Origin of the sequence: Anabaena sp. WFMT, from assembly GCF_051781005.1 — a bacterium.
Taxonomy (GTDB): domain Bacteria; phylum Cyanobacteriota; class Cyanobacteriia; order Cyanobacteriales; family Nostocaceae; genus Anabaena.
Genome location: NZ_JBPWOA010000019.1, coordinates 1 through 57,671 on the forward strand (window position 1 = coordinate 1; position 57,671 = coordinate 57,671).

The following is a 57,671-nucleotide window of genomic DNA, read 5'->3' on the forward strand; positions in this document are numbered from 1 at the left end:
ATCATCCCGTCAGGATAGATCCTATTGATACTATAATATTATCACGAGCCTACAACGATCAACAAATTCGACAATATCAAGAAAAATATCGAGATGAAGATCAGAAAACTTCTATAAAGAAATTACAATTTCTGCAAAAAATAGAAGAGATGGGTTATAGAAATCTAGAACAACTAGATGAATTGATAAGTCAACTGGTGAATACTCCATCATCTGATTCCACTGAGTCGAAATTTAAGGACAAAGGTAATTTTCTCAATAAAAGAGAGAAAAATAGTCAAATTCTAAAGAAATTGGATGAACTTGCCGATAATCTTTACAGATTTAAATACTGGAACTCATTTGCAGATAATGAACAAGATATTATTGATGGAATTATTACTTTATTGGAAAATAATCACCTTGATTTGAGTCTTTCACAATTTGAAGATATTGAAAAATTTACATCAATATTGGAATTTGATATTTCCAAATACAAAAAACCTCTATTAGAGAAAATATTAACTGAAATTTTAGAGCCGAATTCTTATGATGATTTAATTTCCTTTAGAAATAAACTAACTAAATATCCTGATTTGGAGGCATCTTTAAACGAGAAAATTAAGGAATATCACCAAACATTAGATATTAATACAGCTTTGAAAAATATAATGAATGCTTATTCCTCTTCAAGCTCACCTAGATTACAACAAGATATTGAATTTTTAAGGAGTCTTACTGTTGATGAATATTGTCAATGGCTTAAAAAAGATAATCCTGATTTACCTAAAATGGTTAGATGGGTTCTTAATTCTGGTTATCAACCAGCATCTCAAAAGTTAGAACAAGCTATTCGCATATTAGCTGAATGTAGCAAGATAAATAAAATTAGAACCAAGTTTATTTACGACATAGATATAGATAATCCTACTAATAATCATCCTCGAAATTAGTTGTTGAAAAATCTATTTATTCAACTTGTATAATTAGGGCGGGCAGGATGCCCACCCCACAAGAGTTTTATGAAATTTAGATATGCAGATTAGATATTAAGCGGCTTACTAAGTGGTTATTATTATACTCACGACAAGATCGATCGCACTTCTAGAGTATTCTGAAATAGAATTGCTATACATCTACAGGATGCTGCCCATAATAGGGTAAAGCCTCTGACCAATCAGGACGCTTACCTTGTTGCCAATCTAAATAAGCTAATTCTAAAATACTTGTAACAGTTGCAGCTAAACCAGATGTGGCTTTAATAAGTTGATATTCAGTATGCCAATTTGCTAAAGTTTCCTGCCATGCTTCAGGTGTGAATACTGTATCTGCTAATAAAGCAGTAATTCCCAAATGATCAGCAGCCGGTTGATAAATAGCCCCGAAAACTTGCCCCCTTTGTGCTGGCATTTCCACCGCCATAACATCTTCTGATTGTTGATTTTTCTCCAACTCTGTCCAAGCTACAGCGGCTAAAGTGGAAACTGCAAATACAGGAATTTCTAACTGTTGTCCTAAAGTGCGAGCAGTAACAACCCCAATACGACTGCCTGTAAAACCACCAGGGCCTTTAGCAACGGCAATAAAGGCCAAATCTGTCCAGGTTTGGGGTTTAATTAGGTCTATTAAATATTGATGTATGAAACTGGATACATCACGTCCTAAATTCCAAACATTGGCGCGGGTATCGTCAGCAAAGTTACTAATTACTAAACCTAATTCGGGCGTAGTTGTATGCAGTGCTAAAGCGTATTTTGTGGTTGGGAGATGTGCTAATTGAGTTATCAAAGTAAATATAGATTTTGAGAATATGAAAAAGTTAATTTTGGCGAAATTAACAATTTACAATTTTACCACTTTAAAATACATAAAATACAAAACGAAACTTCACATATGTTATGGAGACGTTACCATGAGGGAAGTTTCCGCTGCATGAAACGCCTCTACAAAGTCGCAAGCTGCCCAAATCCAAAATTTAAAGTTCACGTCGGTACTAATTCACCAGGACGCAATTTAGCCCATTTACCCATTTCTTTTTTAAAACTGAGACAACCGACAACATCCCATTCCATTTCAATGATTTCGTCTTTTGTGCGAATATTAACATTGATAGAAGGTTCATTGGGATCGAAATCTGGGGTTTCGGTCAAGTGAGGCTGTTGGTGCTGTGCTTCTACGGCATTGTAGGTTAGACAGCGGTCTACATAGTGGCAATTCACGCAAATACACATAATAGAACCAACTCCAAGAAGCTTTATAGTTAATGTAGCTTACGCGGAAATGTTAAGCATTAGTTGCGGGGTTGATCTTTATCACTGATTTAACGGATTTAAGGATTTCACGTAATGAAGGATCTTTGATTTAACGGATTTAAGGATTTCACGGAATGAATATAATGGATGATTTAGCCGTTTCTCTTCTAGCTGCCGAAAATTGGCCTTTTAGTCTGGAATTTTTGCCACAAGATGCTTACATGGTCGGTGGTGCGGTGAGAGATGCGATTTTGGGCAGAAGTCGGGAATATTTAGATTTAGATTTTATTATCCCAGATGATGCGGTGAAAGTTGCCAGTGATATCGCTCGTTATTATCAAGCTGGTTTTGTTCTCTTAGATGCGGAAAGAAAAATTGCCCGTGTGGTGTTTCCCCATGCTACAGTCGATTTTGCCCAACAGGAGGGAGATAGTTTAATAACTGATTTGCATAGAAGAGATTTTACAATTAATGCGATCGCCTATCATCCCCATACCCAAGAAATAATTGATCCTCTCCAAGGCTGTGCAGACATAACAGCAGGTATCTTACGCATGATATCACCCAAAAATCTTCAAGACGATCCTTTGCGGTTAATGCGGGCATATCGTCAAGCAGCCCAACTTGGGTTTATAATCGAAGCCAATACCCAAAACACTATTCGCACCTTAGCAACAGATATCAATAAAGTTGCAGCCGAACGAGTCCGGGTAGAAATAGGTTATTTGTTAGCAAATTCTCAAGGTACACCTTGGCTAACCAGTGCGTGGGAGGACGGTTTACTAGCTACATTCTTCAGAAATGTCACCCGTGAAAGCTTATTAAAATTAGCCGCAGTTGACAAAGCAGCAGCTTTAATTTCTCAAAACTGGCAACAATTAGGAGAAGAACTACAAAATTGTGTGCGCGATACGGTCAAAACTACTTGGTTAGGTATTGCCAAACTGGCTTGTCTTGTCCACCCAAATCCTGAAATCGCAGAAACAGAACTACACGAACTAACCTATAGCCGTGCAGAAATTCGTGCTGTCATAACCGCCCTGAAACTGTTCCCAAAGTTCAAAGTAGTTAATCTGTCCCTACGAGAACAGTATTTTTTGTTTCAGGACGTGGGAGTTGTATTTACTAGTACAACCGCGTTAACCTTAGCAAATGATATTTTAGCAGAGGCGATATCCGGCGATAATCCGCTATGGGTCTATGCACCCTTAATCAACCATTACCTGAACCCTGATGATTTGGTAGCTCACCCCTCACCGTTAGTGAGTGGCAAAGAAGTGATTATAGCACTAAATATTCCAGCTTCACCACTTATAGGAAAAATCTTGAGTGAAATTGCTATAGCCCAAGCTGAGGGTAAAGTTTCCACCGTAGAAGAAGCGATAAAATTTGCAAAGCAGTTGGTTGAGAATTAATTTATTATTAGGAATAATTTAAGTCAATGGGCGTGAGGAGGCAGGAGGGAAGAAGGTTTAAGCCGCGTTAATTTTTTTACATAGTTAGGTTTAGTTCTGCCAACTTAATTTCCCTGTGGTAACTAAGATTTTGCAATCAAAAGAAAAAAGAAATTTCTATTAACTATGATAGTGATATAGCAGTGCGCCAAAAATCTATTACCTATCACCTACATCATCATATGATCAAGAAAATATTGCGTGTATTCTCCCATTTAACTTTTCTTTGATGCCAAATTTTAGTTAAACTCGGAATAAATTGGTATGACTAAAAAAACTCTCAAACTCTCAAACTCTCTCTTGTTTTGACAAATGATTCCTTGATAGTACAAGCCCCCAGATTTATCCGTGGAATCAACCGAAAATCGTCTGACCTGTTATTTGCGTCCTCCACACTTATTTTTTTAGTTCCTTGTTCGCAAGAGCCTGTAAGTATAAGTAATTTATGAAAAAATTATCTATATATATCAAAAAAATTTTTAAACCATTAAAAAATACCAATGTCAAACAAAAATAATTTCCAGGAACAAGCTGCTGTCGAATTAACAGTATTACCCCAACAAAAATGGGAAATTAATTCCACTGACGAGGGTATGATTTTTCAGCTTGCTGATACCACTATACAAGCGTGTAATGCTGCTGCTGAGATAATACTTGGATATACAAATGAGCAAATGCTGGGAACTACTCCCTTTAAACCTCCTTGGCAAACTGTTCATGAAGATGGGTCAATTTTTACAGCCGAAAATTATCCATGTCTAGTTACTTTACAAACAGGTAAACCATGTAAAAACATTGTCATGGGACTTTATCAGCCAACTGGTAATCTAGTTTGGTTATTACTCAACTCCCAACCTTTATTTCAAGCTAATAAAACTTCTCCCTATGCAGTTGTTACTACATTTACCGATATTACAGAAATTAAACTCCGGCAATCTAGGAGTGATGCTGATATTACAAGCAATAAAAAACTATTAACAACCGGAGACCAAAATCCAACTAATAAGCAAAAGCTAGAACAGCAAGTTGTAGAAACTACCTCAGACAATTGCACCAAAGCATTCTTATCCATGCAAAATCATATTTTGGAACTGATTGCTACTGGTACTTCCCTTTCCAAGGTGTTAAAAATCCTAGTTCAGTCCTTAGAGGCACAGTTAACTCAAGTTTTTTGTTCCATTATGCTATTAGATGATTCTGGAACAAAGTTGTATCCTATCGGCAGTTCTAGCCTACCAGAAAAATATACTCAAGGATTAATGCTTGGTGTTCCCGTGGGTGCAGAAGTAGGCAGTTGTGGCACATCTGCTTATACCAAAAAGACAGTGATTGTATCCGACATTGCCAACGATATAAAATGGGAAAAATACTGCGATTTGGCACTGACTAATCACCTGAAAGCTTGTTGGTCTACGCCTATTTTAGACAGTCAAGGCGAGGTATTGGGAACCTTTGCGCTGTATTATCCCACAGTTCGCTCTCCTGACGAATCAGAACAGCAATTGATTGAGAGAGCATCTCACCTGGCTGGTGTAGCAATTGAGCGTCAGCGATCGCAATTAGCATTGCAACAAAATGAATATCAATTACGTTTAATAACAGAAACTATTCCCCAACAGGTATGGACAGCCTTACCTAATGGTCAGGTAGATTATTTTAACCAGCGGTGGTGCGATTTCACAGGCAAAACGGTAGAACAACTTAAAGCTGAGAGTTGGGAGCAAATTATTCACCCCGAAGACTTACCAAAAGTAAAAGAAGTGTGGAATCAAGCGGTGCAAACCGGCAGCAAATATGAGGTAGAGACTCGGATGCTCTCTGCAACTGGGGAGTACCATTGGATTTTGGGACAGGCACGTCCTTTGCGAGATCAACATGGACAGATTGTTAAATGGTACGGTACTAATACCGACATTACAGACCAGATCCAAGCAAGGCAAGCTTTACAAGAAAGTGAGTTAAACTTCCGCACTTTGGCAGATACCATGCCGCAGATATTCTGGACTGCTAGACCAGATGGTTGGTTAGAGTACTATAACCAGCGTTGGTGCGAGTATACGGGCATGACTTTAGAACAAACTCAAGGTTGGGGCTGGAAACCTGTACTGCACCCTGATGATTTGCAAATGTGTGTGGATCATTGGACTGAGTCTGTTCGCACAGGTAAATATTATCAAATTGAGTACCGTTTTCGTCGTGGCAGTGATGGGCAATATCGCTGGCATCTTGGTCGAGCATTTCCTTTATATAATAGCAAGGGACAGATTATCAAATGGTTTGGCTCCTGTACTGATATTGACGACCAAAAGCGGGTAGAGGTAGCTTTGCGGAATGTTCTGCAACAACAGCTTGCTGCTCGTGAAGAAGCTGAAAAAGCAAATCGCATTAAAGATGAATTTCTTGCAGTCCTCTCCCATGAACTGCGTACCCCACTCAATCCGATCTTGGGTTGGGCTAGGCTTTTGAAAACCGGCAAACTTGACAAAGCCAAGACTGATGAAGCCTTGAACAGTATTGAGCGTAATGCCAAATTACAGGTTGACCTGATTGAAGATTTACTGGATGTGTCTCGCATTCTCCGAGGTAAACTCACTCTGAATGTTTCTACAGTTAATTTGGCAACTGTAATTTCTGCCGCATTAGATACGGTAAGTTTGGCAGCCTCTGTTAAAGAAATTGCAATTCAAACCCAAATAGAAGCGAATATAGGGCAAGTTGCAGGTGATCCGGCACGCTTGCAACAAATTGTCTGGAATCTTTTATCTAATGCTGTTAAGTTTACACCCCAAGGCGGGCGAGTGGAAATCCGCCTAGAGCAATTTGCTTCAATGGCTCAAATCACAGTCAGTGATATGGGTAAAGGTATTAGTCCAGACTTTTTACCACATATATTTGAGCATTTCCGTCAAGAAGATAGTTCAATCACCAGAAAATTTGGTGGACTAGGTTTGGGATTAGCAATTGTCCGGCAGTTAGTAGAGTTACACGGTGGAACTGTTGAGGCTAATAGTGCAGGTGAAGGACAGGGAGCAACCTTTATTGTCAGAATCCCTTTAATATCTTCTCAATCAGAGATGCTCACAGAGAAAAAACCACAAAATGTATCTTGTAATTTAAGTGGTACTAAAATTTTAGTTGTGGATGATGATGCTGATTCACGGGATTTTATTGTCTTTGTGCTGGAACTGTATGGGGCTGAAGTTACCACGGTTGCATCAGGATTTGAAGCACTAGAAGTTTTTGCACAGTCTCAGCCAGATGTTTTAGTTAGTGATATTGGAATGCCAAAAATGGATGGCTATGAATTGTTAAGAAAAATTAGGGCTTGGTCGTCAGAAGTAAGTGACCGAATTCCAGCAGTCAGCGAATTTATGCCGAAGGCAATCGCTCTAACAGCATATGCTGGAGAATTTGACCAACAACAGGCAATTGCCGCAGGTTTTCAAATGCACATATCCAAACCAGTAGAACCAGATGCTTTAGCAACGGCTGTTGCCCAACTGGTGAAAATAAATGTTTAGTCTAATACAAGATGGCAAAAGTTTTTAGACATTATTAATTAAAGTATTATAACATACTCTATACTCTCGTGAATCTACTATTGCATCATTCTTTAATAGCAGCATACTATGTAGCGCAATAACTTTTCATTATCTAACCTATTATGAAATCTATTCTACAAACCTACGTAGAGCAAGAAATATGGTTACTAATACGAGATAAATGGTATTTCACAAAAATTATTAGGGTTTGTGATGATTTGTTGTGGTTTAAACACAGAACTCATAACAAGGAGACAGAAGAAGATACTTTATGGGAAATGGTCGTAAAAATTAGCGAAGTAGTCGCTATTGATAAAGTTGTATCTGTTATCAGCAGAAAACCAGATGTGTTTATGTCACGGTTATTGGAAGCAGATAATACCATCAATCATCAACAAGAACACGAAAAATAAACTGCTCTCCCAGGCTACATCCACCCTACAATTAAACTGTCATCAGAACAGTGCTTTACAGCACTACTGAATGCTTCTAATTCTTCATCAGTCATGAACTGCCAACAATCCAAAGTTTGGCGATACAGTGACTGATGTTTTTTAATTCAGCCTGAGTACATAATTATAGTTATTATTAACTAATTCGATGACCAACCCCCGTCAAGTAGCGTTTATTGCCTTAAAAGAGGTTCATAAAGGTGCTTATGCTGATGTTGCTTTAGACCGAGCGCTACAAAAGTTTAAGTTACCGGATAGCGATAACGAAACGCTCCGTAGGGATCGCCGTTTAACAACAGAATTAGTCTATGGCTGTGTCAGAAGACAACGCACCCTAGATACTCTCATTGACCAAATCGCCACAAAAAAAGCCCAGCAACAACCACCAGACCTCCGCACAATCTTACATCTCGGTTTTTATCAACTGCGTTATCAAGAAAAAATCCCCCCTTCTGCTGCTGTCAATACCACCGTTGAGTTAGCAAAAGAAAACGGTTTAACTGGTTTAACTGGTTTTATAAATGGTCTGTTACGCCAGTATTTGCGGCTTGTAGAAAAAACATCAGAACCGTTAAAATTACCCGAAAATCCGGTAGAAAGGTTGGGTATTTTATACAGTTTTCCTGACTGGATAATTGAAGTCTGGTTAGCACAATTGGGTTTTGCAGAAATAGAAAAACTCTGTGTATGGATGAATCAAACTCCAACTATTGACTTGCGTGTAAACATCCTTCGCAGTTCCTTAGAAGAGGTAGAATCAGCTTTTAAATCTGCTGGTGTTCTAGTCAAACCCATTCCCCATTTACCCCAAGCTTTACGATTAATTGGTAGTAATGGCCCAATTCAAAATTTACCTGGATTCCGTGAAGGTTGGTGGACTATTCAAGATAGTAGCGCCCAATTAGTTGGTCATTTACTAGATCCTAAACCGGGTGAAGTGGTGATTGATGCTTGTGCTGCACCAGGAGGTAAAACAACCCATATCGCTGAATTAATGGGAGATAAGGGCAAGATTTGGGCGTGTGACAAGACTGCTTCCCGTCTTCGTAAACTCCAAGACAATGCTCGACGGCTGAATTTACAATCTATTGAGATATCCACTGGTGATAGTTGCAATTTACCCCAATTTTACAATCAAGCTGACCGTGTATTACTAGATGTTCCTTGCTCCGGTTTGGGAACTATGCATCGTCATGCTGATGCGCGTTGGCGACAAACACCAGAATCTATCCAGCAACTTTCCCTACTGCAAACAAAATTGCTATCACATACCTCGAAATTTGTCAAGGATAATGGGGTATTGGTTTATGCAACCTGTACATTACATCCCGCTGAGAATGAAGAAGTAATTTCCCGGTTTTTGGCTGATCATCCTCATTGGCAAATTGAGCTTCCCTGTCAGGATTTAACTGCTACCTATAGTACACCGCCAGGCTGGCTCAAAGTTTGGCCTCATCAACAAGACATGGATGGCTTTTTCATGGTGCGCTTAAGAAAAACCAATAATTCCGAGTGAATACTGCTAACGATTGTACGATTTGGTGGAGGTCCGAATCTACTAGAGGAGGCAGCAATGGTTAATAATTCTCATGTCAAAAACTTAGTTAAAATCCTGATTGGAGCCGCTTGGATTGATGGCAGAATCCAACCGGAAGAACGGCAATATCTGCGCGAAATAGCTCAGGCTAAAGGCTTGGCTAATGATCCAGAGATTAAGCCTTGGCTGTATGAATTAGTTTCCGTACAGCCCAAAGAGTGCTACCAGTGGGTAAGTGAGTATTTAGGCGATCGCCCTAGCTTGGAAGATTGCGAAAATCTGATTGAAGCTATTAGTGGCTTGATTTACAGCGACGGTGAGGTAGCAATTGAAGAAGCCAAGCTGCTAACTACATTGCAGGAACTAAGCAAGTCGCATGAATCCACGCAACCAGTTTACACCCCACTGCTTAAACAAATTCAAAAGCTTTACCGTCGTTGGGTTGATGTTCAAAATTAGGGGACTCTTAAGAGGAAAGGGCGCAGGGAGCAAGGGGGAAAACTCTTCTCACCTGCGCCCCGCCTCCTGCCTCCTGTTACTCTTTATCAATTTTGGGTACAAAATCAGGACGATCTTTGCTTTCCCAACCGGCGGGACGTTTCGAGTTGTACCAAGCAATCGAACCGATGGTGACAGCAGCAATAAAACCAACTACATACACCAATGTAAAAGCTAATGGAAAATGTGGTTCTGCTGCGGCTGGCGCTGCTGTTTGAAGTAATAAATTCATGAGTAAATTCTCCTAGTGTAGGTTGCGCTTCTTAACAAAGTATAAAACGAGCGTATCACCTACATCCCCCACTAGGTTGAAACACTTGTGATTTGAGAAATAAAAAACAAGATGGTTAGGGAGAAAGATGTATTGATTTTTCTCCCGCCTGGCCAATCTTTTTTTAATAATTATTCAGCAGATGAACTGGGTTTGAGTCTCTCCCGCCAAGAACCTTTAGGTGAAGAAGATTCAGAGGAGCCACGGCTTGCAGGCGCAGAGGAACGGGAAGAACCTGACTCTGAACCGCTATTTCGCCGTCGTGAGCGAGATGATCCTGAAGAAGAATTACCACTTGATTCTTGAGAACGCCGCTTTCTTGATGTGGTATCTTCTTGTTGTTGTTTGTAACGTCTTCTACGTCTTGGGGTATGGTTTGATTGTTGCTCTTCTACTTGGGTATTCCTGCTTCTGCGTCTACTTGATGAATCATCATTTCTGCTATTATCTGATTTTTCATCATGATCAGAGATTGAGCGATTGATAATTTTTTTCGGTTTTATGGGTTGGGCTTTAATCGTCGCTTTGCGTCCTTCTAATTTAGGTCGTTCAGGGAATTTTTCTACTGACATTCCCTCTACTGCCTTTTCCATAAATTCATGCCAGGTATAAGCAGCACTACTACTGCTACCATAGGTCGGACGGTTATTATCGTTACCAAGCCAAACCCCTGTGACTAATTGGGGAATGTAGCCAATAAACCACAAATCACGAGATTCGTCAGAGGTACCAGTTTTGCCAGCAACCTGTCTATCATTTAATTGAGCAGCAGCACCAGTACCGTTTCTGACTACGTTGCGTAGCATCCAGGTCATAATGGTAGCACTATCAGTATCTAATGACTGTTTAGGCTGGAAATCAGCAGACCAGATGACTTCACCCTGTCGGTTAAGGATGCGACGAATACCATGCACATCTGTATGTAATCCTTGGGTAGCAAAGGAACCGTAAGCACTTGTTAATTCGAGGAGATTAACTTCATTGGAGCCAAGAGCTAAAGAGTAAGTAGGCTTAAGTTCTGATTTAATGCCCATATCCTGGGCAAGTTTAATCGTTGGCTCATATCCTACGTCTATTAATACTTTGACTGCAATTGTGTTGATAGAGCGAGTGAGGGCATCTCTGAGGTTCATCCAGCCGTAGAATTTTTCACTGTAGTTTTTCGGTTCATAACCATCTACTACTAAAGGTGCATCTAGATAACTGTCATAGGGATTTTTACCTGTAGCGATCGCAGCAGCGTAGACAAATCCCTTAAATGTCGATCCTGGTTGACGCTGTGCCTGAGTTACACGATTAAACTGGTTGTTACTAAAGTCCTTACCACCCACCATCGCCTGGATTTCTCCATTACGGGGATCTATGGCTACTAAAGCTGCTTCTTTAAAGTTTTCCCAGCGACCTTGATTTTTTAAAGTTTTGGCAACTGCCGCTTCTGCTGCTTTTTGCCAGGTTGGATTTAAGCTAGTTTCTACTACTAACCCTCCTGCTGCTAATAAATCGGCTGAAATATACTTGGGTAATTCCTGCTGAACGTAGATAGTAAAGTAGGGGAACTCGACTTGGAAGCGCTTGGGTAAATTACTGTTAACTGTAAGTGGTTCTTGCAGTGCAGTTTGTTGCTCGGCTGGGGTAATTACTTGATCTTCCTGCATCCGCTGCAATACCTGATTTCGCCTTTCTATTGCTGCTTTGGGATTCTTATCTGGGGCGTAAACGTTGGGAGCAGGGGCAAGTCCGGCGATGGTTGCTATTTCTGACAAGGTCAGTTGATCTACCGTTTTACTAAAGTACACCCAGGCAGCATCTCCTACACCGTAGGCTCCAGAACCCAAATAAACCAAATTGAGGTAACGCTCTAAAATCTCATCTTTGGTTAATTCTCGCTCCATTTTTTGAGCTAGACGGACTTCTTTGAGTTTGCGCCAGATTGTCCGTTCTTGGGTGAGGAAGAGAATTCGCGCTACCTGTTGGGTGATGGTACTACCACCTTCTACCACATTTTGCGATCGCACATTATTCACAACTGCTCTGAGAATACCTTGAGCATCTACCCCTTGATGTTGCTCAAATCTTCTGTCTTCTGAAGCGATAAAAGCTTTCTTTAAGTTATCTGGTATTTGTTTTAGCTTTAACTGTTCCCTAGTCGCTTCTCCTTGCTGTTGGAGAACAGTCCCATCTCCAGCTTTAATAGTCAGTGTTTGCTCTCGCAGCACCGCGTTTAGTTTGGCTTTATCTGGCAAAGAACTATCTATTGTTCCCAGCCCGTAATTGAAGGCCACAATCCCCCCACCGACACCTAAACCTGTCCAAAACCACAAACGACGATAAAAAGGTTTATCGCTCCTACCAATTCTGGCAACCATCACAGATGATCTACTCGTCATCTGGTTCAGTAACTGCTTCGCCTTCACCAGCATAGTCATTGGTAAGTTGTTATGTGTGGACTTCTCGTTTTTGTGATGATTCCCAAGCGGCAAGAGCAGTTTCTCCTTATCAGAGCTACTTAGATTTGTTAATTGTCATCCAGTAATTGCCACCTAACTACCATGAAAGGATTTGGGGTTAGCACACTACTTTGTTGTTAGTATAATATCTCATAAATAATTAATTTAATTCAGTGTAAGATATTGTTCTTTCCAAACCTGTTAATACAATTAATTTCTGGAAACCCAAAACAGTATTTTTTAATAATCCTGCGGAACATTAAAACCATTGAAAACCTCTGAGACATATAGATTCAAATCTAGTCCCAGCTATCTAGAGAGAGTTTTACGGCAAATGAGTACGGGCAAAACATGGATGCGATCGCCTAACATCTCCAAGAAAAGTGCGATCGCTCTGGGTAGTAACATGGGTGATCCCCAAAAAATTTTAGACGCAACTCTAGAGACTTTAGCTCAAACCCCAGGTATTATCGTAGAAGCAAAATCCAGTTGGTATAGAACCAAAGCTATAGGACCGCCTCAACCAGATTATTTGAATGGTTGTGCCATATTACAAGTAGAAATGCTACCTCAAACGTTATTAGCAACTTTGTTAGCAATTGAACAAAAATTTGGGCGTGTGCGTCAGCAACATTGGGGTCCACGAACCTTAGATTTAGATTTGTTGTTGTATGATAATTTGATATTAAACCAACCAAATCTCCAGATCCCCCATCCTGGGATGCATAAACGAGCTTTTGTATTAGTCCCACTGGCAGAAATTGCCCCCAACTGGATAGAACCAGTTTCTGGGCGTGTCATTCAAGATTTACTCAAAGAAGTGGACACTTATGATGTACATTTATGTAATGAGGGTAAATTAAAATTACCATCGTTCAAGGCGGAAGAACCCTGATTTAACTAAAGCGCCCCCGTATATATTCTGTGTATCTACAGACAAAATAATTTAACTATGCCACTAGGTAGAGAATTACCACAGCTACTCAAGCAACGTTTGTTCCACAAAGGCCGCAAATTTGATTTTGAAGTTAACCGCTTGCGTTTACCCAACAAATCTGAAGGGGAATGGGAGTGTATTCGTCATCCAGGTGGCGCTCTAGCTTTACCCGTTACAGCAGATGGCAGACTGATGCTTGTGCGCCAATATCGTTTTACCGTTCAGGGAAGGTTGTTAGAATTTCCAGCCGGTACTCTCGAACCAAATGAAGATCCCTTAGAGACGGTGCAGAGAGAAATTGAGGAAGAAACAGGATACCGCGCTCACAAATGGGATAAACTAGGAGAATTTTTCCTAGCTCCTGGCTATTCCGATGAAATTATCCATGCTTTCTTGGCTAGAGATTTAGAAAAGCTGGAGACACCTCCCCCACCAGAAGAAGATGAAGATATCGAAATAGTATTTTTCACCCCGGAAGAACTAGAAACAGCAATTCTAGAGGGACAACCTGTAGACGCTAAATCTATAGCCAGCTTTTTCCTAGCGCGTTCATTTTTGTTTTGATAGCAAGATGCTGCTAGAAGCGTCAATTAGCAATACCTTCAGTACAGGCTTTCTAGCTAATCAGATCATCTTAGCCAAATATTGGAGTCAATCAATTTTGGATTTACGATTTTGGATTTTGGATTTACTCCACCCTAAAGTGTGTAGCTTGAGGATTTTCAATTGGCGTTAGTGCAGCGTATGCAGCGCAGCGAGTATTTTGGATTAATTCCGCCCTGAAGGGGCTTGTACCGAAAATTCCCAATCCAAAATCTAAAATCCAAAATCTAAAATTTTTCGGTCAATACAACATTCCTGTTATTGACTCCTTTATGCAGTTATATAGCAGGAGTCAGGAAGGGGAGTTAGAAAGAAGTCAGAATAATCTTAAATGTGAAAAAGTGTTTGAGTATTCATGTTATCTAGATTTATTACCTTTTAATCCATTAATTAATCAAGGTTTGAGGTTATATGGCTATAGCTTAAGTGACAACGTAGGAGTCATATGCCACGCTATCAGCAAGCCCTAAATATAGTTCACCTAAATATAGTTCAACGGAAACGCGCAGAAACATAATTACGACTACGGTAATCACTGATATTAGTGACAAGTTTCTTTGTCGGAGCAAATTCTAGTAATTGTCCAATATGATTTTCGTTGTAGTGAAATAAAGCTGTGAAATCTGATAAGCGAGCAACTTGTTGGATGTTATGAGAGACAAAGACAATTGTTAATTCAGAACGCAAACATTCGATGAGTTCTTCAATTTTTAAAGTAGACATAGGATCAAGTCCAGCACACAGTTCATCTATCAGGAGAATTTGCGGCTTGACGGCTAAAGCACGAGCGATACACAACCTTTGTTGTTGTCCAAAAGATAATTCTAAAGCAGATTTATAGAGTTTATTTTTGACTTCTTCCCAGAGATTAGCAGATTTGAGTGCTAACTCGACAATCTCATCTAATTCTACTTTGGGATGCCATCCGATTACTTTCACCCCATAAGCAACATTATCGTAAATGCTCATGGGAAAAAGATTCGCTCTAGCATAGATAATACTAATTTGACGACGTAGCCGAGTTAGGTTGACACGACGACCATAAATATTTTGTCCGAAAAATTCTACTTTTCCTTCAACCCGCACTTCTCCTTCTAATTCACTCATGCGATTGAGAGATTTCAAAAAAGTAGACTTCCCACAACCACTAGGCCCCATAATTGCTATGATTTTATTTTGAGGAAGATCCATTGACACGTCTTCAATGATTTTTTGAGTGTCATAATAACAGCTAAAGTTCTGAATGCTGAGGGCAGGAATTATTTTACTCATGCTGATAAAATACGTGAAACAACTAATAGATGATATAGATAAACAGCAAATACCTAGTTATTTAGATGTTTATAGAAGCCTTGTGTTGTAGTTTTAACTGTTAAAAAATTATGATTATTAATATTTACTATAGTACTTTGTTTGGGGACATGAAAAATTACACGATAAAGAGTTGATAAAGATAACTTAAAATCCCATGAGAAAGTTCAATGGACTTTAAGGATAATTATCAATGTGGGATGCGTCAAATATGTTAGTAATGCGAAATCTCTAAACACTTTCAAGCAGGACAGGTAATTTGCTTATGTTATTGCGTTTAAGTTTTATTGTCACCACCATTATTTTCTGGCATCTGTGCAGTTATGCAACACTAGCAGAAAGTAAGCAGCCAGAACAACTGGATAAGTTTCTCCCTGGGCCATTAGAGATTACCACGCCTGATCCACTGATTCGAGGTTCCCTAGAAAAACAGCCATTAACCCTGGAGGAACAGCAAAAATTGGAGACGGCTTTAGATGGGTTAAATCAAGAAGCTGCGACGGCACTACAAGGGGGGGATAAGGTAACAGCGTTTGATATTTGGAACCGAGAATTAAGACTGCGACGCTTTTTAGGTTCATTAGCTGAGGTGGAAGCATTATCACGGGTGGGTGCGATCGCTTGGCAGGAAAATGAGCGTCAACAGATAAAGTATATTACTGAACGGTTGCAGGTCATTGAAAAACAGATGCTGACTCAGAAAAGCACTGATTTAGAATTATGGCGATCGCTTGGTGAAGCTTACCAAAATATTCGTGTACCCAAGTTAGCTGTAGGAGCTTATCAGCAGATTTTAACATTAGTGCGATCGCAAAATAACACTACCGCTGAACTAGAAACCCTGAATACCATTGGGGAATTGCATTTAAGTTGGTTTAATTATCCCCAAGCTGCAACAACTTACCAAGAACTGTTAAATTTGGCAAATAGACAGGGTGATAGACTCAATGAAGTAAGGTATTTGCAACAACTAGTTTATATTTATAAGCAAACTAAACAGCCTCAACAAGCTATTACTGCACTAAATCAATTAGCAGAAATTTACACCAGTGAAAATAATCTTACCCAAATTCCTGCCTTAAAAATAGCAATAGCTGAAAATTACCAATCTTTAACACCGGAAAATCCCAATTTACTACAAGAAGCCTTTAACAAATATCAAGAAGCTTATGTTACCGCTTGGCAATTACAACAATACGTTACTGCTAGTGAAGCTTTGCAAAAATTAATCACACTTTACCGTTCCCAAAACCAAATTGATGATGCTTTGCAAACTAGTCAGATTCTTGTAGAAACCGAAACACTAGCTACCAATTTTTATGGTTTGATGCAAGCTTATGATCAAATAGGACAATTGCATTTAGAAAAAAAAGAAGATGCAAAAGCATTAGCAGCTTTTCAAAAAGGATTGGAACTAGCGCAACAACTCAAATATCAAGAAACATACTTTACTCAAAAAATTGACACCTTATTAAAGAGTAATTCGTGATTTAAGAGGATGTTGAGAAAATCATAAACATTACTCGAAATCCTCTCTCTAAATCTATAGATAATCGGGGGTTTGAGTTTCAATGATTAATACACTTTATGCAATACCTCTAAAACATCCTCTCACAAATCATGAATTTGACTAGCGTTAATAATCTGCTCAACTGTAATATTTAATTCTGAGAAAAAGTAGTAAAAATAATATTATCTTTTTTGTAAATGCTTTGACTTGATATTTAGCTTGAAGCAATTTCTAAACAAAAACAGTAAGAAATACTGCCCGGCTAAGAATTTTTGTAGATTGGGTTAAGCGACAGCGTAACTCAACAAAAGTCCGTAAATTTTGGGTTTCCTAGCACCAACCCAACCTTGTATCTTAGAGAAAGTAGTAGACCGTCCAACCTGGGTCAAAAAAGACCGTTAAGTAGCAAGGGTCACTACAACAATCTCCATGACAGAACTCGAACAGTCGCCTGGGGTAAAAACTATGAATAAAGACATAGACAATATAGCCCGTATCGTGCAAGGAAGAGAGAAATCAAGGAGATGAATAAAAAAGAGTAAAAGAATTAGTTGAAAGTTGAGAGTTGAAAATGGAAAAAATCTCTCAGTGGGTAGGTATCGACGTAAGTAAAGCAACACTAGATGTTTACATCCGTCCAATAGATAAAGCATTTAAAGTTGCTAATTCTGAAATAGAAATAGCTAATTTAGTGCAACAACTTAAAATATATGATGTAAACCTCATCGTATTAGAAGCAACAGGAGGGCTAGAAACAGAATTAATAATTCAATTACAAGCTGCACTTTTGCCAGTGGCATTAATCAATCCACGTCAAGGACGAGATTTTGCGAAAGCTACAGGTAAGTTAGCAAAAACTGACGCAATTGATGCACAGATTTTGGCACATTTCGGTGAAGCAATCAAACCACAAGTGTTAGCAATTGAAAGCGAAATAGCACGTCAATTAGGTGAATTAATTAGTCGCAGAAGACAATTAGTTGAGATGTCTACTGCCGAGAAAAATCGTCGTGACCGCCCTTGTGGTAAAGCTTTGGCAGATATTGAGGCACATATTGATTATCTGGAGCAACGTCTTCAACAACTCAATCAAGAAATTGAAACATTGACTCAAAATAATCCAGGGTTAGCGCATCTCAAACCCTATTGATAGAGGAATTAAAGTAGAGGAGAATAATTTGCTATGGATGCTGCTAACACAGAAACCATGTACTGATCATTCATAGCAGTTCGCCTTGATTTTTGTCGAATACTGCGACGAAAAGTTGGTTCTCGGTCTAAGGCATTGAGGGCAATGCGACGTAGTGGTGAATTAATCCGCACCTTAACTGGACACTTAAAGGCAGTTTTATCTGTTGCTATCCACCCAAATGGTAATACTCTCGCTAGTAGCAGCAAAGATGGAATTATCAAACTTTGGAATCTACAAACTGGGGAATTATTAGAAACTTTTTCTGGTTTTAGTCCTTTAATTTTTAGTTCAGATGGTGACATTCTGATTAGTGGTGGTAAAAGTGGGACAATCAAAATCTGGGAACAAGTCCAAACCACTAAAAATTTATCTATAATTGGGGAATGGTGGGAAATATTAGGTGTAAATACAAACACCCATCCTGACGATGTAAAACTTGCCTACCGTCGATTAGCAAGATTGTATCATCCTGATATTAATAATTCAGAAAGTGCTAAAGCTGCAATGCAAGCTGTGAATCAGGCTTATCATAATTTTCAGACGTTAGTGAATGTTGAAAAATAAACCTAATTTTAATACATAAATTTGTGTAATAGGTTACAGAATGTTTCTCCTGTAGAGACGTTTTATAAAACGTCCTTAAAGGGTGTTGATGTAGCGGGAGTTAGTAAGATTACAAAAATTAGTTTATTTTGGCTTTGATAGCCTCTAGTAAGCTGTGAGAGCGTTAAAAAAAAGCCGTTATAAAGCCTTACTCATGTATACATGGTTTTGTTCGGATTATCTACCATAAGCTACTAATTGGATAAATTATCGGTCATTAGGATACAATGAACAATCCTTGATCAAAATTGATATCCTAAATTTTTAAGCATCCATATTGCATATTGCGAAAAAACGTTATAAATTGTTAACTTATAGGGGAATAATTTAATTTGCAGTTTCAAACAGTCAATTCTAGTCAAGTAAATATACTGCAAGGGGTTTAAACTTCACATAAACCTTAAACAGCAATAGGGATATATTTTTGTTGAGTAAAGCGAAGTCCTGAACCTTAAAATGGGGCAATGCAGAGTCTAAAAATGTATCTTTCTATAATTGTTTTGAGGGTAATTTTCATTGATTGATGTGAATAAACCGATTAGTAAAATTCACCGAAAGATTTTTAATAAAAAGCAAATTAACAATAAATTGATTTGCTAATATTCAGCAGTTGGAACTGTTCTCGTTGGAGTATTGCTTTCCAGGATTTATATTTGCTCTTCAAAAAATCAGTCGTGTAATGCTGAAAATAGCAAATATAAATAATAAATACAGGTGCATCTACTACAAAATTACTATCTAAATGGAGTTATTCTGGCGATGCAAGTGAATGAATTAAACACAACTGACAATATAGAAAATGAGGCATGGCAAGCCCTAGAGAATTCAATTCTCTATTATCAAGGTCGTCCTATTGGGACTTTAGCTGCTTATGATCCGTCTGTTGAAGCGTTAAATTATGACCAATGCTTTGTCAGGGATTTTGTTTCTTCTGCCTTAATTTTTTTGATTAAAGGTAGAACAGATATTGTCAGAAATTTCCTAGAAGAAACCTTAAAGTTACAGCCTAAAGAAAGAGCATTAGACGCATATAAACCTGGTCGAGGTTTGATACCAGCGAGCTTCAAAGTTATCTCTATCAATGGAGAAGAACATCTAGAAGCTGATTTTGGAGAACACGCGATCGCTAGAGTCACACCTGTAGATTCTTGTTTGTGGTGGCTAATTTTACTGCGTGCTTACGTAGTCGCTACAAATGACTATGCTCTGGCTTATCGACCTGAATTCCAAACAGGTATCAAGCTAATCATGGAAATCTGTCTGGCTAATCGTTTTGATATGTATCCAACGCTGTTAGTTCCAGATGGAGCTTGCATGATTGACCGGCGCATGGGTATCTATGGTCATCCGCTAGAAATTCAAGTGCTATTTTTTGCTGCATTGCGTGTAGCTCGTGAGCTACTAATTTGTAAAGGTAATCAAGATATCGTCGCTGCAATTGATAACCGCTTACCTTTGCTATGTGGTCATATTCGTCAGCATTATTGGATAGATATTAATCGTCTCAATGCAATTTATCGCTTCAAAAGTGAAGAATATGGCAAAGCAGCGGTGAATCTATTTAACATCTATGTAGATTCGCTACCTTATTATGAATTAGATAAATGGCTACCTAAAAAAGGTGGTTATTTTGCCGGTAATGTTGGCCCATCCCAGTTAGATACTCGCTTCTTTACACTGGGAAATTTAATGGCGATTATTTGTGATCTTTCAACTGAAGAACAATCTCAATCAATTATGGCTCTGATTGAAAAAAGATGGGATGATTTAGTGGGAGATATGCCCATGAAAATCTGTTTCCCGGCTTTAGAACATGAAGAGTATAGAGTTGTCACAGGATGTGATCCTAAAAATATACCTTGGTCTTATCATAATGCCGGAAGTTGGCCAGTTTTAATGTGGATGTTAGCCGCAGCATCAATGAAAACCAATAAAACTGGTTTAGCAAGAAAAGCAATGGAAATTGCCAAAGCGCGTTTGAGTGAAGATGAATGGCCAGAATATTACGATGGTAAGAAAGGGCGATTAATTGGTAAACAAGCCCGCAAACATCAAACCTGGACAATTGCTGGGTATTTATTGGCTAAAGAACTAATGGATAATCCTCAGTTTTTACCATTAGTTAGTTTTGATAAACTACCCCCAGAATCAATTTCTAGAGCCTGTGAATTTGAAGTTGGCAATATCGACCCTTATCTGTCTATGTAATGAGATAACTGTCCACAATGAACAATATTTTTCAAGCCCCTATGTCATTATATGGGGCTTTTTTCTCTTTTATAAATTGCTTTCAGCTCATAGTGTAAAGAAGATATCATATAGAAAAAGAAGAGAAATAAAAGACTCAGGTTCTATTGTAATAATGGAATATTGCCATGTATCGTGTATGTCCAAGATTAAGTGGCTATATATCCATTATTAAACCCAGAAAGCATTGCAGCACAGGCGATACATTTGCTAGATTCCAGTTCAGAATATTAATTACTGCACAATTCCCATAAAAATGGAGTATTTACGGCAATGACAAAAGAGGAAATGTCAAGAATTAATTATGTTGAAAAACAGGCATGGGAATTACTAGAAAATTCTATTATTTACTATCAAGGTCGTCCCATAGGAACTGTAGCTGTTTGTGATAAGTCACAACCAGAATTTAATTTTGATCATTGCTATGTTAGGGATTTTGTATCTTCAGCTTTAGTTTTTCTTATCAAAGGTAAGTATGATATTGTACGTAATTTTCTAGAAGAAACCTTGAAATTACAACCTAATAAAAACGACTTTAATGCTTATACCCCTAGTCAGGGTTTTATCCCAGCTAGTTTTAAAGTTGTATCAATAAATGGAGAAGAAACTTTAGAAGCAGATTTTGGTGAACAAGCTATAGCTAGGGTTACACCTGTTGATTCTTGTTTATGGTGGATTATTATCTTACACGCTTATGTCAAAGCTACAAAAGATATAAAATTTGCTTTGCAACCGCAATTTCAGCAAGGCATAATGTTGATTATGGAACTTTGTTTAGCTACTCGGTTTGATATGAACCCAACGCTATTAGTTCCCGACGGGTCGTGTATGATTTATCGCCGTTTAGGTATTTTCGGCTATCCTTTAGAAATTCAATCTCTCTTTTATGCTGCTTTATGTGCAGCGCGTAAACTGTTAGTTTGTGCTGGTGATGAAGAGATTATTGTAGGCATTGATAATCGTTTACCTTTATTAAGAGATCATATTCGGCATCATTATTGGATAGACATGAAACGCCTGAATGTTATCTATCGTTTTAAGGGTGAAGAATATGGGCAAACAGCAATCAATCAATTCAATATTTATGCGGATTCAATTCCCTATGCTGATTTATGTGTATGGTTGCCAAATCATGGTGGTTATTTAGCAGGGAATGTTGGACCTTCTCAGTTAGATACTCGATTTTTTGCTTTGGGAAATATGATGGCTATCATTAGTTCTTTAACTACTGAACGTCAGTCTCAAGCCATTATGAATTTGATTGAAGAACGATGGGATGATTTAGTGGGAGAAATGCCCATGAAAATCTGTTTTCCGGCTTTAGAGAATGAGGAATATAGAATTTTTACAGGCTGCGATCCTAAAAATATGCCTTGGTCATATCATAATGGTGGTAGCTGGCCTGTTTTGTTATGGTGTTTAATTGCGGCTGCTCAAAAAACAGGTAAAACTGATATTAGTAAACGTGTTTTAGAAATAGCAGCAGCACGTTTAAGTGAAGATGAATGGCCTGAATATTATGATGGTACAAGTGGTTTATTAATTGGTAAAGAAGCACGGAGATATCAAACTTGGACAATTAGTGGCTTTTTATTAGCCAATGAATTAATGCGAAATCCTATATATTTAGAATTAATTAGTTTTGAGGAGTTTGATGCTGGAAATACTTCTCAGGTTTGTGATTTATAGTGAAGGTTTTTTGATCTGGAGATTTTGCTGAATCAGGACTTATGCAACTGTCCTATTAGTAAGATGCGTCAGATGTCAAAAATCTGTTGATAATCATAATTTATCGGTCTGACGCACCCTACAAGAGATATTAAGTACTCAAACACTTAAAACAGATCAACTTTGGAGCAGATACACACGAAGATATAAGTTAGTGTAAAATAAGGTAAGAACCTGAAGATTAACAAGGTGGTGATTATTATGTCTTTTTTACTAAAAGATATGATGTTAATAGAAGCTAATGAAAATGACATCAAGGAACAAGAAGAAAATTTACAAGAGATTGCCAAACAGCTAGAAGAAATTTGTATAACTCAAAATGCTGCAATTCCAAAAGAAGATTTTAGAAAAGTTTTTTCTAAAATAGAACTTGCGTTGAGGAAATTAGAAGATGCCACAACTAACAAACTATATTTAAAAAGTAATGCTAAAATATATGAATTTATTTACAAAAATGTAAAATCTTTAAAACAAAAATATAGTGATTTTTTTACAAATCAATTAATAGAAAATTTTGCAGCAGTAGAAGTATACTTTGGGTGGAAGAAAGAAATATACAAAGCATCATCATTAATTTTTGAAATAGAAGAAATACGAAACAAAAATAATGAGTTACGAAAGGCTTTTGAAATACAAAATGCTTTTGAGAAAAGTTATAAGATAGTAGCTATAATACTTCAAGCTATAGAAAAATATAGTGCTGGTGCAGAAAAAGAGGAAATTGAAAGAATTCAACATTTCGCAGAAAATTATATTGCAGATTTCACACCATTAAATACCATTCCAGTTTTCAAGAAAACACTTAACGCAGCTAGAGCCATTTTATGGGAAATTGAAAGACAAAAAAATCAGCACAAAAATACTGTAGAATCGTTTTTAGGTTTCCTGAAAACATCTCCAGAATGGGTAGGAGATGATTTTGAAGAATGCTTAGAATATGTAAATGAAGTGCGGAGAGAGTGAGGTTAGGGTGTATCTGCTAGACACGAATCATTGTAGTTTTATTATTATCCAAAAAGACTTAACCTGTATAACAAAGTTAACCTCACTACCAAAAGGAACTGAAATATTTATTAATGCCATTATATATGGTGAATTGATATTAATGGCGGAGAAGTCAAACAAAAGAGAAGAAAATTTAGAAATAGTTAATCGGTTTACTCAAAGCTTAACCAAGATATATCCCATAGATGAAGAAACATCTAGAGTTTATGGTCAGTTCCATGCAGAAATAATTAACACATTTGCACCTCAAGAGAAAGAAAAAAGAAGAAAATTTAAAATCAAAGATGCGGGAATACATCCCAATGATTTATGGATAGCTTGTACAGCAATACAACACGATTTAACTATTATTTCTCAAGATAGTGATTTTCAGCAGATGAGTAAAGTAAAACCTCTAAAGTTAGAGTGTTGGAAATCTCAAATATAGCGGTTCTCGGTTGAGTGAGATATAAGAACCCCACCCCCAACCCCCTCCCCGCAAGCGATGAGGGGGCTATAATGTATTTCATTCACGTGCATGATGTAATCATTGCTTTAAACTAAAACTCTTGTATGACAAGGGTTACATCGTTTCATGTAGGGAAAGTGACAGAAGAGGGATAGTTTCAGAAGTAAAAACTGAAATCATATAGCAGATGTTCTTTCTTTAATTGTAAATGTGTTGGGTTGCACTTTGTTTAACCCAACCTACGATTGATTTTGAATTGTTTACACCGCTACTCCTTCCAATTGTTCATCAGTCAAATCATACAATTTCCGCAGTTTATCCAACTTGTCTTGATCAGCTTGCCACAAACTGCGTCCTGATGCTTCTAACATTCTCCCCACGATATTTCTAAAAGCTTCAGGATTTGCTTTGCGTAATTTTTCTGCCATTTCTGCATCTAAAGCATAGGTTTCTGCGGCTTGGTCATAAACCCAATCATCTCGAAAATCAGCAGTACCACCCCAACCGATTAAAGCTGTCATGCGTTGAGAGATTTCAAAAGCACCACCAGAACCTTGATTAGCCATTGCGTCAGCCCATTTGGGGTTTAGCAACTTGGTTCTGTATTCCATTCGCAACAAATCATCTAAATTGCGGGGTGTGGTGTCTTTAGAGAAACTTTCTACAAAACTAGCAGTTACCTTTTTCCCGCTTTGTTTTTCTGCGGCTTTTTTCAAACCGCCTGTATTCGCATAGTATTCCTGAATATCAGTTAAACCATATTCTACCGAATCTATTTCTTGAACAATGCGATCGCTCGTTTTTAATAAAGTCTGCAATACTTCCGGCCTAGCTTGTCCCTTATCCTGTCTCCCATAGCTAAACACATTGCGGCTTTCCCAAGTATCCCCCAACTCTTCCCCAGACTCCCAATTACCATCGACAACTCTATCATTAACCAACGAACCAAAATCACCAGATGGATTAGAAAACAACCTCGCCGAAGAATTTTCTACACCTTGCGCTTTTAAAGCCAAAGCGTGTTTTCTAATAAAATTCATTTCCTCCGGTTCATTAGCATCAGCAGCACGTTGAAATAAATCATCCAACAACTCAATAATATTCACAAAACTATCTCGAAAAATACCTGATAGATTTGCTAACACATCAATACGTGGATGACCAACTTGATCAAGAGGTTTCAAATCATATCTAACTATTCTTCCCGTTCCTTCCTTCACAGGTTCAGCACCCACCAATTCCAACAAAATTCCTAAAGATTCACCCTTGGTCTTAATCGCATCCAAACCCCATAACAAAACTGCCACAGTTTCAGGATAATTCTGATTATCATTTGAATGTTGAGAAATAATTTTCTTGGCAATTTCTCTACCCCGTTCAAAAGCAGCAGGAGAAGGCATTCTATAAGGATCTAAAGCATGAATATTTCTACCCGTAGGTAAAACACCAGCACCATCCCTTAACAAATCACCACCAGGTGCAGGAGGAATAAACTCACCATTCAAACCACGCAAAAGATTCGTTAACTCATCAGTAGATTGATTTAATAACCTTGTAATTTCCTTTTTTTCTTCTTCTCTTTCTTCTTCCTCTCTTCCTTCGCGCTCTTCTCTTCGAGACACTTCGTGAACGCGCCTACCCTGCGGGAACTGCTTCGCAGAACGCGGTTCAATATCTTCCCCAAAATAAGCATCCAAATAACCAGCTAACTCCTCCTGATTTGGTGCTTCACCTAGAGTATGTAAACCAGAAGAAAAAAGACGGTTTTCGAGAACTTGCAGATACTCATACAACTTCACCAAATAATGGTCAAAAGCATGATTACTAAACATCCTCACATTTTCCGGTGTAAACGGAATACCCAACTTTTTCGCATCATCAAAAGGACAATCTACCTCCAAACCAGTATCAACAATCTTCTTACAAATCCCTTCTTTTAACAGATAATTTTTTTCTGTATCCTCTCGATATTCAGCAATTAAATCTCGTAAATTTACTAATTCCTTATATAAACCAGCGCGTCCATAAGGTGGGACATTGTGAGAAATTAATAAACCATAACCGCGACGTTTAGCTAAAATTGATTCTGAAGGATTATTAGCAGCATAGATATATAGATTTGGCAGATTTCCTAAGAGAATATCAGACCAAGAATAACCAGTGTTACCTAAAGGAGAACCGGGCAACCATTCCACAGTTCCATGCATTCCAAAATGAACAACTGCATCAGCTTGAAAATCATTTTGTAACCATTTATAATAAGCTGCATATTGGGGATGGGGCGTTAAATCTCTTTCAAACATTAACCGCATTGGGTCGCCTTGAATTCCTAACGGTGGTTGTACACCTATCCACACATTTCCTAATTGTACACCACCAATATTAAACTCATCTCCATAGGTTTTAATGCCGCTACCTGTGAGATATTTCCATTGTTTTTCAATTCTGGATGTTTGGAGATATCCTAACCATTTTTCTAATGTTCGTGCATTGACAGTAGAACCCCCACTAACCCCTCCGTAAGCCAGAGGGGAAATACCTTTCTCCCTGTTAACAATAGGATTAATTTCATCTGCTTCTTTAATTTGGCGAATTAATTCTTCCCCATCATCAGGAATATCACCAACTGTATAACCTTGTTCTTGAAGTGCATGAAGTAATTTAATCAAACTGCGAGGAACATTTAATAATGCAGCAGTTCCCACTGCACCATAACCAGGGGGAAACCCATATAAAATAATTGCTATTTTACGTTCTGAGATAGGTTTTTGTCGCAATGAAACCCAGCTTTTGACTCTATTAATTAAACGCTGAACTCGTTCGGGAACTAAATAAATTTTTTCACCTACTAAACCACCCAGTGGAATAGTATCAATTGCCCCATCTAATTCTGGTAAAGCATATAAAACCACACTTTGTAAACCACCTACACCTTGACGTACCCAAGAATAAATATCTTGAATTAATAAAGGTGCAGCGACAATATAAGGAACATTTTTAGCTGTGAGAATGCGTTTAGCAACTTCTACCTGTCTTCCGGCTTCCATTGAACCAGCGGGGCCACCAACTAGGGGAAATCCGATAGTAGAAACTACAGCATCTACTTTCACGGCTTCTGGGGAAAGGGAAGGGGTTTCAATGTTACCGAGTTGACGTTGTTGAGTTTCGTAGTCGGTTGTCATCCAATCACGGACGACTACGTGTCCTTCTACACCGTTGATAAAAATTGGTAAAGGTGTTAAACCCGCTTCTTCAAATTTACGAATGAGTTGGGGAATATAGGGTAATTTGGTAATAACGTGCTTTCGGTAAAGTAAAATACCAATGATTGGGGACTGGGTAATTTTATTCCTTTCTTTCTCCTGACTCCTTCTTTGATACCATTCTAAGTATGCTTTGGGTGATGTAAAAAACCCTTGATAATCAGGATGTAATAACCCCATGTTGGGGGTTTCGATGGGTGGGGGGATGTCACCGACTCTTAAATCTAAGTATCTTTCCGCGAGTGTCAAAAATAGAGAAGCGACGTTTTCTGAACCACCTGCATTCCAGTAACCGTAGATAATTAACCAGTTGCGTAAGTCTTGGACTTTTTGGACGGGAACGAATTTGAGGAGTTTGGGACCGATTTTGAGGAAGCTAATATAACCTGCGAGTTTATCTTCTTCTTTACCATTGCTGAATTTGTCAAGGATGAATTTAACGGGTTTTGGCATTCCTTTAGGTTGATCACCGATCGCAAATGCTCCTATTTTTGTTAAACTCATCAACTCTAGTGCTGACTCGAAAATAAGCCGGATAGGGATGTTAGCGATCTGTTCCCGTAACCATAAAACTTCGTCATAGTCAAAGATTAAGCTACCGAAAAACACATCTGCACCTTGGAGTGCGGCTTTTATTTCGTCGCGCTTAGTGATAATATCGCGATCGCTAAACACCCGAATATCCAACTCTTTGACCCGCGAATTCGCCAAAACAGCTGCATCTCGGTACAAGTCAGCGTTAAATGATTCAAACCCTGCAATCAAGACGATGCGTTTCATGCCTTAAGTTATTAAATCTTTCTTTGCTTTTATCTTAAACATTGTTGCAGGTTCATGGTGGGAATATCTACCTATCATGCTTAGATTTCAGCCTTTTTGCTGATAGCCATTAGCTGACGGAACTGATGCTGACATCTCAGTTATATTATGATTGCCTAAATCTCTAGTTACTACTAATTTGGTTAAATTATGATGTGGCAGATTGTAGGTAAATGAAGTATGAAATTTAAACCAAAAACCAAGTATCAAAAGGGTTTTACTCCTGACTCCTGACTCCTGACTTCTGACTCCTGCTGTATGTGATATCATAAATCTGTGTTTTTTGACTACAAAAAATCCCAAACAAGCAAATTTTCTTCTTTAGATATTTTGAAAGCAAGTTGAGGATACACCTATGAAATTTGGCATTGATATCGGGCATAATTGTCCTCCAGATACTGGAGCTAGAGGCATTAAAGTTGAAGATAATTTAACTGTAGAGATAGGTAATAAAGTTATAGCTAAGTTAAAAAGTCTAGGACATGAAGTAATACCCTGTAAACCCGCTAGTGCTAGTACAGTAGGTCAATCTCTTGGCAGACGTTGTGATACAGCTAATAGGAACAAAGTCGATATTTTTGTTTCTATTCATTTTAATGCCTTTAATGGACAAGCTAATGGCACAGAAATATTTGCCCAAAGCGATGCTGGCAGAAAAATTGCCAAACCAGTATTAGATGAAATCATCAAGTTAGGCTTTTTTAATCGCGGTGTCAAGAATGGTTCTCATTTGTATGTGATTAGAAATACAAATATGCCAGGAATTCTAATTGAATGTTGCTTTATTGATTCAGCAAAAGATATGCAACTATATGATGGCGAAGCAATGGCTAGTGCGATCGTCAAAGGCTTAACTGGTAAAGTTGCATCTGCTCCTGTGAACGCCGTCCCAGATGCGTCAGGGAACAAAGATACTAGTATTTTGAGGTTACAAAAAACCTTAAATCAACTCAAAATCACCGATAAAAATGGTAAAACTTTAGACGAAGATGGCATCACGGGACCAGCAACAACCTCTGCTGTTGAAAAGTTTCAAAAACTTGTAGGAATTCTCCCAACGGGAATGGCAACAAGTAGTACCACTTGGACTGCATTGAACGAGATATTAGCCAAGCGAGTTGTCCAAGGAACCCATACTAGTGGTGTGGTAATTAGATACTTGCAATTTCGTGTAGGTGCTACTCCTGATGGGATCTACGGCCCACAAACAGAAGGGGCAATTAAGAAATTTCAACAGCAGAATGGTTTAACTGCTGATGGAATTGTCGGGGCAATGACTTGGCAAAAATTGATTGGTTAGTATCAACTTTTCCCCTAAAAGTAGGGTGCATTAGGCTTCCTTAACACACCAATCATCAATTGCAAACAATTGGTGTGTTTAAAACTCCAACTTCTTAAATCAGATTTTTAACTCATCTTTGGGGTTGCGGACTATGGTAAAGCGATCGCACTTAATACTAATATGAAGTTATATAGAATCAGATATCAAGAATAATTGACCGCAGATAAACGCCGATAAACACAGATAGAGATGCATAATTCAATTGATATCATTATTCTGTGCAGCCTCACATGAAATTGGTTTACCTTCTATCTGCTGTATTTAGGCACACTATAAATTAATCTTTTTTTTCCTTTTCCTCATTATCTGAAACTGTAGGTTGTAGTACCGCTAAATGTAAATTATATCTAGTATCTGCTTGCAAATAACGTTGTTGTAGTGGTTGCCATTCTTGCCATAATTGATAACGATTTGCGGCTAATAACGTCGTTAGCCCTCGTAATTCAGTGTCAAGTTCTGATTTGAAGATATTCTCTAACCACTCATGTAAAACCATATTATCTTGGATCATTCCCAAGATTTCTTGGATATTTTTGACATTATTAATCTGTGCGGCAAAAGACTCACCATATAATTCAGTAAATAACTCCATTTGGTAACGGAGACGTTTGGCTTGTTTCCGCAAACTATGCAGGGTTTCACCTTCTATTTTGAGATGTTCTTCTAATTGGCTTGGTGTCCATTTTGTTTGCACTACTATTTCTGATTCAACAATTTTAGTACCAATTAGCCATCCTGGATGTAAGCAAAATTCACTAACTTCTGGTGAGAGTAAATCTGGTAATACGTGATGAATGGGTACAGATGAGAAAGTTTGATAACTGGGATTTTTTAACCAATCTTCACATTGATTTTTAAAAGATTTATAAGCTTCATCTTTAAATGTTTTCTGAACATGAGAAAATGCAGTTTCCCGTTGTTTATGTAATGTAGTAAGTGCTGTTTGTAGAAATTCTTGTTCTTTTTCAACTAAATGGGGTTTGTAATTCTTTTCCAGAATTTCTTCAAGTACATCTAAATCTCTAAGACTACCTAAAATTCGGGCAAGTTTACCGATATTTTTATCACTGACTGATTTTGGTAAATTTAAATATCTCTCAAATCTACTAACGGCCGTGCGTAGACGACGCATTCCTACGCGCATTTGGTGTACTGCTTCTGGATCTTCGTCTTTTTTGACTGATTTTTCCCATTTTATAGTTTTCTTAAAGTGTTTTTCAATTGCTTGATATGCACAGTCTCCTAGAGTTTTGATTGTTGTGGTTGTGGCTAAAGTCATAATTGATAACAATTAACTATTTAACAGGTTTTTGCATGATAGCACTAGTCAAAAATTAACATCTATCCTTTTATATATTTTTTTAACAACAATTGAGACTTAATAATATTTGGTATTTTGCATTTTGAGATACTTGATAATTTAAGATAGATGTGCATGATTTGCTAACTATCACTTGTGTATTTAAATAAAAATTAAGTGAAGTAACATCAGGTGGACTGAGCAGTTTTTAGAGATTAGTTGAGATAGCCTGTACTGGACAAGTTGGAATACACTGTTCACAGACAATGCAGCGCGATCGCGTGAAGGTGAGTTTATAAGTCGCTGGATTGAGGGAGAGGGCTTCAGTCGGACACACCCCAGTACACAAACCACAGTCAACGCATACATCTTCGTCAATCACAATTTCCCCTAAATTATGGGAAACACTGATGTGTTGCGATCGCATCCACTCAATCGCTGCATCCAACTGATCAATATCCCCAGATAGTTCCACCACCAATTTACCAATTTGATTGGGGGCAACTTGAGCGCGGATAATATTAGCAGCAACGTTGAAATCTTTTGCGAGTCGGTAAGTGACAGGCATTTGAATGGCACGTTTAGGAAAGGTGAGGGTAACTCGTTTTTTCATAAATAGGTAAAATGAAAATGCTTAATAAGTTTTAATAAATAAGTTATGAGTACAGATGCACCTGTGAATTCTCCCATCAAGCCTGAATCTACCTTTGGCAGACGTGTGAGAAACTTCCTCATTGTCATTGTAGCGATCGCACTAAGTTTAGCGCTATTTTTAGGACTCCGAACCCAGACAGACTCAGTTTCCCTCACCCAATTAGATCAAGACTCTACACCCTTAGAAGTAGCTCTCACCAATAATCAACCCACTTTAGTAGAATTCTATGCTGATTGGTGTACCGTCTGCCAAAAAATGGCTCCAGATATGGCCTTATTAAAACAACAGTATGCAGACAAGCTCAATTTTGTCATGTTGAACGTAGATAATACCAAATGGCTGCCAGAAATGCTCAAATATCGCGTAGATGGCATTCCCCATTTTGTGTTTTTGGGCAAGCAAGGAGAAGGTGTAGCCGAAGCAATTGGTGATATACCCCGTTCCATCATGTCCAGTAACTTAGAAGCCTTAATAAGTGGTTCTGCCCTTCCTTATGCCCAAGCCAGCGGCCAAACTTCCAAATTCTCAGCCCCAATATCAGCTGATGGTAATCAAGATGATCCTCGTAGTCATGGTAGCCAAGTTGTTAATTAAGTAAGAATTCAGGAGTCAGGAGTCAGGAGTCAGGAGTCAGGAGTCAGGAGAAAGAAGAAGGAAGAATATTTTTCTCTTCTGTTAAGAGTTCCCTGCTATATAAAACATTCTGTATCCTGAATCCTTACCATTACCTTATATATTCAGGACTTAGCATTCTGCACTCCTGAACTAAATTTTATCTTCCAAAACACCACTTTGAATCATGAGTTTTGGCCAGATTAACACAAAAAATCCCATCCAAATTAATAGAGGTATAGCAACGAGAATTGTTAACCAGATGATTTTAAATATTAACCAGCTACCGCTAATTAAAGTTATCGTTGTAAGTATTATTGACCAAGGTTGACACCACCAAGGTTTATAATTCCAAGGGTTTATAAGCTTTTGTTCAGACATTTTTATTACTAAAAAGAGTTTTTTATCAAAAAAAGGTAAAATGCAAGGAGTAGAAATAAGAGGAAAACGATTTGTAGTAGTAAGTTAGTCCACTACAACCGGAGAACTTTTATCATCGTCCATCAGGATTCCATTTATCTAATGCTATATATTGGTTCTGCACCAAATCTAAAGGCTCAATGACACCACTAGAACTGGACACACGAAACCAATAAACTGGACTAGTAGTTTTGTCTGAATGATTTTCAAACACGCTAACTACATAAAAAGGCGTATCGGCAGTAGGAGAACTTTCAACAACTGCGGCAAGTCTGATACTCCCCCTAGAAAGTGCTGCAATTTCTCGTCCTTTGCGTTGCACTTGTGGTAGATTCCAGACTAAATTAAAAGCTTTTTTTTCGTCTATCGTTTTGGTAACTTGAGAACTTTTCACCGCAGTCGTTTTGTTTGATTTGTTTGGAGATGTTAAGTAAGATAATCTCTGGTAAGTATTGATTTCCTGACTATAACCAATGTTTTCAATGGTTGAATATGCACCTAGCACTCCTGTAACTAATAACGCCATTAGAGGGTAATGAGTCAATTGTTTCTTGGTGTTACCCCTAAGCATAATGATGCACCTCCGTAATAAAGTAATATTGATCCCCATATAACTAAGATACCAGGGGTTAGACCCCCTATGTCTAGTCTTGACAAAAGTGTAGATGTTGCTGTAGGTGGTTTGAATTGGGGATAGACAATAGCGATCCCCATTCCATATTACACCCAAGGCTGGCAATGCAGAAACAACAGGATGCGATCGCTAATTTAACCTTTGATATAGCAATTCTTTTTCAGTTGTGAACAAGACATTTCAACGTTCACACAGCGCATAGCACGGAAACTCACAGGGCGCAGAGGCAGAGAACAAATAGATGTTATGCCTATGGCTCTAAGGGATATACTAAAAACGGGTTAAAAGTGTCATTCTGAACGAAGTGAAGAATCTCCGAGATACTTCGCTGCACTACGTTACGCTCAGTATGACATAAGTCCAGATTTTACCCTTTTGCAGTATAGATATCTCATTTAGGAGCGATATATGTTAATATTGTTTCTTAGCTTTCTAGATTGTCAGAAAGTAAACGCCTAATTATTAGGTTGGTGTAATAAACTGGATATTGTAATTGTAGCCATCAGAAAAAATATGTTTTCACAGAAATTACAGGGTGTTATTTTCGCAATACTTTTAACCATAAATATTTTAATATTTCCTGAAATTACTTGGGCTTTAGGAATTGAGTCAGGTCATCTCACCTCTTGTCCAGCTTCCCCTAATTGTGTTGTTAGTCAAAATAATGCTGATGCTGAACACACCATTGAAGCAATTCCTTATCATCTAGACCATGATCAAGCTAGAGAAGCATTACTAAAAGTTCTAACGGTTGTACCCCGAACAGAAGTAATAGAACAAACAGATAATTACATTCATGCTCTTTCTAAAAGTCGTATTTTTAAATTTATTGATGATGTGGAATTTTATTTACCTGCCAATGAGCCAGTAATTCATATACGTTCAGCCTCTCGTGTGGGAGATTCTGATCTTGGAGTCAATCGCAGACGTGTGGAGCAAATTCGTCTGGCTTTGCGCGACCTCAACATTTAAAAGAAGAAGACAGGAGTTCAGGAGTTCAGGAGTATGGTTTACCATAAGCCACGCTGCGCTATCAGGATAATATTGAGAACTCCTGGCAATTTTAGCTGGCATCCGCTTTTACATAGCTATTCTTAAAAATATGGATTCAATAAATTATTGGCTGATGAAATCAGAACCAGAAGTTTACAGTATTGCTGATCTGCAACAACAGCATGAGACTATTTGGGATGGTGTACGCAATTATCAGGCTCGCAATTTTCTCCGCCAAATGCAGCTAGGAGACTTAGCTTTTTTTTATCATTCTAATACTAATCCCCCTGGGATTGTGGGGTTAATGCGTGTGGTTAAAATAGGTATTGCTGATCCCACACAGTTTGAGCCAACAAGTAAATATTATGACCCTAAATCAACTCCTGAATCCCCACGCTGGCAAACGGTAATGGTGGAATTTGTTGAGACTTTCTCTAATCCTATTTCACTATCAACACTCAAAGAGAAATTTAGCGCTGATGAACTACTTTTGGTAAGACCAGGAAATCGGTTATCGGTGATGCCTGTGTCGTCAGCAGTAGCTAAGAAAATACAGAATGTTGCATAGAAACTGCCGCAGGTATCGCTAGTTATCAATATTGTTTTGTACTCAAATTATGCTGTAGCTACGCCATTAAAGACCTACTAAAAGGGGCGCTGGGTGCAAATTTACACCCCCTTTAGTTTTCTACTGTTCCACAACTTCTCGCACCAAAGCAGCTAACTTATCAGCACTATCGGGAGATGCGATCGCTTTTGCCCTCTCTCCCATCTTCGCCAACTCTGTGGGTGACTGCAATAAATCCAAAACGCGCTTTTGTAATATCTCCGCTGTCAACTCCGACTGTTTAAAAGTCAATGCTGCACCAACATCAGTAAAAACAGCTGCATTATAAGATTGATGATCTTCAGCCGCAAAAGGATAAGGTATCAAAATTGCTGGTGTACCACATACAGCCAATTCTGTTAAACTTCCAGCCCCAGAACGACTAATAGCTAAATTTGCCCGTCGCAACAAAGCTGCCATATTGTCATAAAAAGGCAAAGATATATACTGCGGATGTTGCAGACTATCAACTTCTGGATCTTGATCGCCTGTTAAATGTACTATATAAGCGCCAGCGTCAAACCAAGCTTGAGCAGACTGGCGAACTAGTTGATTAACCGCCACTGCACCCTGACTACCGCCAAAAACGACAATTAAGGGAACACCGTCAGGAATTGGTAAGTCTAGAGTAATATCAACTCCTGCATCTAGGAATTGCGATCGCACGGGAGTACCCACACACACATTTTTGGAACGGGGTAAATATTTTGCAGCAACTTCAAATCCCACCGCCACTGCACTACACCAAGGGCCAAAAAAGCGGGTAACTTTACCGGGTAAAGCGTTAGATTCATGAAAAACCACAGGTAAACCCAAAGAACGAGCCGCAATAACCGCAGGCCCTGCAATATAACCCCCCGTGGTAAATAATCCCTGGAAATTTCCCTGTTTTAGAATGCGTCTCACCTCTAAAATTGAACCCATCAGCTTCAACAAAATTCGGAGAGAAGAAAGACCGAAACCTTGCTGAAAGCCTTCAACTGCAATCGTATTCAGAGGATATTGCCCTGGAACAAGCTGCGTTTCTAGTCGGTTGGGGACACCGAGCCATTCAATTTCATAGTTTGGCAGTTTTTGCGCCAGTGCGATCGCTGGAAACAAATGTCCACCAGTCCCACTAGCAGCTATCAGTAATCGTATTGGTGCGTTTGCCATCAAAGCTATACCATTTAGCGCCTAGCTTAACTAAGATAAAACAAATTCCTTACTTTCTCTTATCAAATCAGTAAACTCTTACTAATGACTAACATTATTGCCTTATTAATGAAACGCAACAAAACCTTTCCTGTGGGTATTTCCCTAGCTTCGTTCTTACTGACACTTGGTTTCAGTAGTACTGGGCAAATTGCTCAAGCCAATACACCAGAAACAGCACCCGCAGCACTTAAAACCCTGCTAACTCAAATTGATACAGCTTCCAATCGGGGTGATGTTAAAGGTGTAATGCAATTTTACAGCCCCAATTTCACTCATGGCGATGGATTAAACCGCCAAACAATGGAACAATCATTGAAGTCTTTTTGGAAGCGGTATCCCCAACTACGGTACAGCACACGCCTGCAATCTTGGAAAACTGAAGGCAAGAACATCATTGCAGAAACAGTCACTACCATCACCGGTCTACCTTCTACTAACAGTCAGAACCTAGCTCTCAACTCCACAATTACATCCCGTCAACGTCTTTCAGGTACAAAAATCCTGCGTCAAGACATTTTATCAGAACGTACCCAACTTACCTCTGGGCGCAAACCGCCGCAAATAGAAATGAAATTGCCAGAACAGGTAAAAGTGGGTCAGAAATATAACTTTGATGCGATCGTTCAAGAACCATTAGGAAATGATTTCCTCCTGGGAAGTGCGCTAGAAGAAACCATCCAACCAAACAAATATCTCAATCCCACAGCAGTAAATCTAGAATTACTCACTGCTGGAGGACTATTTAAAACCGGACTCGCACCATCTACCCCCGGACACCAATGGATTTCTGCTGTCATTCTCCGCAATGATGGCATGACAATGATCACCCAGCGTTTAAAAGTAGTGAAAAAGTAATTAATTTAGTCAGTGGTAATATACAGCAGAATTCAGGAATCAGGAGTAAAACCCGCTTGATCCTTGGTGTTTGGTTTAAATTTGTACTTCATTTACCTGAAATATGCTGTAACTACCACTGAAAAACCTTATAAACTAGCTTTATTTCCATCCCTTTCGCGCTCTCACACTCTGTGCCTCTGCGCCTCTGCGTGATAAAAAAATATTGAAAATGCTTTCTGTAGAAAAACAAACAGAATATAGGTTACAAATCTGCAAACTTATCTGTCGCCTCAATCAAAGCACTACGAATACCCGGTTCACTCATCGAATGTCCCGCATCAGGAACAACAATAAATTCCGCTTCTGGCCAAGCTTGATGCAATTCCCAAGCCGATACCATTGGACAAACCACATCATAACGTCCTTGCACAATCACCCCTGGAATATGACGAATACAGTCAACATTTAATAACAATTGATTGTCAGATTCAAAAAATCCACCATTCATAAAATAATGGCATTCAATCCGCGCAAAAGCCGCCGCAAATTCATCATCACCAAACTGCTGTATCAACGACGGATCTAATAACAACTTACTTGTACTCGCTTCCCAAATTGACCAAGCACGCGCAGCTTCTAGTTGAATTTGTAAATCTGGACTTGTCAAGCGTTGATAATAAGCTGTAATCATATCCCCTTGTTCAGCAGCGGGAATAGGTTTAAGGTATTCTTCCCAAGCATCAGGAAAAATATAACTAGCACCTTCTTGATAAAACCAACGCAATTCTTTTGGTCTGAGCATGAAAATACCACGCAGAATTAATCCTTTGCAACGAGAAGGATGGGTTTGACTGTAAGCTAATGACAAAGTACTCCCCCAACTCCCACCAAATACCACCCATTTTTCTATACCTAAATGTTCACGTAATTTTTCAATATCGCTGACTAAATCCCAAGTAGTATTTTCCCGCAATTCAGCATGAGGACGACTTTGACCACAACCACGTTGATCAAACATTACCAAACGCCATTTTTCTGGGTGGAAATATTGCCGATAAAATGATGGACATCCACCACCAGGACCACCGTGTAATAAAACAATTGGCTGACCTTGGGAATTACCTGATTCTTCAAAATGAATCGTGTGCAATTCAGAAACCTGTAAATTACCTTCTCGGTAAGGTTGAATGAGTGGATATAGTTCTCGCATTTTCTCAATTTTAATAAAAGTAATACTATTTTATTGATTTATTGATGACTTACATACTAAAGCTTTTTGTATTTGGCATTTTGGCAGATTTTCTGTTTGTTGCATTGTTATCCTAGATTCGCGAATGTCTTTGTGCGATAATTCCGACTTGCAGAATCCCTCGGTCTATAACCGGGGGTCTTTTTTTAGGACTCAAGCTGCGTGTCACACTCAATGCAAGATTGTAGGGTGTGTCAGACTCCAAAATTCGGTAAAAATTAACAGATTTTCGGCATCTGACGCACCTGACTAATATGCCTGATGATTTATTTGCCTAAAAAGCACCAAGATTTGGCTAATTTTAATCATTCGGTATATAAACAAGCCAAGAAACTTACTACAAAACCGCTTGAGGTAGTCCCTAAGCGGCTTTGGTAGTGCATCTATATTGATGCCCTATTTTTGGTATAGAGGGTTCGGTATAAAGTCCTAATCCCTTAATTCAAGAGAATTTTGAGCTACCAGGAAAAATTACAAAAATCCATCATTTGACGTATTGAAGATAACTAACAAACCTTTCCTTCCGATAGAGTGAATTGCTTGGTGAGCAAGATAAATTGGTATCAAGACTAGTCCACATTCCAATGTCTTTGATTCTATCCTCCAGTAACTGAACTTTGCTGGAGGTGATTTTTTAATCGGGATATGATAAGACACAAAGCTATGAAAAAGCGCCAGTGAAAGCGGATTAAAAACTGGCGCTGAGATTCCATCAGTTGTGTACATGTTATCAACTAAAGTTTAGAAGACAGAAAGATTAGCCAATTTTCTTAAAATTCAATCATCTGAAATATTAAGAATTTTTTGGCGATTCTGTCTTCAGTACCACTAATATTTTGCTGCCAGAAAAAATACGAGTTTTCCTAACAGTTTCAGTGGCTCACTAGTTTCTATTGGAATGATAGTCCAATAAGTTAATGTTAATAATTAACTTATTAGTTCTTAACAATTCAATCGGACTGTAATCTATCAATAAAATACCTGTAGCGTGCCTAATTGATGAATAAATTTATTAAGTAATGTAGATAAAATAGAACAGATTTGTTCATAAATAGTTGAGAATTTCTATATTAGGTTGTTATGAATGATTAAGTAATATTTGCTAACATATATTGGCAATTACTTCTGCTGATGGCAGATAGCTAATACAAAAATTATTTTCCGTAACCCTTATTTTTCCGTTAGCAATTCTCAATAAACAAACTTTATCGAGAACAGATGGGAAATCCCAAAGCCTTATTTAGTAAGGGTTAAACTTGATCAAGCAAGGAATCTAGGACTTGCTACACCATAGCCGCAACGGCGAGAGGCTTAAAATTATGAATTTTTGGTTCTTCACAAAAGATTTAACTGCCCCTCTCCGCGTCGGAGTGTCGGAAGCTGGCAATCTGAACTTTTCAAGATAGAGGGGTTGGGGAGAGGTTCATCGAATTCACCTAAAATAGCAAAATAACATTTGTGGCTGGGAATAATCGGCAATTAAATTCCATAATATACACAGAAGGTATTGCGTCCTAGAGCTTTCGCCCTGTAAAGTGCTTGGTCAGCTGCGGCAATCATATCTTCTTGGGCTGTCTCATCTGTAGGAATTATACTGACAATACCAATACTCAAAGTTACTAGCTCACTTGCTAAAGAACATTGGTGAGGGATGGCTATCCTGGCTATTTCTTGTTGGATCTTTTTGGTGATATAAATTGCTCCTTCTAAATCAGTATTAGGTAGTAAGATCACAAACTCTTCTCCACCATAGCGAGCTACTAAATCAGCAGGGCGGTTGCAGCTTTGTACCATTGCTTGTGCTACTTGCCGCAAACATTCATCACCTGCCTGGTGTCCATAGTAATCGTTATAATACTTAAAATAATCTATATCACCCAGCAGCAGCGCTAAGGGTAATTTTTCCCTTTTTAGTCGTAGCCATTCATGACTGAGTGAGTCATCAAAGCACCTGCGATTGGCAATTTGTGTTAATCCATCTAGATTTGCCAAGCGTAGTAATTCTTTATTTGCCTGTTTAAGAGCTTCCTCAGTCTTTTTGCGGGCAATAAATCCACTCAATTCTAGAGCAACGGCATTTACCAATTCTACAAGTTCTGAATTATAGTCTAAGAGCGATCGCTTGAAAAAGCACATCACCACAAGTACCTCTCCCTCTATGGAGATAGGTACAGCAAATGCAGTTTTTAATCCTGCATCCTGTACCAGTTCAAGCCTTAAAAATACATCTTCCCCCACTTGTAAAACATCTTCAATCCATTCCAGTTGCTGCGTTGCCCAAACTCGGCCTATAAGTTTTACTCCATAGGTAAAAGTGTAATTTAAACTTGCTTGATGAAACTGTCTTAACGCTTGATCAGAACATTTGTAGTGAGCTTGACTTAGTTGCAATGATGTACCATCTACGTTTGTGATCCAAGCCTCACCATAGTCCCAATCAATCATCCGACAAACCTCACGCAAAACATCCTCTAGAGCATGATGTAAATCGGGGGCTTGACTGACTAAATTAATTGTTGTTAGTAACAATTTAAGTTTGGCTTCAATTCGCTTGCGCTCCTGAATTTCCTTGATTAAAACCTGATTGTGTTGATAAAGTTCCTGTCCTTGTCTAACAATAGTGAGTTGATGATGAACTCTAATTAATACTTCTTCTGCTTGAAAAGGTTTGGTAATGTAGTCAACACCTCCCATTTCAAACCCTTTCACTTTATCGGCAGCATTATTCAGGGCGCTTAAGAAAATGATGGGAATATGACGAGTTTCATGGTTTTTTTTCAGCATTGAGCAGACTTTATAGCCATCAAGGTTTGGCATCTTGATATCCAACAGAATGAGATCTGGTGCGTCAACTTTCACTGTATCTAAGGCAACTTCTCCACTGATTGCTTTTCTAACTTTGTACCCCTCCTTGCTAAGGATTACAGATAATGTACGCAAGTTGTCTGGATGATCATCAACTACCAGTAAATTAGCTCTGTACTCTAATGCTGCTGTTTTCACTAACAAAATTGAGGTTGAATTTTTGAGACTGTAACCGAATTCACCTTGAATCTGGTAAGACATTTATTCACAAAGCTTGGCATTTTTAAGAAAAAGTTTTCCTTAGATTACTCTAAATATTCCTTTATAAATGGCGAAAAACTTGATATCAAGTTGCTAATAAGATCATTGCTCACTAGTGATGCTTTATTATGCACGTTACATTAGAAATAGCTCATAATACAATCTCAACTTTATCTAAACTTTGCACTGACTTTTATTTTTATCTTAATTAATGCATTGGCAGCTATTCATACCAATATGAAAATTGTTTTTAATGCTAGGGGTTTTATCCAGGCAATAAGGCAAAAGGAAGTGTAATAAGAAAATTACCATGCTTTCCTGAGAAAGACATGGTAATATTTAATAACTTATTCTATGAGGTATATACTAGGGTCAGCCTATTGAAGAGCAGCCCTTAGTTCTCTCAGCACTCTACCAGCTTCTTGAAAATTTTCATCTTGCGAAAGCTTCTTAAGAGTCTCAACATTACTTTCACGAACAATCTGGTTGTAGGCACTAATAGCAGCATTCAACTGATTGATATCCACATTCGCTGTATTAATATCTACATTATTTGTTGGATCTACCTGGGCAATCACAGAAACATTCTTTAAAGATTTAGTACTTGCTACTGGCTGTCCTGGGGTTAATTGCCCAACAGGAAGCCCAGGAACAGAGGCTATGCGAGAGAAGCAGAGACGAAATAGGTTTTTTACTAATTCTTGCACTGTCGATGATGAAGCACCTAAATTGACAAATTGGGTGTTCACTGTCGTAGCTGCATTTTCAGCACCTTCTCTGCCTACGATGAGAATGATAATGAGGCTATTTCTCCTAAAACTGTTAATGATATTGACAGCAGTTAAATTCAACTTATCTTGAATTCTGGGTGAGGGATTAATGATCCCATCATTACCCACAGACACACCATCACCTGCTTGTGTTCCTGGATTATCAAAACCGAAACTATCACCAGTCACACCCGATGAATCTGGACTAGTTCCTGGAACAACAAATTGACCAGCATTGGTTCTGAGAGGGGAAAGTACTAGAGAACTCAATAACATCAATACTAGTCCGACTTTGAGGGTCAATTTTTGCTTACTCATGCTTTTGCCTTAAATTTCAGCAGTGAAAAAATTTGGATGATTAGAACTGGAAAATATACCCTGCACTCAGACTAAAGCCAACACCATTATTCAAATTATCAGTTACGTCGGTGAAAATGGTGTTAACAACTATGGGAGTATTCTTCAAAGGAACAAAAGAAGCTCCCAGGTTGAGACTGTTTCCAGTCCAACTGCTGACCAGAGATGCTGCTGGTGCAACTCTTAAACCTAAACTACCAAAAACATTCACTGCATTCTCATTGGCTTGACGCGCACCTTTAGACGCAAAGCTACCAGAACCAAGACCAACAGAAACAGTTACTAGATTAAATGATTTGGTAACTACTCCGTAGATGGTCTCTTTTGCTTGGTTTGCTTCTCCCCATTTGACTGGGTTTGACCAACCAACAGCTACGGCTGTACCATCTTGTAAATATTTATGCAGTTTAAAACCAACTGTTCCACTATCACCAAAGTCGCCGAAGTTCTCTTCTTGACCACCTACACTAATAATATTAGTGGCAACTTCTAGACCCACAGATTTTACTGCATCTCCTAAACCGAAACCAAGAGACAGAGAACCGTCAACATCGCCGTCTTCTAGGGGGAAGAATGCTCCACCACCAATGAATGCTTGACCAAAACTTGCACCATAAGCGGTAGGTGTACCAGCACTTGATGAAGGTGCTGCGGTTAATCGACGTTTACCTGTTGATCCCACAATGGGTTCGATTAACAACTGTTGGCGCAATTCATTGCTTTCACCAAAAGTATCGCCGACACTTCCAGAAGAATCTATTTGAGCAATTAACTTTGGTTGCTGCTTAATAGCAATAGGTTCAACTTGTTGGGAATCCACTAGCTTTGGTGCCAGTGCTGTTTCTTCTGCTGTCACCTTTTGTTTATCAGGTAAAGAAGATAGTTGTGAAGTTTGGCTAGAAATTACTTCACTGCTTTGATTGTCAATAAGTAAGTTCTCAGCAGCAGATGCGGGCTTGTGGGAAATAGCTGTAGCGAAAAAAAGGCAACTTAGGATAGTTGCTTCTATAAACCTCACCCAATTAAGGGCTATCATAGTCGAAAATTTTGTGTTCGTCAAAGTCTTGCTCCTCACAGTGTTGTTATGCACTAGAAAAATTATACCAGGACTGTTACTTTAAAAATAAAAGTCTTAAAGGTAACATTTTATAAAGTAAATATAACCCTAAAGATACAAAAAACAAGCGATCGCGCCAATTAATTGATTTGCTGTCTGGTTGCATGGTGCAAGCGAATTATATTTCGCCACAATAACCCATGCAAGTGTTATCTAGAATAGACTTTAACAAAACAAGCTCAGGAGAAAATTGCCCACAATCAGCATTTTCTGAGTATAGGGGAACAAAAAATTGACAACTCAAGTCTTCATCCCAATGCCTAAAAATTGCATATTATTGATACAAATTAGATGACTATGTATTAGTTATAATTATCGAAGAAAGACGTGATATCTTTGTCTGATATGATTAGCAAATGTGGAAAATACGTACAAAGTCAAAGAGTTTAGATTTTACCGTTGGTAAAGTTTGATATTCACCTTACGTATAGATGCGGTGATGCTTTTCAAATCCATAAGAGAACAGAGCGGTTTATGATTTACACCACGCTGTATTATTCAGATGTTTGCAGAGATATACAGCAGTTCTCGGTCGAATGCAATACAATCGAGGGCGGGGTTTCCCCGCCCCTACAGGTTTTGCAATTCACTGACTGTATCTCACTCAATTGGACACCGCTATAACTAAATCAACTGCAATTAAGGTAATATATATTTTTATATAATGTAGAGCCTCCATTGCTGAAGGCTTAAACATAACTATGATTAATCAATTCATGTCTAAAAATCGGATTTTTATTCAACAGAAATTAACGCCTTATTTATTTTTATTACCAGCTTTAGTTATCTTAAGCTTAACTGTTTTTTGGCCAGCCCTGCAAGCATTTTATCTCAGCTTTACCAGCTATCAAGATATTGGGGAAGCGCCTAAATTGGTGGGTTTTGACAACTTTCTCCGTTTGTGGAAAGATGTTGTTTTTTGGAAAACCTTAGAAAACACCTTTCTCTATCTTGTTGGTGTTGTGCCAATTTTGGTAATTGCTCCTTTAATTTTGGCAATTTTGGTAAATCAAAAACTGCGGGGAATGAATTGGTTTAGAACTGCATATTACACTCCTGTGGTAATTTCAATGGTAGTTGCAGGGATAGCTTGGAAATGGTTATATGCTGAGAACGGGTTGCTAAATCAATTTATCAAAACTTTAGGTATATTTCCTGAAGGAATTCCCTGGCTAACTAGCCCAGTAAAAATATTAGGAATTGTACCGATTTCTCTTGCTAGTGTCATGGCTGTGACTATTTGGAAGGGTCTAGGTTACTATATGGTAATTTATTTAGCTGGACTGCAATCTATTCCTGTTGATATCTATGAAGCAGCAGCAATTGATGGTTCAGATAGTATTCGTAAACATTGGGATATAACCATTCCTTTAATGCAGCCTTATTTAGCTTTGGTAGCGGTAATTTCTGCTATTTCGGCTACTAAAGTATTTGAAGAAGTTTACATAATGACTGGAGGTGGTCCTCTCAATAGCTCCAAAACAATTGTTTACTATTTGTATGAGCAAGCATTTAGTAATTTAGAAATTAGTTATGCTTGTACAATTGGTTTGGTGTTATTTTTAATAATTTTGGTTTTATCAGTTTTACGCTTGGTTGTGAATCAACAAGATAGTAATAATTTAGGGATGTGATCTGAAGTAATATAGCAGAATCCAGGAGTCAGAAATTAGGAAAAAATATCCATATTCTGCTATTTTGATTATGGGTAATCGAGTTTGAAAAGGTTGTGCGAAGAAAAATATAATAGGTAAACTTTTATTTGCACAATAATCGGAATTGGAAAAAACAAAGAAAAAAATTATGAATAAACCGATGATTCTGACGGTGGATGATGACCCACAGGTGTTACAAGCGATCGCTCGTGATCTACGGCGAGAATATGGCGATCGCTTCCGCATCTTGCGTGCAGACTCAGGCGCACAGGCACTAGAAGCCATCAAAGAATTAAAATTACGCAATGAAACAGTAGCCTTATTTCTGGCAGATCAGCGAATGCCACAAATGACCGGGATAGAATTTCTCCAAGAGGCAATCACCATCTTTCCCGAAGCCAAAAGAGCATTACTAACAGCCTATGCTGATACCGACGCTGCGATCGCAGCCATCAATAAAACCAATATCAACTACTACCTCACCAAACCTTGGGACCCACCAGAAGAGAAACTATATCCCATACTCAACGATTTACTCGATGACTGGTTAGCCTCCTACCATCCACCCTTTGAAGGCATTCGCGTTGTTGGTAATCGTTGGTCTCCTGACTCCCATAACATCAAAGATTTCCTCGCCCGCAATCACGTTCCCTATCAATGGTTAGACATTGAACGCGACCAAGAAGCACAAGATTTACTCAACTACAGTGGTGAAAACAAACTCAGCCTCCCCCTCGTCATTCTAGGAAACGGAGAACGTTTAGTCAAACCGAGTAATATTCAAATCGCCGAAAAAGTAGGACTGCAAACCCAAGCCAAACAACCATTTTATGACCTAGCCATTATTGGTGGTGGCCCTGCTGGTTTAGCCGCCGCAGTTTATGGCGCATCAGAAGGGCTAAGAACGGTGATGATCGAACGAGAAGCCCCCGGAGGACAAGCCGGTACAAGCTCTAGAATTGAGAACTATCTTGGCTTTCCTGTCGGTCTGAGTGGTGCAGATTTAGCCAGAAGAGGAGTTACCCAAGCCAAACGCTTTGGTGTAGAAATTCTCACACCCCAAGAAGTCATCGGTATTCGCATCAACGACTCCTATCGTTACGCCATTCTTAAAGACGGTTCAGAAATTGCTTGTCATGCCTTAATGTTGGCTATGGGAGTATCTTGGCGACGTTTAAACGTACCCGGAATTGAAAAACTCACAGGTCGCGGTGTCTATTATGGCGCAGCTATGACTGAAGCAATGGAATGTAGTAACGAACAAATCTACATCATTGGGGGAGCTAACTCCGCCGGACAAGCAGCCATGCACTTTAGTAAATTTGCCAAACAAGTGCATATGTTAGTTCGCGCAGACAATCTCGGTAAGGGAATGTCACAGTATCTCGTTGACCAAATTAGCGCTACAGAAAATATCATCGTTCAACTTAATTCCAGCGTCATTGAAGCTAAAGGAGAAGATAGTTTAGAAGCTTTGACTATCCTCAACAATGTCACCGATGAACAGGAAACAGTACCAGCAAACTCACTATTTATTTTTATCGGTGCAGTTCCTCATACCGACTGGTTAGAAGGCATTGTAGAGCGAGATGAGCGCGGTTTTATCCTCACTGGCCCAGATTTGCTTAAAGATGGGAAACGTCCCAAGGGATGGTATGCAGACAGAGATCCTTACCTCCTAGAAACCAGCATACCCGGTATTTTTGCTGTTGGTGATGTGCATCATGGTTCCGTGAAACGCGTTGCTTCAGGAGTCGGTGAAGGTTCTATTTGTGTGAGTTTTATCCATCAGTATCTTGCTAAGGTTTTGTGAGGAGTCAGAAGAATTTTAGATTTTGGATTTTGGATTTTGGATTACACAATCTAAAATTTAAAATTGCAAATCCAAAATTGAAGGGCAGGAGTCAGAAGAAAGATACATCTTGACTAATGACCAATGACCAATCACCCCCCCCTATTTGGATGTTTAATTGCAATGCTGGAAATAGAAGCTTTACGCGAAGTGAAACTGTTTGCAGACTTAACTGATGAACAGTTGCGGTGGTTGTGCGAACAAGGAAAAGAGGTCTGGCTTGAACCTGGTGATATCCATCGTGCTGCGGGAGATCCTGCGGATCAAGTCTTTATCTTGATTGACGGTGAAGTGCAAGTTACTCAACAAGTAGGTAATCAAAAGATTATTTTGGTCAATTATGGCTCAAAAACCTTGTTTGGTGAGTTGCTAATGTTAACGGGAGAAACCCGATTACCTGGTACTGGTAAAGCTGTGCAGCCTTGCCATATTCTGGAATTAGACAAAGATATATTTTGGCAAATGCTTGCTACAATGCCTGCTGTGACTACTTCTATTTTGCAAACAACAGCGCAACGGTTACAGGAATTACAATCTATGTCCCAGCAGCGGGAAAAATTAGCTGCTTTAGGAACGATGGCTGCTGGACTTTCTCATGAGATGAATAATCCAATGGCTGCGGTCAGACGTGGTATTGGGGAACTGCAACAGCTATTTCAAGATTTACCATCTCTGGTTCTCCAACTGAGTCAACAGCAACTGAATCAGGAACAAGTCAAATATTTGGCTACTTTGCAAAAAGATGTAATTGAGCGGCAGCAAAAGTTTTCCCAACTCTCTCCCTTGTCTCAGTGCGATCGCGAAGATGAATTAATCGACTGGCTAGAAAATCATGGAGTTAAGGATGGTTGGAAATTAGCTCCTACCTTAGTTGCGATCGGACTAAATTGTGAAGACATCGACAAAATTACCCAGCAAGTACCCACTGAGTCTTTAGGAGCCATCTTAGCCTGGCTAGAAGCCACGTTAACGGGACTGGCATTGCTTTCTGAACTAGGAACAGGTTCAGCCCGTGTATCAGAGCTTGTGAAGGCACTTCAGGATTATTCCTACATGGATAGCGCCCCTCTGCAAGAAGTCAATGTCCATGAAGGCATAGAAAGTACCCTGAAAATGATGCACCACAAATTCAAAGATGGCATAGTCATAACTAGAGAATACGGTAATTTACCCAGAATTAGCGCCTACGCTAGTGAGTTAAATCAAGTCTGGACAAATTTGATTGATAATGCCTTAGATGCCATTGGTTGTGAAGGTCAAATTTACATCCGGACTAAATGCGAAAATGAACAAGTTTTAATAGAAATTGTTGATAATGGACACGGTATCTCACCAGAAATTCAATCCCGCATTTTTGAACCTTTTTTCACTACCAAGAGTGTTGGACAAGGTAAAGGATTAGGTTTGGATATCGTTTACCGGACTGTAGTTGGCAAACATCAAGGTGATATCAAATTTACCTCCTGTCACGGTAATACCTGCTTTCAAGTTCGTCTACCCGTTGAAATTAAAGAATAGCTAGTTATAACCATAATGGGCAGCAGCGGAATTTCTCTCTTCTGTGAATCCTCACTAGCAACTTACGTTAAATTAGTGGTTCTAGAAATTCACTTGATCTTTGATTGTAAATCGAATAACCTAGACGGTCAGTTATCTTTTTTTTAGGAAGTTTATGAACAAAAAACTCATACTTAATTTACTTGCCAGTTCTTCCATTTTTACATCCTTAATTTCTACACTAGGGGTAATCAATCCTGCCCATGCTAGTACTGATCTTCAACAGCGATTAATACACACTAATGATAATCGCACCTGTATCACTAATCCCCACGGTCTTAAAGATTTTGTCTGTATTCGAGATTCCGAAAGAGATCCAAAGGCTACTCCTGTAACCAAACCGACAGTAATCTCGGCACAAGCATCTGATAGCGAAGTTGCAGAACTGAATTTTACATATGAAGAAAGCGAGGCTGCAATTAGGTTATTTACTTGTGACTGTCCATTTTGTATAAATTCTTTGCGACAGTTACGTGGTAGTGGTAGCCTGGTGTACTAATTTTCAGAAGTATTGGTGATTATAACCACCACTTCACTAATGAGGTGTTTTCATGGCAAAAGAATCAAGTTCGCTCACCCTTTTTCCCCAGTTGTCAGATGAAGTTTTGCAACATCTGAAGGAATATGGAACTGAGATAGATTTGAGTGGAGGTGAGTATTTATTTAAAGAAGGCGATAGCAGTTATGACTTTCACGTTGTTTTAGAAGGAGAAATTCAGGTTACAAAGCAATTAGGTGGTCAAGAAAAGATACTTGCTAAACATCAACGAGGTGAGTTTATTGGTGAACTTTCTATTCTCACAGAAGCTAATTCTATTGTTAGTGGATATGCAACTGTAGATAGTCGAATACTCAAGCTAGAACTCAAAACTTTTAAACAAATTATTGCTACTTTTCCTCCTTTAGCTGATATTGTTATCTCGACTTTAGCCGCAAGAACAAAAACAGTTGAGAAACAACTACAACAGCAGGAAAAACTGGCCTCTCTGGGTAAATTATCGGCAGGAATTGCTCATGAGTTGAAAAATCCAGCCGCAGCAGCAGCAAGAGTAGCAGAAGAATTACAAACTCGTTTTCAGGAAGCACAAACTCTAGCTTTACGACTGAATCAATATTCATTTACTAATGCACAATTAGATTTTTTGGCTGACTTCCAACATCAGACTCAAGCTGGTATGGTTTCAACTAAACTTGATTTGCTCATGCAGAGCGATATTGAAGATGAAATCACCGACTGGTTAGAAGAACATAAAGTAAGTAAAAGTTGGGAAATTACTTCAATTTTAGTAGATGCTGGTTTAGATAGCCAAAAACTAGAACTTATTACCCTAAAAATACCTGAAAATGCTATTAATGATGTCATTCATTGGTTAGCAGCTAATTTAACAACTGCAACACTAATTAAAGAAATTGAACAAAGTAGCGCTCGTATTTCTGAATTAGTGAAATCGGTTAAATCCTATGCTCACATCAATCAAATTCAAGTCGATGTTCAGCAAGTTGATGTCCATGAAGGAATTGAAAATACTCTCACCATGCTCCGTCATAAATTAAAAGGTGGTATTGATATAAAACGGGAGTATGGACAGAATTTACCATTTATCAGCACCTATGGTAGTGAACTTAATCAAGTTTGGACAAATTTAATTGATAATGCTATTGATGCTCTAGAAGGAAAAGGTAAAATTTGCATACGTACTTTCCAAAATGATAACTATTTAATAGTAGAAATTGCTGATAATGGATCTGGTATTCCTCCAGAAATTCAAGCCCGCATTTTTGAACCATTTTTTACTACAAAAGGAGTTGGTCAAGGTAGTGGTTTAGGTTTGGATATTGTTCATAATCTTATAGTTGATAGACATCATGGAAAAATTCAACTTCACTCCCAAGCAGGGGAAACACGCTTTCAAATTTTTCTTCCTATCGGGGTTGTACTAAATTAACTGGAAGGATGAAATATAGCGGTTCTCGGTTGAGTGAGATACAAGAACCCCACCCCCAACCCCCTCCCCGCAAGCGATGAGGGGGCTATGATGTATTTCATTCAAGTGCATACCGCTATAAATGTCTTTGATTTTTGCAGATATAATATAGAAATCCTATTGGATTGTTGGAAAAACTTAGTTTGTAGGATGGAAATTACTAATCATGAAATTTTTAACTTCTGCCGTTACTATATTAGGAATTGGTGCTAATTTATTAGTATCTGATCCGAGTATTGCTCAATCATCTAAAATTGAAGAATTTATTGCTAGCGGTACAGAACCATTTTGGAGTGTGACTGTCGGTAAAAGCGGAATTATTTATGCTTCTCCAGAAATGAAACAGCAAACTTTCCCCTATACCAAACCATTAAAAGCTGAAGGAAGGCCAACGGATGTAGTTAGAGTTTACAGGTTTAGAGATAGGGAAAACAATATATTAATTCTGAAAAAAGTGAGTAGCTGTAGTGATGGTATGTCAGATATAAATTATCCATATTCTGCTGTTTTTATTTTGGGTAATAAAGTTTTAGAAGGTTGCGCTGTTAAGAAATAATACAGCAGCTATAAGCAGACAATTGTCTTTAAATTACGAATTACGTTAGCGTAGCGGGGCGTAGCCCATTACGAATTATTTTAAAATCTTCTTTCAAACTCAATAACTGCACGACTATCATCAGTGAGATTGGTAGAAGCACGAACACGAAACTCATCATTGATCCGATAATTAATACCCCACTGGAAGGGGTCACTGGCTGTTAAAATTTTGATGCTAGAAACGGAAATTTTGGTAGAAATATCAACTCCGGCTTCTAATGCTAATTCTAAAGAAGAGTTGCTTTTACCTGCTTCCGGTCTATCAGAAATAACTGTTGGAAATAGCCGCAGTTCACTTAAACCAAAAACACTACCAATCTGGTTAAATGTACCTTGAAAGTTATTAAAAACAGCCGAACCAGCGATATTAATTAAACCCAATGTACTATCACCGCGTCCTTGGGTATCTACAAACCCACCTCCTAAAAGAGCGACGATTTCTGTTTCTGAGCGTGAGGGACTGCTTTTCAGTTCCAAACTATCATTGAGTTGACTAGCGGGGCCTTTGACATTGGCTTCAACTCGTACAGTTTCTAAAGCTGCTAAACCGGAAGCAGTTTGTCTACTGAGGTCATTGGTTTGAGTTCCATCTAATATCTTGGCTAAGAGTTTAATATCTAGGTCAGGGTCACGGGGTTGAGATTTCCTAAAAGTTGCGGTATGTTTGTAGCCACGAGTCAAGTTAAATTGGGTAGTAAACAAATTTACCCCACCTTTGGTTAATCTGATAGCTCCTTCAGGTATAGGGTCATTTAAAAAGCCACTAACATTTAAGTCTCCAGATGCTTGGAAGTTGAAAAGAGGTGGACTAGCGATTTGAATATTTTTACCAAGTTTAATTTCTAAATCATTTAACTTTGTTACCCCGTCAGCATCTGTTTTGAGTTGATTATTAACTGTGGGATTTGATGAATTAGCAAGGCTGTTGGATGTAGCGGTTTTAGATTCTGCTAATAAAACTTGACCATCAAATAATTCTATATTACCGCCAATGGCTGGTTGTAAAACAGATCCAGTAATCTGTAAATTGCCACTAGCACCACCTTGATATAATCCTTTGAGATTTAATGCTAATTTTTCCAGGTTAACGGTGAGGGGATTATCTATTTTGATATCTTGACTGTTGAAAATAGGAATTTCTCCGGCGGCTTCTACTTTACCTTTGCTAAACTGACCTTGAAGGTTTTGTACTAATACTTTATCAAAATCAAATTCTGCTTTTCCCGAAACATTTGTTAGTTTACCTGGTAATGCTTGAGCTATAAAACTGGCATTATTAAGAGCAGCGATGCCTTTAACTAATGGCTGTTGCCTTGTTCCACGTATGGAGAGGTCGATTTCTCCTTCACCGTTCTCGAAAGCGATTTGGTTAGTAAACAAGTTTAACAGTGCCAAACCTTCATCTTTGACTTTAATATCTAAATTAATTTGATTGTTGTCTGGTTCTACAGATGCAAAAGGTAATTTATAGGGAATACTACCATTAATATTGACGGGTTCTGGCCCGGCTGCTGATACCAGACTGCCAAAGTTTAAGCGACCATTAGCATAACTGAAACTTGCAGTAGCTGATTCGACTTGTTTCTGATTTAGAGTTCCTTCTGAAACGTTTAATTCTCCTCTAGCTTGAGGGTTGGCTATACTACCTGCTAAAGCTGCTGTTGCGTTGAGGTTGCCTGTTATTCCCACTGGTAGCTTGACAAAGTTATTTAATACCTGGATTGGAAAATTTCTGACTCGCAATTGACCAGATTGTTCTTCACCACCTATGTTTCCTGTGAAAGCAATCAGCCTTCTCCGAGAGATAATAATGCGTAAAGGTTGTAAACGCAAAACACCTTTTTCAAAACTACCTTCAGCAATTACTTTTTCGGCACTATAAAAACGATTTGGTTCGGTTTCTCTACCCCAAGTAAAGTTTTCTCCTCGTAAGTTAAAGTCTACTGCGAGTCCGTTGGCTGTGGCGGTATTGATAGCAATTTCTCCATCAAAAATACCTTTAAAGTCTGTTAAATCGGGTATGGGGTTGGAATCTAGGCGTTGTTGTTCTTGTGCTGCCAGGAGTGCATTAATTTCCGATAGACGCTGAATTTGATTTAATAAAGGTTGATTGGATAATCCTTGGGGGTTGGTTTCTAAATCCGCAGATGTGCCGTAGGTTGGTGCTGCTAAACCCCGTTGGAGGTCTTGGAGTTCAAATACCTGTGCAACTGTGAGGATATCTTGAATATTGCCTTGGTTGATGTTAATTTTTGCTTGCAGTTGGGGGCCTTTGGCGGTTTGTTTAACGGCAGCATCAAAGATGTAGCTGCTTTGGCCTTTGGTAAATTTGCTACTTGTGAGGCTGGCTGTGTCATTGTTGTAGCTAAATTGAGTGCTGAAGGCATCGCCCTTGATTCTACCAATTTGGGGTTGTGCGATCGCTATATTTCCTCTAGCAGCATATGTTTTTTGATTAACTTGCAAGTCTCCAGTTAACAAGCCAGCTAATGCACCATTACCCAAAAAAGTATTATTAGGTAAAGTTAAATTTAAGGCTTTTAAGGGGAAATTATTGACTTTAACCTGCCAATTATCATCTTTAACTTGACCTGTGGCTGATGCTTGTTGCCATTGCACCAAAAAGGCATTAGGTTGATTACTGGCGTTTAATTTAGCGGCTAGTCTATCCCGTTGACCTGCAATATCTAAACTCAAACCTGCTCCCTGCACCATATTGATGTTACCAGTTAACAGCGGCTCAAAGGCAAATTCTTGAACTTTGAAATTTCGCAAACCCAGCACACCGACGACATTTGGTGCGGTAAGTTTCCCGGTTATTTGTCCTTTAAAATCTAATTTCCCGGACACATCTACAGCATTAGGCAATTTAAAGGGTAACTGTTGCAAGTCGAAATTCTGCGCTTGCACATTCAGATTTAATTGGGTAATTTCTGGTATACCTGGTTCTTTGCCATTGGCTAAAATATAACCACTGGCATTTAAATTTGGTGTTCTTGCTTGGGGGATAGTCAGTTGTTGACCATTCCAAGCAAAAGCTGCGTTGAGAGGTGAATTAATCGCCCCAATACCTTTACTAAACTGCATCGAACCGGCAGCACGCACATCAGCTAATTTAGCAGATCCCAAAATACCAGCAACTTGTAATTCACCAGCAAGTTGACCTTGTAATTGTTTATTGAGGCGATTTAATTGCACACCTGAACCAGCAACTAAAGCTTGATAATTACCATTAGCTACTTGAATATTTTTAGCTGTAACTTTTCCACCTGCCAGATTTAATTGTCCTTGACCAACAGCTTGAATAGTTTGAGGTTGGAAAGATTCAACAGATCCGGCAACATTCAACTGACCGGCTAAAGTACCTTGTAACTCTGGTGGAACTGCGGCTAATTTCTGCAAAGACACATTTTGAGCTTGAACTTGTGCCTTGTAGCGACCATTACTAACTTGAATATTTTTAGCGGTAATTGTGCCATTACCAACAGCCAAGCTACCTTCACCAACACCACCAATGGTTTTGAGATTGAAATTTTCGGTATTACCTGCGATGGTAAATTTAGCTGTCAAGGGGTTATTTAAAACTGGAGGAGATTGTTTTAATATTTGCCCTAAACGGACATTTTGAGCTATTAATTCGGCAATAAAGTTTTGGTCTTGTAGTTGCAGACGAGAAATAGCAATTCTTCCACCAGCAATGTCAACACCTGCGCCCTCTGGACGAATATTAGTCAATTTAAATGGCGCTGAAGTTCCCGATAGCAGTAAACGACCGTTAAATTTTGCTTCCCCCAAAGAGATGTTTTCCAATTGCTCTTCTTTGAGAAATGGTGTTAACTTCACACCATTCGCTTCAGCTACAGCTTGCCAACTTTGACTATTATAATTACCATAACCACGGACGACGTTACCGTTAATATTGACAGCGACATCACGGAAAGAAACAGTGCGGTCGGGGTTGATAATAGTTTCACCAGTAGCGGCATAGGTAGCTTGGGGTGCTTGCCATTTAACTAGAGTTTGGACATTATTTGTAGCACCGCTGAGGTTAGCTGTAGCGGAGACAGTGCCGATGGATAAATTTGTTTTGAGATCATAAAGTTTAGCGATCGCATCCCCAGGTACATTCTTCGCAGTAAAATTAACATTTAGTTGCGGTGCGGTACCCAGTTGGATTGTTCCCCCACCTGTAACATCACCCCCTAATGTGGTTTCCCCTTGAATATCCTTAAAAGTAATTAGCGAATCACGAGTAGAAAGCTCAAATTTACTACTAATCTTCTTAAAATCAACTTTATCAATTTGGGCAGTTTTAATATTGGTAACAGTACCAGAAAGCACCGGCTCAGATATATCCCCCAATATCTGTAAATCTGCCTTAACTATCCCACTCACAGGTAAAGGTGACTTAACATCAAGAGTTTCTAGGGCATTGGATACACTCACCGCATTGACACGCCCTGTCAACTTAAAGCCTTTTTCCCTATCAATCACACCTGTAGCCATGACGGGAATTTTGCCATAGTTGCTAACTACATTATCTAGCTCTATTGCCAATCCTTGAAACTTGAGATTTCCCTGACTATTGCTCAATAATTGCGGTACGCTTGGTATTGCCAGCGTTACCCCTTGCAAAGCAGCACTTCCATATAACAAAGTGTCTTGCTCTGGTATCAACTGAATTTGCAAATCACCATTTACCCGACCTGCTCGTAAACCCAGTGGTAAATTAATTAACCGAGTAATATCTGCGGCCAGTAAATCTTGCGCTTTAAGCTTTAATTTACCTTCTAAAGTTGCTTGGGCGCGGATATCTCCCTGAAGGTAAATATTTCCCCCACTCTCTGCCTTTCCCGCTAAATCAAACTTAATTAGTTTGTTATTCTCTACAAGCTGGGCAGTTCCATTCAACCCTGAAAATACTACAGGAACTGGGGGACGGCGCTTGCGTATTGGGGATTGAGGATTGGGTGGGGATTGAGGCGATTGAGAACTGGGGATTGGGAAATTGATATTTCTCCCCTGCTCCCGTTCGGCTCCGCTCACGGCAAGCCTACTCCCTGCTCCCTGCTCCCTGCTCCCTACTCCCTGCCTCCTATTCCTCCTATTCCTCCTGCTGCGTCTGTTTCCGACTCTCTCCTGTCCTACTAAAACCAACTTGGCATTGCGAAACCGCAGTTTATCTAAATCCGTTTTAATCAACCCCTCTTTACCTGCGGGGGCTATGGTAGTGCTAATCCAGCGTTCTTGGCTATCCTGTTGAATGTAAACCTCTGGGTTAATTAAGGTAACATCTAGTTTCAAATTGCGGTTAACAACCAACTGCCAGGGATCAAAACCCACATCTACTGCTTCTATAGTTGCCTGATCTGAATCTGTGGGTGTTGCAGGGATAGCTGAAGCGTCAAACCGTATTCCTGTTAGGGAAAATTCTTTTACTTGTCCCAATCTGACTGGACGGTTGAGAGTAGTGGTAAGATTCTTTTCGGCCAATGGTGCTAACTCTTTTTGGATAAAATCCCTCAGCCGCCAAACACCGCCGACAATTAAGAGTAGCAAAAATGCTCCTACCGCAATGCCACCACGACTCAATATCATCAGCCATAAACGTTTACGGCTCTTGCTTAGGGTATGAAAATCTTGATTAGAAGAGTTAGACATTGGTTTTGAGTCTTTAACTGCCGGATGTAGTTGGCACAATCCTATTCATAAGTAGCACAATATTTAAACTAACCAATTTATAGGTTTGACACACTCTACAAGAGACATTGAGTGTGACACGCAGCTTGAGTCCTAATAAATATGCCACTCATATCATATTCGTTAAAATACTTATCATATCTGTTTATGCCGATAATGGGTAATTGGCAAAGGTATTGATCAAATAGACTAGGTTTATTATAAGTAATTATCCCAACTTGATATTACAGCGATCAGTTAACAGTGTCCCCAGTTACTTGTAACCTATTATCTATAACCTGTTCACTGATTTAATAGAAATATATTAGAACTTAACTCAAAGGATGGATGATGCGTGTTTTTGTACTAATTTTTAACGCTGGCACTGATAATGAAGGAATTCACTCGATTCGGGTTGGTAATCGTAACAAAATCATGATGTTCGAGTCTGAAGATGATGCCACACGTTTTGCTTTAATGTTAGAAGCTCAAGATTTCCCCACACCGACAATTGAAGTTATGGATGCGGAGGATATTAAGGAGTTCTGTGAAGGTGCTGGGTTTGACTGGGAAGTTGTGCCAGAAAATGGCGATTTAATCATGCCCCCAGAATTAAACGTGGAAGAAACTGATTGGCAACTCGAAGACGAAACACAGGATACTGATGATTCCTTTCGTCCGGGTGCAGTAGCTGAAACAGAACAGGAAATACCTGATTCTGAGCTAGAGAGGATTCGTCGCAAACTCGAAGGGTTATTGTAATTAATCATTGCGAACAGGGATATAGAGAACAGGGAATAGGGAATAGGAAAGACAATTTATCTTTTTTTTGCCTATTCCCAATGACCAATTACAAGTGACATACAAAAAATGACAAACTTGCAGGAACGTGGGCATCTTCTGACAGAACAGGTAAATCCCAATAGTCTGAATTTAGACCAACTCAATTCTCTGGAATTGGTGGAATTATTTAATAACGAAGACCAAAAAGCTGTAGAAGCAGTTGCTGCGGCTAAAGTTGCGTTGGCAGAGGCGATTGAACGCACGGCGGAGCGTTTGCATCAGGGTGGACGTTTATTTTACATTGGAGCG

At 38.8% G+C, this 57,671-nt stretch carries 43 protein-coding genes and 1 pseudogene (1 of these 44 running past the window's edge); 28 read left to right on the plus strand and 16 right to left on the minus strand.

Annotation, left to right across the window (positions count from 1 at the left end; all coding sequences use genetic code 11):
- A partial coding sequence (locus tag ACSQ6I_RS11530) for a hypothetical protein (protein ID WP_438890478.1) occupies positions 1-932 on the plus strand: 932 nt, incomplete at its 5' end.
- A 175-nt stretch (positions 933-1,107) separates the two neighbouring features.
- Here ACSQ6I_RS11530 and tsaB read toward each other — a convergent pair.
- Complete coding sequence (tsaB, locus tag ACSQ6I_RS11535) at positions 1,108-1,767, minus strand: tRNA (adenosine(37)-N6)-threonylcarbamoyltransferase complex dimerization subunit type 1 TsaB (protein WP_438890479.1); 660 nt, start codon at positions 1,765-1,767, stop codon at positions 1,108-1,110.
- A gap of 194 nt (positions 1,768-1,961) precedes the next feature.
- Positions 1,962-2,210: a Ycf34 family protein gene (locus ACSQ6I_RS11540; protein ID WP_438890480.1), complete on the minus strand. Its 249-nt coding sequence runs from the start codon at positions 2,208-2,210 to the stop codon at positions 1,962-1,964.
- 155 nt (positions 2,211-2,365) lie between these two features.
- On the opposite strand from ACSQ6I_RS11540, the gene ACSQ6I_RS11545 reads away from it, so the two are divergent.
- From ACSQ6I_RS11545 to ACSQ6I_RS11565, 5 genes are all read left to right on the plus strand, one after another.
- Positions 2,366-3,646: a CCA tRNA nucleotidyltransferase gene (locus tag ACSQ6I_RS11545; RefSeq protein ID WP_438890481.1), complete on the plus strand. Its 1,281-nt coding sequence runs from the start codon at positions 2,366-2,368 to the stop codon at positions 3,644-3,646.
- A gap of 539 nt (positions 3,647-4,185) precedes the next feature.
- Complete coding sequence (locus ACSQ6I_RS11550; RefSeq protein WP_438890482.1) at positions 4,186-7,206, plus strand: PAS domain S-box protein; 3,021 nt, start codon at positions 4,186-4,188, stop codon at positions 7,204-7,206.
- A gap of 143 nt (positions 7,207-7,349) precedes the next feature.
- Positions 7,350-7,640 carry a hypothetical protein gene (locus tag ACSQ6I_RS11555; protein WP_438890483.1) on the plus strand — a complete coding sequence of 97 codons (291 nt, stop codon included), beginning with the start codon at positions 7,350-7,352 and terminating at the stop codon, positions 7,638-7,640.
- A 187-nt stretch (positions 7,641-7,827) separates the two neighbouring features.
- Positions 7,828-9,195 (plus strand): 16S rRNA (cytosine(967)-C(5))-methyltransferase, encoded by a 1,368-nt coding sequence (locus ACSQ6I_RS11560; protein WP_438890484.1) that lies wholly within the window; start codon positions 7,828-7,830, stop codon positions 9,193-9,195.
- 57 nt (positions 9,196-9,252) lie between these two features.
- Positions 9,253-9,675, plus strand: coding sequence for a TerB family tellurite resistance protein (locus ACSQ6I_RS11565; RefSeq protein ID WP_438890485.1), 423 nt, complete (start codon positions 9,253-9,255; stop codon positions 9,673-9,675).
- A gap of 76 nt (positions 9,676-9,751) precedes the next feature.
- On the opposite strand, the gene psb35 is transcribed toward ACSQ6I_RS11565, so the two are convergent.
- A complete protein-coding gene (gene psb35, locus ACSQ6I_RS11570; RefSeq protein WP_438890486.1) occupies positions 9,752-9,946 on the minus strand; it encodes a photosystem II assembly protein Psb35 in 195 nt (64 codons plus the stop codon).
- Positions 9,947-10,116: 170 nt separating this feature from the next.
- Entirely contained in the window at positions 10,117-12,405 is a 2,289-nt protein-coding gene (locus ACSQ6I_RS11575; RefSeq protein ID WP_438890685.1) for a transglycosylase domain-containing protein, read from the minus strand.
- A gap of 361 nt (positions 12,406-12,766) precedes the next feature.
- On the opposite strand from ACSQ6I_RS11575, the gene folK reads away from it, so the two are divergent.
- Both folK and ACSQ6I_RS11585 read left to right on the plus strand, forming a co-directional pair.
- A complete protein-coding gene (gene folK / locus ACSQ6I_RS11580; RefSeq protein WP_438890487.1) occupies positions 12,767-13,327 on the plus strand; it encodes a 2-amino-4-hydroxy-6-hydroxymethyldihydropteridine diphosphokinase in 561 nt (186 codons plus the stop codon).
- 57 nt (positions 13,328-13,384) lie between these two features.
- Entirely contained in the window at positions 13,385-13,933 is a 549-nt protein-coding gene (locus ACSQ6I_RS11585; RefSeq protein WP_438890488.1) for an NUDIX hydrolase, read from the plus strand.
- A 531-nt stretch (positions 13,934-14,464) separates the two neighbouring features.
- Here the strand turns inward: ACSQ6I_RS11585 and ACSQ6I_RS11590 are convergent.
- Positions 14,465-15,244: a phosphate ABC transporter ATP-binding protein gene (locus tag ACSQ6I_RS11590; protein ID WP_438890489.1), complete on the minus strand. Its 780-nt coding sequence runs from the start codon at positions 15,242-15,244 to the stop codon at positions 14,465-14,467.
- Positions 15,245-15,548: 304 nt separating this feature from the next.
- Here ACSQ6I_RS11590 and ACSQ6I_RS11595 point away from each other — a divergent pair, with 304 nt between their 5' ends.
- The 7 genes and pseudogenes from ACSQ6I_RS11595 (at position 15,549) to ACSQ6I_RS11625 (ending at position 23,995) form a co-directional block, all read left to right on the plus strand.
- Positions 15,549-16,772, plus strand: coding sequence for a tetratricopeptide repeat protein (locus tag ACSQ6I_RS11595; RefSeq protein WP_438890490.1), 1,224 nt, complete (start codon positions 15,549-15,551; stop codon positions 16,770-16,772).
- Between the two features lie 592 nt (positions 16,773-17,364).
- Positions 17,365-17,913 (plus strand): annotated as a pseudogene (locus ACSQ6I_RS11600) (IS110 family transposase); the annotation flags it as partial.
- A gap of 174 nt (positions 17,914-18,087) precedes the next feature.
- Positions 18,088-18,549, plus strand: a complete 462-nt coding sequence (locus ACSQ6I_RS11605) for a DnaJ domain-containing protein (RefSeq protein WP_438890491.1) — start codon at positions 18,088-18,090, stop codon at positions 18,547-18,549.
- A 798-nt stretch (positions 18,550-19,347) separates the two neighbouring features.
- Entirely contained in the window at positions 19,348-20,796 is a 1,449-nt protein-coding gene (locus ACSQ6I_RS11610; RefSeq protein WP_438890492.1) for a glycoside hydrolase 100 family protein, read from the plus strand.
- A gap of 312 nt (positions 20,797-21,108) precedes the next feature.
- Positions 21,109-22,524 (plus strand): glycoside hydrolase 100 family protein, encoded by a 1,416-nt coding sequence (locus ACSQ6I_RS11615; protein ID WP_438890493.1) that lies wholly within the window; start codon positions 21,109-21,111, stop codon positions 22,522-22,524.
- Between the two features lie 240 nt (positions 22,525-22,764).
- A complete protein-coding gene (locus tag ACSQ6I_RS11620; protein WP_438890494.1) occupies positions 22,765-23,526 on the plus strand; it encodes a hypothetical protein in 762 nt (253 codons plus the stop codon).
- The gene (locus ACSQ6I_RS11625; protein WP_438890495.1) at positions 23,507-23,995 is read left to right on the plus strand and encodes a type II toxin-antitoxin system VapC family toxin; all 489 of its coding nucleotides are present in this window, start codon (positions 23,507-23,509) and stop codon (positions 23,993-23,995) included. The genes ACSQ6I_RS11620 and ACSQ6I_RS11625 overlap by 20 nt, the downstream gene beginning before the upstream one ends.
- 281 nt (positions 23,996-24,276) lie before the next feature.
- Here ACSQ6I_RS11625 and bchH read toward each other — a convergent pair whose 3' ends face one another.
- Complete coding sequence (gene bchH, locus ACSQ6I_RS11630; protein WP_438890496.1) at positions 24,277-28,059, minus strand: magnesium chelatase subunit H; 3,783 nt, start codon at positions 28,057-28,059, stop codon at positions 24,277-24,279.
- Positions 28,060-28,453: 394 nt separating this feature from the next.
- On the opposite strand from bchH, the gene ACSQ6I_RS11635 reads away from it, so the two are divergent.
- Positions 28,454-29,398: an N-acetylmuramoyl-L-alanine amidase gene (locus ACSQ6I_RS11635; RefSeq protein WP_438890497.1), complete on the plus strand. Its 945-nt coding sequence runs from the start codon at positions 28,454-28,456 to the stop codon at positions 29,396-29,398.
- Positions 29,399-29,717: 319 nt separating this feature from the next.
- Here ACSQ6I_RS11635 and ACSQ6I_RS11640 read toward each other — a convergent pair whose 3' ends face one another.
- Both ACSQ6I_RS11640 and ACSQ6I_RS11645 read right to left on the minus strand, forming a co-directional pair.
- Positions 29,718-30,719, minus strand: coding sequence for a CHAD domain-containing protein (locus ACSQ6I_RS11640; RefSeq protein ID WP_438890498.1), 1,002 nt, complete (start codon positions 30,717-30,719; stop codon positions 29,718-29,720).
- Positions 30,720-30,948: 229 nt separating this feature from the next.
- On the minus strand, positions 30,949-31,353 hold the full coding sequence (locus tag ACSQ6I_RS11645) for an NIL domain-containing protein (RefSeq protein WP_015215736.1): 405 nt from the start codon (positions 31,351-31,353) through the stop codon (positions 30,949-30,951).
- A gap of 45 nt (positions 31,354-31,398) precedes the next feature.
- Between ACSQ6I_RS11645 and ACSQ6I_RS11650 the strand changes: the two genes are divergently transcribed.
- On the plus strand, positions 31,399-31,989 hold the full coding sequence (locus ACSQ6I_RS11650) for a thioredoxin family protein (RefSeq protein ID WP_438890499.1): 591 nt from the start codon (positions 31,399-31,401) through the stop codon (positions 31,987-31,989).
- A 171-nt stretch (positions 31,990-32,160) separates the two neighbouring features.
- Here the strand turns inward: ACSQ6I_RS11650 and ACSQ6I_RS11655 are convergent, their stop codons facing one another.
- A complete protein-coding gene (locus tag ACSQ6I_RS11655; protein ID WP_438890500.1) occupies positions 32,161-32,388 on the minus strand; it encodes a DUF6737 family protein in 228 nt (75 codons plus the stop codon).
- Positions 32,389-32,500: 112 nt separating this feature from the next.
- The gene (locus ACSQ6I_RS11660) at positions 32,501-32,998 is read right to left on the minus strand and encodes a hypothetical protein (RefSeq protein ID WP_438890501.1); all 498 of its coding nucleotides are present in this window, start codon (positions 32,996-32,998) and stop codon (positions 32,501-32,503) included.
- A 576-nt stretch (positions 32,999-33,574) separates the two neighbouring features.
- Here ACSQ6I_RS11660 and ACSQ6I_RS11665 point away from each other — a divergent pair.
- The gene (locus tag ACSQ6I_RS11665) at positions 33,575-34,033 is read left to right on the plus strand and encodes a DUF1499 domain-containing protein (RefSeq protein WP_438890502.1); all 459 of its coding nucleotides are present in this window, start codon (positions 33,575-33,577) and stop codon (positions 34,031-34,033) included.
- A gap of 130 nt (positions 34,034-34,163) precedes the next feature.
- Entirely contained in the window at positions 34,164-34,622 is a 459-nt protein-coding gene (locus tag ACSQ6I_RS11670) for an EVE domain-containing protein (protein WP_438890503.1), read from the plus strand.
- A gap of 120 nt (positions 34,623-34,742) precedes the next feature.
- Here the strand turns inward: ACSQ6I_RS11670 and murG are convergent, their stop codons facing one another.
- The gene (gene murG / locus ACSQ6I_RS11675; RefSeq protein ID WP_438890504.1) at positions 34,743-35,816 is read right to left on the minus strand and encodes an undecaprenyldiphospho-muramoylpentapeptide beta-N-acetylglucosaminyltransferase; all 1,074 of its coding nucleotides are present in this window, start codon (positions 35,814-35,816) and stop codon (positions 34,743-34,745) included.
- Positions 35,817-35,900: 84 nt separating this feature from the next.
- Here murG and ACSQ6I_RS11680 point away from each other — a divergent pair, with 84 nt between their 5' ends.
- Positions 35,901-36,713 carry a nuclear transport factor 2 family protein gene (locus tag ACSQ6I_RS11680; protein WP_438890505.1) on the plus strand — a complete coding sequence of 271 codons (813 nt, stop codon included), beginning with the start codon at positions 35,901-35,903 and terminating at the stop codon, positions 36,711-36,713.
- Between the two features lie 244 nt (positions 36,714-36,957).
- Here ACSQ6I_RS11680 and pip read toward each other — a convergent pair whose 3' ends face one another.
- The 4 genes from pip to ACSQ6I_RS11700 form a co-directional block, all read right to left on the minus strand.
- Complete coding sequence (gene pip / locus ACSQ6I_RS11685) at positions 36,958-37,905, minus strand: prolyl aminopeptidase (RefSeq protein ID WP_438890506.1); 948 nt, start codon at positions 37,903-37,905, stop codon at positions 36,958-36,960.
- Between the two features lie 1,518 nt (positions 37,906-39,423).
- Entirely contained in the window at positions 39,424-41,010 is a 1,587-nt protein-coding gene (locus ACSQ6I_RS11690) for a diguanylate cyclase domain-containing protein (RefSeq protein ID WP_438890507.1), read from the minus strand.
- A gap of 377 nt (positions 41,011-41,387) precedes the next feature.
- Positions 41,388-42,098, minus strand: a complete 711-nt coding sequence (locus ACSQ6I_RS11695) for a hypothetical protein (protein WP_438890508.1) — start codon at positions 42,096-42,098, stop codon at positions 41,388-41,390.
- 40 nt (positions 42,099-42,138) lie between these two features.
- Positions 42,139-43,173 (minus strand): hypothetical protein, encoded by a 1,035-nt coding sequence (locus tag ACSQ6I_RS11700; protein WP_438890509.1) that lies wholly within the window; start codon positions 43,171-43,173, stop codon positions 42,139-42,141.
- A gap of 782 nt (positions 43,174-43,955) precedes the next feature.
- Between ACSQ6I_RS11700 and ACSQ6I_RS11705 the strand changes: the two genes are divergently transcribed.
- The 6 genes from ACSQ6I_RS11705 to ACSQ6I_RS11730 all read left to right on the plus strand — a co-directional run bounded on the left by ACSQ6I_RS11705 (position 43,956) and on the right by ACSQ6I_RS11730 (position 50,859).
- Complete coding sequence (locus ACSQ6I_RS11705) at positions 43,956-44,888, plus strand: carbohydrate ABC transporter permease (RefSeq protein WP_438890510.1); 933 nt, start codon at positions 43,956-43,958, stop codon at positions 44,886-44,888.
- Positions 44,889-45,057: 169 nt separating this feature from the next.
- On the plus strand, positions 45,058-46,722 hold the full coding sequence (locus ACSQ6I_RS11710) for an FAD-dependent oxidoreductase (protein ID WP_438890511.1): 1,665 nt from the start codon (positions 45,058-45,060) through the stop codon (positions 46,720-46,722).
- Between the two features lie 123 nt (positions 46,723-46,845).
- The gene (locus tag ACSQ6I_RS11715) at positions 46,846-48,279 is read left to right on the plus strand and encodes an ATP-binding protein (protein ID WP_438890512.1); all 1,434 of its coding nucleotides are present in this window, start codon (positions 46,846-46,848) and stop codon (positions 48,277-48,279) included.
- Between the two features lie 154 nt (positions 48,280-48,433).
- Complete coding sequence (locus ACSQ6I_RS11720; RefSeq protein ID WP_438890513.1) at positions 48,434-48,817, plus strand: hypothetical protein; 384 nt, start codon at positions 48,434-48,436, stop codon at positions 48,815-48,817.
- Positions 48,818-48,869: 52 nt separating this feature from the next.
- Positions 48,870-50,264: an ATP-binding protein gene (locus ACSQ6I_RS11725; protein ID WP_438890514.1), complete on the plus strand. Its 1,395-nt coding sequence runs from the start codon at positions 48,870-48,872 to the stop codon at positions 50,262-50,264.
- Between the two features lie 205 nt (positions 50,265-50,469).
- A complete protein-coding gene (locus ACSQ6I_RS11730) occupies positions 50,470-50,859 on the plus strand; it encodes a COG3650 family protein (RefSeq protein WP_438890515.1) in 390 nt (129 codons plus the stop codon).
- A gap of 80 nt (positions 50,860-50,939) precedes the next feature.
- Here ACSQ6I_RS11730 and ACSQ6I_RS11735 read toward each other — a convergent pair whose 3' ends face one another.
- The gene (locus ACSQ6I_RS11735; RefSeq protein ID WP_438890516.1) at positions 50,940-56,561 is read right to left on the minus strand and encodes a translocation/assembly module TamB domain-containing protein; all 5,622 of its coding nucleotides are present in this window, start codon (positions 56,559-56,561) and stop codon (positions 50,940-50,942) included.
- A gap of 369 nt (positions 56,562-56,930) precedes the next feature.
- On the opposite strand from ACSQ6I_RS11735, the gene ACSQ6I_RS11740 reads away from it, so the two are divergent.
- Together ACSQ6I_RS11740 and murQ are read left to right on the plus strand one after the other, a co-directional pair.
- Entirely contained in the window at positions 56,931-57,341 is a 411-nt protein-coding gene (locus ACSQ6I_RS11740) for a DUF3110 domain-containing protein (RefSeq protein ID WP_323314256.1), read from the plus strand.
- Positions 57,342-57,449: 108 nt separating this feature from the next.
- A protein-coding gene (gene murQ, locus ACSQ6I_RS11745) for an N-acetylmuramic acid 6-phosphate etherase (RefSeq protein WP_438890517.1) crosses the window boundary here: on the plus strand, positions 57,450-57,671 show its beginning. The gene runs 699 nt beyond the window's last position; the window shows 222 of its 921 coding nt (coding positions 1-222); the start codon lies at positions 57,450-57,452; its stop codon lies off the right edge, out of view.

Excerpts from the sequence above, each read along its gene's own strand:
- ACSQ6I_RS11540 (WP_438890480.1), bottom strand. The coding sequence starts at position 2,210 with ATGTGTATTTGCGTGAATTGCCACTATGTAGACCGCTGTCTAACCTAC.
- ACSQ6I_RS11545 (WP_438890481.1), top strand. The coding sequence starts at position 2,366 with ATGAATATAATGGATGATTTAGCCGTTTCTCTTCTAGCTGCCGAAAAT.
- ACSQ6I_RS11550 (WP_438890482.1), top strand. The coding sequence starts at position 4,186 with ATGTCAAACAAAAATAATTTCCAGGAACAAGCTGCTGTCGAATTAACA.
- ACSQ6I_RS11555 (WP_438890483.1), top strand. The coding sequence starts at position 7,350 with ATGAAATCTATTCTACAAACCTACGTAGAGCAAGAAATATGGTTACTA.
- ACSQ6I_RS11560 (WP_438890484.1), top strand. The coding sequence starts at position 7,828 with ATGACCAACCCCCGTCAAGTAGCGTTTATTGCCTTAAAAGAGGTTCAT.
- ACSQ6I_RS11565 (WP_438890485.1), top strand. The coding sequence starts at position 9,253 with ATGGTTAATAATTCTCATGTCAAAAACTTAGTTAAAATCCTGATTGGA.
- psb35 (WP_438890486.1), bottom strand. The coding sequence starts at position 9,946 with ATGAATTTATTACTTCAAACAGCAGCGCCAGCCGCAGCAGAACCACAT.
- ACSQ6I_RS11575 (WP_438890685.1), bottom strand. The coding sequence starts at position 12,405 with ATGCTGGTGAAGGCGAAGCAGTTACTGAACCAGATGACGAGTAGATCA.
- folK (WP_438890487.1), top strand. The coding sequence starts at position 12,767 with ATGAGTACGGGCAAAACATGGATGCGATCGCCTAACATCTCCAAGAAA.
- ACSQ6I_RS11585 (WP_438890488.1), top strand. The coding sequence starts at position 13,385 with ATGCCACTAGGTAGAGAATTACCACAGCTACTCAAGCAACGTTTGTTC.
- ACSQ6I_RS11590 (WP_438890489.1), bottom strand. The coding sequence starts at position 15,244 with ATGAGTAAAATAATTCCTGCCCTCAGCATTCAGAACTTTAGCTGTTAT.
- ACSQ6I_RS11595 (WP_438890490.1), top strand. The coding sequence starts at position 15,549 with ATGTTATTGCGTTTAAGTTTTATTGTCACCACCATTATTTTCTGGCAT.
- ACSQ6I_RS11605 (WP_438890491.1), top strand. The coding sequence starts at position 18,088 with ATGCGACGTAGTGGTGAATTAATCCGCACCTTAACTGGACACTTAAAG.
- ACSQ6I_RS11610 (WP_438890492.1), top strand. The coding sequence starts at position 19,348 with ATGCAAGTGAATGAATTAAACACAACTGACAATATAGAAAATGAGGCA.
- ACSQ6I_RS11615 (WP_438890493.1), top strand. The coding sequence starts at position 21,109 with ATGACAAAAGAGGAAATGTCAAGAATTAATTATGTTGAAAAACAGGCA.
- ACSQ6I_RS11620 (WP_438890494.1), top strand. The coding sequence starts at position 22,765 with ATGTCTTTTTTACTAAAAGATATGATGTTAATAGAAGCTAATGAAAAT.
- ACSQ6I_RS11625 (WP_438890495.1), top strand. The coding sequence starts at position 23,507 with ATGAAGTGCGGAGAGAGTGAGGTTAGGGTGTATCTGCTAGACACGAAT.
- bchH (WP_438890496.1), bottom strand. The coding sequence starts at position 28,059 with ATGAAACGCATCGTCTTGATTGCAGGGTTTGAATCATTTAACGCTGAC.
- ACSQ6I_RS11635 (WP_438890497.1), top strand. The coding sequence starts at position 28,454 with ATGAAATTTGGCATTGATATCGGGCATAATTGTCCTCCAGATACTGGA.
- ACSQ6I_RS11640 (WP_438890498.1), bottom strand. The coding sequence starts at position 30,719 with ATGACTTTAGCCACAACCACAACAATCAAAACTCTAGGAGACTGTGCA.
- ACSQ6I_RS11645 (WP_015215736.1), bottom strand. The coding sequence starts at position 31,353 with ATGAAAAAACGAGTTACCCTCACCTTTCCTAAACGTGCCATTCAAATG.
- ACSQ6I_RS11650 (WP_438890499.1), top strand. The coding sequence starts at position 31,399 with ATGAGTACAGATGCACCTGTGAATTCTCCCATCAAGCCTGAATCTACC.
- ACSQ6I_RS11655 (WP_438890500.1), bottom strand. The coding sequence starts at position 32,388 with ATGTCTGAACAAAAGCTTATAAACCCTTGGAATTATAAACCTTGGTGG.
- ACSQ6I_RS11660 (WP_438890501.1), bottom strand. The coding sequence starts at position 32,998 with ATGCTTAGGGGTAACACCAAGAAACAATTGACTCATTACCCTCTAATG.
- ACSQ6I_RS11665 (WP_438890502.1), top strand. The coding sequence starts at position 33,575 with ATGTTTTCACAGAAATTACAGGGTGTTATTTTCGCAATACTTTTAACC.
- ACSQ6I_RS11670 (WP_438890503.1), top strand. The coding sequence starts at position 34,164 with ATGGATTCAATAAATTATTGGCTGATGAAATCAGAACCAGAAGTTTAC.
- murG (WP_438890504.1), bottom strand. The coding sequence starts at position 35,816 with ATGGCAAACGCACCAATACGATTACTGATAGCTGCTAGTGGGACTGGT.
- ACSQ6I_RS11680 (WP_438890505.1), top strand. The coding sequence starts at position 35,901 with ATGACTAACATTATTGCCTTATTAATGAAACGCAACAAAACCTTTCCT.
- pip (WP_438890506.1), bottom strand. The coding sequence starts at position 37,905 with ATGCGAGAACTATATCCACTCATTCAACCTTACCGAGAAGGTAATTTA.
- ACSQ6I_RS11690 (WP_438890507.1), bottom strand. The coding sequence starts at position 41,010 with ATGTCTTACCAGATTCAAGGTGAATTCGGTTACAGTCTCAAAAATTCA.
- ACSQ6I_RS11695 (WP_438890508.1), bottom strand. The coding sequence starts at position 42,098 with ATGAGTAAGCAAAAATTGACCCTCAAAGTCGGACTAGTATTGATGTTA.
- ACSQ6I_RS11700 (WP_438890509.1), bottom strand. The coding sequence starts at position 43,173 with ATGATAGCCCTTAATTGGGTGAGGTTTATAGAAGCAACTATCCTAAGT.
- ACSQ6I_RS11705 (WP_438890510.1), top strand. The coding sequence starts at position 43,956 with ATGATTAATCAATTCATGTCTAAAAATCGGATTTTTATTCAACAGAAA.
- ACSQ6I_RS11710 (WP_438890511.1), top strand. The coding sequence starts at position 45,058 with ATGAATAAACCGATGATTCTGACGGTGGATGATGACCCACAGGTGTTA.
- ACSQ6I_RS11715 (WP_438890512.1), top strand. The coding sequence starts at position 46,846 with ATGACCAATCACCCCCCCCTATTTGGATGTTTAATTGCAATGCTGGAA.
- ACSQ6I_RS11720 (WP_438890513.1), top strand. The coding sequence starts at position 48,434 with ATGAACAAAAAACTCATACTTAATTTACTTGCCAGTTCTTCCATTTTT.
- ACSQ6I_RS11725 (WP_438890514.1), top strand. The coding sequence starts at position 48,870 with ATGGCAAAAGAATCAAGTTCGCTCACCCTTTTTCCCCAGTTGTCAGAT.
- ACSQ6I_RS11730 (WP_438890515.1), top strand. The coding sequence starts at position 50,470 with ATGAAATTTTTAACTTCTGCCGTTACTATATTAGGAATTGGTGCTAAT.
- ACSQ6I_RS11735 (WP_438890516.1), bottom strand. The coding sequence starts at position 56,561 with ATGTCTAACTCTTCTAATCAAGATTTTCATACCCTAAGCAAGAGCCGT.
- ACSQ6I_RS11740 (WP_323314256.1), top strand. The coding sequence starts at position 56,931 with ATGCGTGTTTTTGTACTAATTTTTAACGCTGGCACTGATAATGAAGGA.